At 61.6% G+C, this 55852-nt stretch carries 55 protein-coding genes and 5 pseudogenes (1 of these 60 cut by a window edge); 32 read left to right on the top strand and 28 right to left on the bottom strand.

Annotated features, from left to right (window positions below; all coding sequences use genetic code 11):
• The 3 genes in view from FYC77_RS14585 to FYC77_RS14575 are tightly spaced (at most 17 nt apart) and all read right to left on the bottom strand, a layout consistent with a single transcriptional unit that may run on beyond the window.
• On the bottom strand, positions 1 to 252 hold the 5' portion of the coding sequence (locus tag FYC77_RS14585; protein WP_149082225.1) for a YeeE/YedE family protein. Its footprint begins 210 nt before the window's first position; the window shows 252 of its 462 coding nt (coding positions 1-252); the start codon lies at positions 250 to 252; its stop codon lies beyond the left edge, outside the window.
• 1 nt (position 253) lies between these two features.
• Positions 254 to 811: a YeeE/YedE family protein gene (locus FYC77_RS14580; protein ID WP_149082224.1), complete on the bottom strand. Its 558-nt coding sequence runs from the start codon at positions 809 to 811 to the stop codon at positions 254 to 256.
• A 17-nt stretch (positions 812 to 828) separates the two neighbouring features.
• Complete coding sequence (locus tag FYC77_RS14575) at positions 829 to 2022, bottom strand: MBL fold metallo-hydrolase (RefSeq protein WP_149082223.1); 1194 nt, start codon at positions 2020 to 2022, stop codon at positions 829 to 831.
• A 244-nt stretch (positions 2023 to 2266) separates the two neighbouring features.
• On the opposite strand from FYC77_RS14575, the gene FYC77_RS14570 reads away from it, so the two are divergent.
• The 4 genes from FYC77_RS14570 (at position 2267) to FYC77_RS14555 (ending at position 4740) form a co-directional block, all read left to right on the top strand.
• Complete coding sequence (locus FYC77_RS14570; protein WP_149082222.1) at positions 2267 to 2512, top strand: sulfurtransferase TusA family protein; 246 nt, start codon at positions 2267 to 2269, stop codon at positions 2510 to 2512.
• A gap of 1 nt (position 2513) precedes the next feature.
• Entirely contained in the window at positions 2514 to 3122 is a 609-nt protein-coding gene (locus tag FYC77_RS14565; protein ID WP_149082221.1) for a DsrE/DsrF/DrsH-like family protein, read from the top strand.
• Positions 3123 to 3125: 3 nt separating this feature from the next.
• On the top strand, positions 3126 to 3371 hold the full coding sequence (locus tag FYC77_RS14560) for a HalOD1 output domain-containing protein (RefSeq protein WP_149082220.1): 246 nt from the start codon (positions 3126 to 3128) through the stop codon (positions 3369 to 3371).
• A 253-nt stretch (positions 3372 to 3624) separates the two neighbouring features.
• Positions 3625 to 4740, top strand: coding sequence for an MFS transporter (locus FYC77_RS14555; protein ID WP_238386967.1), 1116 nt, complete (start codon positions 3625 to 3627; stop codon positions 4738 to 4740).
• A gap of 299 nt (positions 4741 to 5039) precedes the next feature.
• On the opposite strand, the gene FYC77_RS14550 is transcribed toward FYC77_RS14555, so the two are convergent.
• Entirely contained in the window at positions 5040 to 5459 is a 420-nt protein-coding gene (locus FYC77_RS14550) for a helix-turn-helix domain-containing protein (RefSeq protein WP_149082219.1), read from the bottom strand.
• Between the two features lie 247 nt (positions 5460 to 5706).
• On the opposite strand from FYC77_RS14550, the gene FYC77_RS14545 reads away from it, so the two are divergent.
• From FYC77_RS14545 to FYC77_RS14520, 6 genes and pseudogenes are all read left to right on the top strand, one after another.
• Positions 5707 to 6408 (top strand): DUF2270 domain-containing protein, encoded by a 702-nt coding sequence (locus FYC77_RS14545; protein ID WP_149082218.1) that lies wholly within the window; start codon positions 5707 to 5709, stop codon positions 6406 to 6408.
• A gap of 66 nt (positions 6409 to 6474) precedes the next feature.
• On the top strand, positions 6475 to 7818 hold the full coding sequence (locus FYC77_RS14540; RefSeq protein ID WP_149082217.1) for an FAD-dependent oxidoreductase: 1344 nt from the start codon (positions 6475 to 6477) through the stop codon (positions 7816 to 7818).
• Between the two features lie 69 nt (positions 7819 to 7887).
• Positions 7888 to 8091, top strand: a pseudogene (locus FYC77_RS14535) (M20 family metallopeptidase); the annotation flags it as partial.
• A gap of 106 nt (positions 8092 to 8197) precedes the next feature.
• Positions 8198 to 9313 (top strand): aminotransferase class V-fold PLP-dependent enzyme, encoded by a 1116-nt coding sequence (locus FYC77_RS14530; protein WP_149082215.1) that lies wholly within the window; start codon positions 8198 to 8200, stop codon positions 9311 to 9313.
• A 114-nt stretch (positions 9314 to 9427) separates the two neighbouring features.
• Positions 9428 to 9775: a thioredoxin gene (gene trxA / locus FYC77_RS14525; protein WP_149082214.1), complete on the top strand. Its 348-nt coding sequence runs from the start codon at positions 9428 to 9430 to the stop codon at positions 9773 to 9775.
• Positions 9772 to 10800 (top strand): NAD(P)/FAD-dependent oxidoreductase, encoded by a 1029-nt coding sequence (locus tag FYC77_RS14520; RefSeq protein WP_149082213.1) that lies wholly within the window; start codon positions 9772 to 9774, stop codon positions 10798 to 10800. Before trxA ends, FYC77_RS14520 begins: the two co-directional genes overlap by 4 nt.
• 115 nt (positions 10801 to 10915) lie before the next feature.
• On the opposite strand, the gene FYC77_RS14515 is transcribed toward FYC77_RS14520, so the two are convergent.
• Positions 10916 to 12226 carry a polysaccharide deacetylase family protein gene (locus FYC77_RS14515; RefSeq protein WP_149082212.1) on the bottom strand — a complete coding sequence of 437 codons (1311 nt, stop codon included), beginning with the start codon at positions 12224 to 12226 and terminating at the stop codon, positions 10916 to 10918.
• Positions 12227 to 12710: 484 nt separating this feature from the next.
• Here FYC77_RS14515 and FYC77_RS14510 point away from each other — a divergent pair, with 484 nt between their 5' ends.
• Entirely contained in the window at positions 12711 to 13217 is a 507-nt protein-coding gene (locus FYC77_RS14510) for a cupredoxin domain-containing protein (RefSeq protein ID WP_149082211.1), read from the top strand.
• 115 nt (positions 13218 to 13332) lie between these two features.
• Here the strand turns inward: FYC77_RS14510 and FYC77_RS14505 are convergent, their stop codons facing one another.
• From FYC77_RS14505 to FYC77_RS20520, 11 genes are all read right to left on the bottom strand, one after another.
• Positions 13333 to 13533 carry a cytochrome-ba3 oxidase subunit gene (locus tag FYC77_RS14505; RefSeq protein ID WP_149082210.1) on the bottom strand — a complete coding sequence of 67 codons (201 nt, stop codon included), beginning with the start codon at positions 13531 to 13533 and terminating at the stop codon, positions 13333 to 13335.
• 164 nt (positions 13534 to 13697) lie between these two features.
• On the bottom strand, positions 13698 to 13889 hold the full coding sequence (locus FYC77_RS14500) for a CbaC protein (RefSeq protein ID WP_149082209.1): 192 nt from the start codon (positions 13887 to 13889) through the stop codon (positions 13698 to 13700).
• 8 nt (positions 13890 to 13897) lie between these two features.
• On the bottom strand, positions 13898 to 15670 hold the full coding sequence (locus tag FYC77_RS14495) for a b(o/a)3-type cytochrome-c oxidase subunit 1 (protein WP_149082208.1): 1773 nt from the start codon (positions 15668 to 15670) through the stop codon (positions 13898 to 13900).
• The gene (locus FYC77_RS14490; protein ID WP_149082207.1) at positions 15667 to 16455 is read right to left on the bottom strand and encodes a cytochrome c oxidase subunit II; all 789 of its coding nucleotides are present in this window, start codon (positions 16453 to 16455) and stop codon (positions 15667 to 15669) included. The genes FYC77_RS14495 and FYC77_RS14490 overlap by 4 nt, the downstream gene beginning before the upstream one ends.
• Before the next feature lie 10 nt (positions 16456 to 16465).
• Positions 16466 to 16630 carry a cytochrome oxidase gene (locus FYC77_RS14485; RefSeq protein ID WP_149082206.1) on the bottom strand — a complete coding sequence of 55 codons (165 nt, stop codon included), beginning with the start codon at positions 16628 to 16630 and terminating at the stop codon, positions 16466 to 16468.
• Positions 16631 to 16908: 278 nt separating this feature from the next.
• A complete protein-coding gene (locus FYC77_RS14480; protein ID WP_149082205.1) occupies positions 16909 to 17880 on the bottom strand; it encodes a deoxyhypusine synthase in 972 nt (323 codons plus the stop codon).
• 72 nt (positions 17881 to 17952) lie between these two features.
• Complete coding sequence (locus FYC77_RS20915) at positions 17953 to 18087, bottom strand: hypothetical protein (RefSeq protein WP_274381033.1); 135 nt, start codon at positions 18085 to 18087, stop codon at positions 17953 to 17955.
• Between the two features lie 544 nt (positions 18088 to 18631).
• Positions 18632 to 19432 (bottom strand): IclR family transcriptional regulator, encoded by an 801-nt coding sequence (locus FYC77_RS14475; protein ID WP_149082204.1) that lies wholly within the window; start codon positions 19430 to 19432, stop codon positions 18632 to 18634.
• A 245-nt stretch (positions 19433 to 19677) separates the two neighbouring features.
• Positions 19678 to 21531, bottom strand: a complete 1854-nt coding sequence (locus FYC77_RS14470; protein ID WP_149082203.1) for a cation:proton antiporter domain-containing protein — start codon at positions 21529 to 21531, stop codon at positions 19678 to 19680.
• Between the two features lie 73 nt (positions 21532 to 21604).
• Positions 21605 to 22633, bottom strand: coding sequence for a sulfite exporter TauE/SafE family protein (locus FYC77_RS14465; RefSeq protein WP_149082202.1), 1029 nt, complete (start codon positions 22631 to 22633; stop codon positions 21605 to 21607).
• Positions 22634 to 22783 carry a DUF7512 family protein gene (locus tag FYC77_RS20520; RefSeq protein ID WP_202911845.1) on the bottom strand — a complete coding sequence of 50 codons (150 nt, stop codon included), beginning with the start codon at positions 22781 to 22783 and terminating at the stop codon, positions 22634 to 22636.
• Positions 22784 to 23198: 415 nt separating this feature from the next.
• Between FYC77_RS20520 and FYC77_RS14460 the strand changes: the two genes are divergently transcribed.
• Positions 23199 to 24035, top strand: a complete 837-nt coding sequence (locus FYC77_RS14460; RefSeq protein WP_149082201.1) for a universal stress protein — start codon at positions 23199 to 23201, stop codon at positions 24033 to 24035.
• Between the two features lie 196 nt (positions 24036 to 24231).
• Positions 24232 to 24588: an SHOCT domain-containing protein gene (locus FYC77_RS14455; RefSeq protein WP_149082200.1), complete on the top strand. Its 357-nt coding sequence runs from the start codon at positions 24232 to 24234 to the stop codon at positions 24586 to 24588.
• Positions 24589 to 24637: 49 nt separating this feature from the next.
• Here FYC77_RS14455 and FYC77_RS14450 read toward each other — a convergent pair whose 3' ends face one another.
• Positions 24638 to 24991, bottom strand: a complete 354-nt coding sequence (locus FYC77_RS14450) for a DsrE family protein (RefSeq protein ID WP_202911844.1) — start codon at positions 24989 to 24991, stop codon at positions 24638 to 24640.
• A gap of 36 nt (positions 24992 to 25027) precedes the next feature.
• Between FYC77_RS14450 and FYC77_RS14445 the strand changes: the two genes are divergently transcribed.
• Together FYC77_RS14445 and FYC77_RS14440 are read left to right on the top strand one after the other, a co-directional pair.
• The gene (locus FYC77_RS14445; RefSeq protein WP_149082199.1) at positions 25028 to 25225 is read left to right on the top strand and encodes a hypothetical protein; all 198 of its coding nucleotides are present in this window, start codon (positions 25028 to 25030) and stop codon (positions 25223 to 25225) included.
• An 8-nt stretch (positions 25226 to 25233) separates the two neighbouring features.
• Positions 25234 to 25626, top strand: a complete 393-nt coding sequence (locus tag FYC77_RS14440; protein WP_149082198.1) for a thioredoxin family protein — start codon at positions 25234 to 25236, stop codon at positions 25624 to 25626.
• 109 nt (positions 25627 to 25735) lie between these two features.
• Here the strand turns inward: FYC77_RS14440 and FYC77_RS20750 are convergent.
• From FYC77_RS20750 to FYC77_RS14420, 3 genes and pseudogenes are all read right to left on the bottom strand, one after another.
• Positions 25736 to 25976 (bottom strand): annotated as a pseudogene (locus tag FYC77_RS20750) (carbamoyltransferase N-terminal domain-containing protein); the annotation flags it as partial.
• A gap of 593 nt (positions 25977 to 26569) precedes the next feature.
• A pseudogene (locus tag FYC77_RS14425) lies at positions 26570 to 26791 on the bottom strand (dihydrolipoamide dehydrogenase); the annotation flags it as partial.
• 233 nt (positions 26792 to 27024) lie between these two features.
• Entirely contained in the window at positions 27025 to 27516 is a 492-nt protein-coding gene (locus FYC77_RS14420; protein WP_149082197.1) for a hypothetical protein, read from the bottom strand.
• Positions 27517 to 28087: 571 nt separating this feature from the next.
• On the opposite strand from FYC77_RS14420, the gene FYC77_RS14415 reads away from it, so the two are divergent.
• Positions 28088 to 29389 carry an RNA-guided endonuclease InsQ/TnpB family protein gene (locus tag FYC77_RS14415; protein WP_149082196.1) on the top strand — a complete coding sequence of 434 codons (1302 nt, stop codon included), beginning with the start codon at positions 28088 to 28090 and terminating at the stop codon, positions 29387 to 29389.
• On the opposite strand, the gene FYC77_RS14410 is transcribed toward FYC77_RS14415, so the two are convergent.
• Positions 29372 to 29761: an ABC transporter permease gene (locus tag FYC77_RS14410; protein WP_149082195.1), complete on the bottom strand. Its 390-nt coding sequence runs from the start codon at positions 29759 to 29761 to the stop codon at positions 29372 to 29374. The two genes, FYC77_RS14415 and FYC77_RS14410, sit on opposite strands and share 18 nt — an antisense overlap.
• Before the next feature lie 349 nt (positions 29762 to 30110).
• Between FYC77_RS14410 and FYC77_RS14405 the strand changes: the two genes are divergently transcribed.
• From FYC77_RS14405 to FYC77_RS20745, 3 genes are all read left to right on the top strand, one after another.
• A complete protein-coding gene (locus tag FYC77_RS14405; RefSeq protein ID WP_149082194.1) occupies positions 30111 to 31616 on the top strand; it encodes a serine hydrolase domain-containing protein in 1506 nt (501 codons plus the stop codon).
• Positions 31609 to 32526, top strand: coding sequence for a CPBP family intramembrane glutamic endopeptidase (locus FYC77_RS14400; protein WP_149082193.1), 918 nt, complete (start codon positions 31609 to 31611; stop codon positions 32524 to 32526). The genes FYC77_RS14405 and FYC77_RS14400 overlap by 8 nt, the downstream gene beginning before the upstream one ends.
• Positions 32527 to 32908: 382 nt before the next feature.
• Entirely contained in the window at positions 32909 to 34234 is a 1326-nt protein-coding gene (locus FYC77_RS20745; protein WP_238386965.1) for a hypothetical protein, read from the top strand.
• 286 nt (positions 34235 to 34520) lie between these two features.
• On the opposite strand, the gene FYC77_RS14385 is transcribed toward FYC77_RS20745, so the two are convergent.
• From FYC77_RS14385 to FYC77_RS14375, 3 genes are all read right to left on the bottom strand, one after another.
• Complete coding sequence (locus FYC77_RS14385) at positions 34521 to 35390, bottom strand: CPBP family intramembrane glutamic endopeptidase (protein WP_149082192.1); 870 nt, start codon at positions 35388 to 35390, stop codon at positions 34521 to 34523.
• A gap of 353 nt (positions 35391 to 35743) precedes the next feature.
• Positions 35744 to 36298, bottom strand: a complete 555-nt coding sequence (locus FYC77_RS14380; RefSeq protein WP_149082191.1) for a class I SAM-dependent methyltransferase — start codon at positions 36296 to 36298, stop codon at positions 35744 to 35746.
• Positions 36299 to 36473: 175 nt separating this feature from the next.
• Positions 36474 to 38519, bottom strand: a complete 2046-nt coding sequence (locus FYC77_RS14375) for a heavy metal translocating P-type ATPase (protein ID WP_149082190.1) — start codon at positions 38517 to 38519, stop codon at positions 36474 to 36476.
• Between the two features lie 161 nt (positions 38520 to 38680).
• On the opposite strand from FYC77_RS14375, the gene FYC77_RS14370 reads away from it, so the two are divergent.
• On the top strand, positions 38681 to 39118 hold the full coding sequence (locus FYC77_RS14370) for a thioredoxin family protein (protein ID WP_149082189.1): 438 nt from the start codon (positions 38681 to 38683) through the stop codon (positions 39116 to 39118).
• A gap of 109 nt (positions 39119 to 39227) precedes the next feature.
• On the opposite strand, the gene FYC77_RS14365 is transcribed toward FYC77_RS14370, so the two are convergent.
• Entirely contained in the window at positions 39228 to 39869 is a 642-nt protein-coding gene (locus tag FYC77_RS14365; RefSeq protein WP_149082249.1) for a dienelactone hydrolase family protein, read from the bottom strand.
• Between the two features lie 126 nt (positions 39870 to 39995).
• Positions 39996 to 41474: an AMP phosphorylase gene (locus FYC77_RS14360; protein ID WP_149082188.1), complete on the bottom strand. Its 1479-nt coding sequence runs from the start codon at positions 41472 to 41474 to the stop codon at positions 39996 to 39998.
• Between the two features lie 146 nt (positions 41475 to 41620).
• Here FYC77_RS14360 and FYC77_RS14355 point away from each other — a divergent pair, with 146 nt between their 5' ends.
• Positions 41621 to 42259: a phosphoribosyltransferase gene (locus FYC77_RS14355; protein WP_149082248.1), complete on the top strand. Its 639-nt coding sequence runs from the start codon at positions 41621 to 41623 to the stop codon at positions 42257 to 42259.
• 157 nt (positions 42260 to 42416) lie between these two features.
• Positions 42417 to 43634, top strand: coding sequence for a CBS domain-containing protein (locus FYC77_RS14350; protein ID WP_149082187.1), 1218 nt, complete (start codon positions 42417 to 42419; stop codon positions 43632 to 43634).
• Between the two features lie 83 nt (positions 43635 to 43717).
• Here the strand turns inward: FYC77_RS14350 and FYC77_RS14345 are convergent.
• Together FYC77_RS14345 and FYC77_RS21190 are read right to left on the bottom strand one after the other, a co-directional pair.
• Positions 43718 to 44021 (bottom strand): annotated as a pseudogene (locus FYC77_RS14345) (universal stress protein); the annotation flags it as partial.
• A 37-nt stretch (positions 44022 to 44058) separates the two neighbouring features.
• Positions 44059 to 44194 (bottom strand): annotated as a pseudogene (locus FYC77_RS21190) (IS630 family transposase); the annotation flags it as partial.
• Positions 44195 to 45248: 1054 nt separating this feature from the next.
• Here FYC77_RS21190 and FYC77_RS14340 point away from each other — a divergent pair.
• The 10 genes from FYC77_RS14340 to FYC77_RS14300 all read left to right on the top strand — a co-directional run bounded on the left by FYC77_RS14340 (position 45249) and on the right by FYC77_RS14300 (position 55743).
• On the top strand, positions 45249 to 46349 hold the full coding sequence (locus tag FYC77_RS14340) for a rhodanese-like domain-containing protein (RefSeq protein WP_149082186.1): 1101 nt from the start codon (positions 45249 to 45251) through the stop codon (positions 46347 to 46349).
• Between the two features lie 194 nt (positions 46350 to 46543).
• Positions 46544 to 47716, top strand: a complete 1173-nt coding sequence (locus tag FYC77_RS14335; RefSeq protein ID WP_149082185.1) for an NAD(P)/FAD-dependent oxidoreductase — start codon at positions 46544 to 46546, stop codon at positions 47714 to 47716.
• A 1-nt stretch (position 47717) separates the two neighbouring features.
• Positions 47718 to 48563 carry a DUF1641 domain-containing protein gene (locus FYC77_RS14330; RefSeq protein ID WP_149082184.1) on the top strand — a complete coding sequence of 282 codons (846 nt, stop codon included), beginning with the start codon at positions 47718 to 47720 and terminating at the stop codon, positions 48561 to 48563.
• A 277-nt stretch (positions 48564 to 48840) separates the two neighbouring features.
• The gene (locus FYC77_RS14325) at positions 48841 to 49518 is read left to right on the top strand and encodes a peroxiredoxin (protein WP_149082183.1); all 678 of its coding nucleotides are present in this window, start codon (positions 48841 to 48843) and stop codon (positions 49516 to 49518) included.
• Between the two features lie 158 nt (positions 49519 to 49676).
• The gene (locus FYC77_RS14320) at positions 49677 to 49979 is read left to right on the top strand and encodes a hypothetical protein (RefSeq protein WP_149082182.1); all 303 of its coding nucleotides are present in this window, start codon (positions 49677 to 49679) and stop codon (positions 49977 to 49979) included.
• A gap of 186 nt (positions 49980 to 50165) precedes the next feature.
• Positions 50166 to 51212 carry an NAD(P)/FAD-dependent oxidoreductase gene (locus tag FYC77_RS14315; RefSeq protein ID WP_149082181.1) on the top strand — a complete coding sequence of 349 codons (1047 nt, stop codon included), beginning with the start codon at positions 50166 to 50168 and terminating at the stop codon, positions 51210 to 51212.
• Between the two features lie 120 nt (positions 51213 to 51332).
• Entirely contained in the window at positions 51333 to 52508 is a 1176-nt protein-coding gene (locus FYC77_RS14310; RefSeq protein ID WP_149082180.1) for an MBL fold metallo-hydrolase, read from the top strand.
• A gap of 27 nt (positions 52509 to 52535) precedes the next feature.
• Positions 52536 to 52673 carry a DUF7512 family protein gene (locus FYC77_RS20515; RefSeq protein WP_202911843.1) on the top strand — a complete coding sequence of 46 codons (138 nt, stop codon included), beginning with the start codon at positions 52536 to 52538 and terminating at the stop codon, positions 52671 to 52673.
• Between the two features lie 3 nt (positions 52674 to 52676).
• Positions 52677 to 53705, top strand: a complete 1029-nt coding sequence (locus tag FYC77_RS14305) for a sulfite exporter TauE/SafE family protein (RefSeq protein ID WP_149082179.1) — start codon at positions 52677 to 52679, stop codon at positions 53703 to 53705.
• A gap of 187 nt (positions 53706 to 53892) precedes the next feature.
• Positions 53893 to 55743 (top strand): cation:proton antiporter, encoded by a 1851-nt coding sequence (locus FYC77_RS14300; protein ID WP_149082178.1) that lies wholly within the window; start codon positions 53893 to 53895, stop codon positions 55741 to 55743.
• The last annotated feature ends 109 nt before the right edge of the window (positions 55744 to 55852 follow it).

The following is a 55852-nucleotide window of genomic DNA, read 5'->3' as shown; positions in this document are numbered from 1 at the left end:
CGACTTCAGCCGCCGACCGTAGGTGTCGCCCGTCAGCGGCGCGCGATCGCGGAGTCGCGGCATCACTGCGAAGGCGATCCCAGTGACGATCGCCGCACCGAACATGACGAACAGCAGTCCGAAATCCTGGAACTGCAGGAAGTTCAGGACGACCTCCGGGCGAGCCATATGACTGAACCCGAGACCGAAGCCGAAGATCAGGCCGCCGACGAAGATCAGCGGCATGAACAGGGGATGTCGTTGCTGACTCATACTACGGTGTCACCCCCAGTGCCATCACGACCTGGGCCGTTCCGATCGCCACGAGCAGGAACGTGATCACGCCGACGATCGACGTCTTCGACGCCGAGCCGACGCCACAGACCCCGTGGCCCGACGTACAGCCCTTGCCGATCCGGGTCCCGATGCCCACGAGGATCCCGCCGAGGAACAGCCGCCACGGCTGAACGTCGGTCAGCCAGAGCGTGATCCCACCGACGTCGTAGAGCTGGCCGGTCGTCCCGGGCTCGTAGAGCCCGCTCGAGACCAGCCCGGACTGGACGGTAAGCGCGTAAACGAACGCGCCGGCGATGATCCCGAGCGTGAAGACGACCCGCCAGTCGCGCGAACTGACGTACTGCTGGAACCGCGACTGGTCCGAGACGTACGACAGCGTCGACTCGAGGAAGGTGCTCGCGCCGGCCGGAATGCCGGTCCCGAGGTAGATGACGACGGCACCGAGGCCGACGAGCACCCCGCCAACGACGTACCGACTGATCCCGACGGGGAACAGCGTCTCGTACAGCGCGGGCGCGAAGAGTTCAGTTACCATTCGGTTGCTGAATGTGGTTAGTCACCGGCCAGGGACTCCTGGCTGGCGGCGCAGTTGTTCGGACCGAGCTCGAGTTCGAACGCCTCCTCGTCGTCGGCCTCCTGCTGGCCGAGGTTCGTCGGAATGATGTCCTCGTAGTTGGCAGGGCGAGGGGGCATATCCGAGAGGATCAACTCGACGAACGCGTCTTCGTCCATCGTCAGTGCATCCATCTCCGCCTCGAGCTGGCCGATCGGTGCGGTGTAGGTGCCGTCGTCGGCTGGCTCGGCGGCGTCGCTGAAGTGAGCACCGCCGATGAGCGTCTCGTCGGGCAGAGTCAGCACGCGTTCTTGCAGCGACTCGTAGAGCTGACTCGCCGCTTCGGGCGCACCGTCGTCACCCTCCTCTAAGTCGGGGCGGGCGACGCTCTCGACGAACAGCCCGTCGCCGGTCGCGAGCAGTGAGCCGTCGATCAGGTACGAGGTCATTCCGGAGGTGTGGCCGGGCGTGGAGACGGTCTCGATCGTCGCCGACCCGACCTGGAACTCGTCGCCGTCCGCGGCCAGCGTCATCTCGTCGGCGTAGGTGACGCCGCGGTCGACGGACGCCTCGGGGATGACACCCTCGACGTCCTCCTCGACGAGGTTTCGAACGCCCGAGATGTGGTCCGCGTGGATGTGCGTGTCGATCGCGTACTGCAGATCGACGTCGAGTTCGTCGGCGTCCTCGAGATAGCGGTCCGTGAACGCGCGCAGCGGGTCGATCACGGCCGCCTCGTCGCCGTCGGCGACGAGGTAGCCGAGACAGCCACTCGAGGGACGCTGATACTGGTAGAGCGTCCCGCTTCCGTCGTAGCGTTCGACCTCGACGCGCTCGTAGATGCGCGCCCAGCCGTTCATTCCCTCCTCGAGGTGGTTGACGTCGTAGCCACGCTCGGCGAGCGAACCGGCAACGAACTCACTGGCGCCGCCTTTGGCACAGAGAACCGTGACCTCGCGGTCGTCCGGCACCGCTGCCAGAACGTCGTCGTCGAGCTCTTCGTCGAGGAACTGGAAGTACGGAACGTTGATCGATTCGACGTTCTCGCCGTCGACCCGCCACTCCTCGTAGTCCGACTCCATCCGCGCGTCGAGCAGCGTGACGTTCTCTCCCGCGTCGATACGTGCTTTCAGCTCGTCCGGCGTCACCGATTCGATCTCGACGTCCGGCGTTGGAAAGTCCATCTCGTCCATGTTGTACACTGCCCAGTACTGGCTGCGAGCACTTAAGGTTTTGTATAGTATTTCCCACACACCACAATACCGATGACGAGGACGAAGAGATTGATATTGGTATACGCGTGTATGAACGGCTGTAGCTACTATGTCGTGATCCAGCCCAACACCGGGTGTTTGGGTACAGTGCAATAATCGATACGCTTTTATGGGTGGCACCGATATTGTATGATAGCTCCAATACAGAGCACAAAGATCGACCATGAGTTCAGAATACGATACCACGGAGACGCTCGACGTGAAAGGACAGTCCTGCCCGATGCCCATCGTCAAAACCAAACAGGCCATCGACGACCTCGAGGCCGGCGACGTACTCGAGGTTGTGGCAACCGACTCGGGCAGTATGAGTGACATCCAGGGTTGGGCCGATGGAACCAGCGGCGTCGAGCTCCTCGATCAGGTCGAGGGAGACGACCTCTACACCCACTACGTCAAGAAGTCGGACTAACATGAGTACGGACAACCAACCGACAGCAGCGGACGAGACCGAGGGCGAACTGGAGCCCGAAGCCGAAATCGACCCCGCGGAGTTACAGGCGCTGCGCGAACGCGTCGACGAACTCGAGGAGTCGGTCGCCGAGAGCGACGCAGCCGACGACGGGAAGAAGATGACCATCGTCGCAACCCAGGGGACCTTCGACATGGCGTACCCGCCGCTGATCCTCGGGAGCACGGCCGCCGCCTTCGGCTGGGACGTCGTCGTCTTCCATACGTTTTGGGGACTCGATATCCTCCACGAGGAGAACTCGAAGAACCTCAAGCTGAGCGCCGTTGGCAACCCGAACATGCCGGTCCCGAACGCCATCGCCGCGATTCCCGGGATGGATCGGATGGCCACCCGCATGATGGAAAAGCGCATCGACGAGAACGGGACCGCCACCATCGAGGAGTTGATCGAACTCTCACTCGAGAGCGGCGTCGATCTCCAGGCCTGCCAGATGACCATCGAGTTGATGGACTACGACGAGGAGAACTTCTACGACGGCGTCACCACGGGCGTCGGTGCGGCGACCGCATTACAGCACATGGCCGAATCCGACATTCAACTGCTGGTGTAGTCCATGGGAGACTCCGCGTTCGCTCGCTCGAAACCGAGTCTACGCGTCGTCGAACAGGTCGCCGATGCAGAGGACGTCACTCCCGGTTCCCTCGAGCCGCCACTCAACGACGTCGTCGATCCGACTGCGTTAGACCGGCTGTTCGAACCGACGACTGCCGCCGGCTCGACGCGACGTGGCCGTGTGACGTTCAGCTATTGTGGGTACGACGTGACGGTTACGTCCGATGGTTCCGTCGGCGTGACGTAGATATGACAGTTTATACGACCGTCCCGACGGCCGCTCAAAAGAGAGTCTGCTGACTATTTAGCACAAATACGGCGTTCGTTACTTATCAATACTGGTAAGTACGGCGATTAGAAACGGTCGGTACGTGGTGAGATGAGTTTTGAAGATCTCGTTGACTAGTCTGTTCGAATCAGGGCGAAAGGAAGTCGGAGCCCTCCGGCGAGACGGGCGCGGGAAGATATTAGTTGCCGTCGCCTTCCCGTGGGCGCTCTTGTTGGGGTCACGCATGGCGTTGCCCGTGTTACTCCCCCACATCCAGAGCGAGTTCGGACTGAGTCTGTCTATCGTCGGGTTCCTGGTGACGTTGCTCTGGCTCGGTGGTGCAATCGGGCAACTGCCCGGCGGGATCCTCGCTGATTATTACAGTGAAGGGGCGATCATGACCCTCTCCCTGGGTCTGGTAGTAATCGCCCTCACGGCTGTCGTCCTCGCACCGAACGCAGCCATCCTGTTCGTTGCGGTTGCGATATGGGGGCTCGCCACCTCGCTTTACCCGATTGCACGAATCACGATCCTCTCTGAAACCTACCCGGATCGGCTCGGAAGCGCTCTCGGGCTCACCATGGCAACCGGAGATATTGGACAAACTCTCATCCCACCAGTTGCGGGTGCGCTCGCAGCAGTGCTCGTCTGGCAAGCAGGACTCGGCTTCATGATCCCGCTTCTCATCCTCGGGGGTGTCGGCATCTGGCTCGTCGTTCCGAGGCAATCTCGAGCGGAGGGTTCGACGGTAACGTTGTCTATGGACACCGCTCGTGACGTTGGAAATGAGTTGCGCCGCCCAACGATGATGTTCGTGAGTTTCATTCTCATCCTGTTTTTCTTCTTCTGGCAAGCGTTCACGTCGTTCTTTCCGACGTATCTGGTGGTCGAAAAGGAGGTCTCGGCAACGATGGCGAGTGTCCTCTTTGGGGTCTTTTTCGCGGCAGGTGCGATCGTCAAACCGATTGCCGGGGTGGCCTACGATCGGATCGGCATGCGATGGGCGCTCATTAGCGTACTCCTCGGTCCGGTCGCAGGGCTCCTTTTGCTCCCGGTGGTCGAGAGTCTCGAAATGATCCTCATAGTGACGTTGGTGATCAGTACTATGCTCGGCAACGGAGCGATCACGCAATCGTTCGTCGCAGAGCAGTTTCCGGCGGATATACAGGGGACTGGACTTGGGTCTGTTCGAACCGTGTCGGCCGTGGTCGGCGCGACGGGACCAGTCCTGTTCGGTATCGTAGCGGACCGCGGATTTTTCAACGAGGGCTACGTTGCCCTTGCAGTAATCGTCGTGATCGTGATCGTGCTTACGTACCGAATGCCCAACCCAAAGAAAAGCGCCTAACACAGTTCTCAGAGCGTACTCAGTCCGGACAACAGCATTGTTTTCGGTGATTCGTGGTGGCGACAATGCTGTCGGCAGTCAGACTGAAAGCTGCAACGATGTGCCGGCTCGATCCCAAGACGGCTCGCGGTCGCGCCGGAAATAATTTACAGTACACCGCATCAACGCGTTTCTTTCACTTCCGACGAGAACTAATACGGTGTACTATAAATCGGGACCGCCGAAACCGCGACCAGTTTGGGGTTTCAGCGGGAAAACGGCACAGCAATCCGTATAACAGAGTGATCTCCGATCGAAAACTACTCCCGAGTGTCCGGGAGTTCAGGTGGTTCGGAACCATCGGCGAGAAGTTCGTACGTATCTTCGAACTCCTGGATGAGCTGTCCCATCTTCGCGTACCAGTCGTTCATCATCCGTTGCATGTCGTTTGCGATTTCGGCCGGGTCGGTGGGGTAGTAGACGTGGTAGTAGCCACCTTGTTCGTAGTTGATCTGCTCTTTCTGGATGAAACCGCTCTCGTACAGTCGCTGGATCGATCGGTACGCCGTTGAGCGCTCACGATCGACCCCATCGGCAACGTCGTCGATCGTCAACGGCTCGTCGCTCTCGACCATCACCCGGAAACACTCCTTGTCGAGACCTTTGAGACCGTGAATACACTCCAACAGCCCTTCACACTCCATATCCTGCTGGAGTTGTTCTGACATCGATCGAGCCATGTTCTACTAGTCCAGAGGTGCCACGGTGATAAAAGAGTTTTGTGGGTATTGTACACTCGTATTAGAGTTGGTGACTGTGTCTTCGATAGCCACCCGAGATGCGAGACGGCAGCCCCCACCCGAAGGCAGTGGTGACGGACCGTCTCGAACGGGTCTGTCTCGAGTGATCGGACGCTGGGCGCGTCAGCAACACTGACAACCCACCGCCGTTATATCGTGGTGCGCGTCGAACGGCGACCCGGAACCGATGACCGACGACACCGATACCGAGCAGACGGCCACCGATCCCGGCCGCGAGATGGGACGGGACACGTCGGAGTTGAGTACGGTCTTCGGCGACGCGTATCGCGGGGAGTTAGATCGGGAAACGACCTGGCGAACACGTCTCGACCAGACGACGACCTGGAGCGTCACGGTGGTCGCTGCGATTCTCACGTGGGCGTTCTCGAGTCCAGACAACCCACACTACGTCATCCTCGTCGGCGTGTTGGCCGTCGGAATGTTCTGCTGGATCGAGGCCCGCCGATACCGCGATTACGACGTCTATCGCGCCCGCGTCCGACTGTTTCAACAGGATCTATTCGCGAACGTGCTCGATCCGTCACTGACGGTCGAACACGACGAGTGGCGGACCGAACTGGGTGAGGACTACCGACAGCCAACGTACAAGATCACGATGTTCGAGGCCGTTTCGAACCGGCTTCGACGAATCTACCTGGCGCTGTTGATCGTCCTCGGCCTCGCATGGCTCTTTCGCGTGGCGGCGTTCGCCCCTGACGCTTCGCTCTCCGGGGCCGCATCGGTTGGATCGGTCTCCGGACCCGTCGTCTTCGTGATCGTCGGCGCGTTCTACGCGACGTTGGTCGCGATCGTGCTCTGGCCACGCAAACGCGAGGCCAAAGGGGAGTTTCGCGACGGCGAGGCCGGCGAGTGGAAAGACGAAGAGTGATTCGTGATTGTGTAGTATTGGGAACTACTAGAAATTTTTTAGGCATACCGCCCCAACTATCCGTGTATGACCGAACCGTTCGTCGTCATCGGCGGTGACGCGGCAGGAATGAGTGCGGCGAGCAAGGCAAAGCGAGAAGATCCGTCTGTGGACGTCGTCGTCTTCGAGAGAGGCGAGTGGGTATCGTATGCGGCCTGCGGGATGCCGTACTATGTGAAGGGGGACGTCGACGATCTCGACGACCTCGTCACCGTCACACCCGAGGAGTTTCGAACCGAACGGGATATCGACCTGCGGACGGGCGAAGAAGTCGTCGACATCGACCCCGACGCCGAAGTGGTGACGGTCGACGCCGACGGTGAAACCTACGAGCAACCGTACGGCGAACTCCTGATCGCAACCGGCGCGAGCGCGATCGAACCGCCGTTCGACGGGCTGGAACTCGAGGGCGTGTTCACCATCCACGACATGGATGAGGCCGACGCTATCGAAGAGTACGTCACCGAACGGGACCTCGAGACCGCCGCAATCGTCGGGGGTGGCTACGTCGGCATCGAGATGGCCGAAGCGATGGCAGCCCACGATATCGACGTCCACCTCTACGAGATGTTGCCCCACGTGCTCCAGCCATTCGGCGAGGACGTCGCCGACGTCGTCGAAGAGCACCTCCGCACACACGGAGTCAATTTGCACCTCGAGACCGCCGTTTCGGGATTCACTGGAGCGAAGCGAGTCGGTGGCGTCGAACTCGAGGACGAAACCGTGTCCGCCGACATCGTGATCGTCGGCGTCGGTGTCGCACCGAACGTCGACCTCGCCGAAGACGCCGGGATCGAACTCGGTCCGACTGGTGCCATCGCGACCGACGAGTACGGCCGAACGACCGCCGAGAACGTCTTCGCCGCTGGCGACTGTGCCGAGGCCCGCCACGTCGTGACCGGCGACCCGGATCACGTCCCGCTGGCGCTGACCGCCAACCGTGCGGGCCGGGCGATCGGTCAGACCGTCACCGGCGATCCGACCCCGATCGGCGAGATCGCGGGGACGGCCATCGTGAAGGCGTTCGACCTCGGGGCCGCCCGGACGGGTCTCCTCGAAGATCAGGGCCGCGAGGCAGGGTTCGATCCGGTTTCTGTCACGATCTCGGCGTCGACGCGCGCTCACTACTACCCCGGCGGCGCGGAACTCACGGTCACGCTCGTTGCTGACCGAGAGAGTGGCCGGCTACTCGGGGGCACCGTCGTCGGCCGTGAGGGTGCCAAACGAATCGATACGGTCACGATGGCGCTTCACGCGGGGATGACCGTCACCGAACTACAGAACGCCGATCTGGCGTACGCACCGCCGTTCAGTCCCGTCTGGGATCCGGTCCTCACCGCGGCGAAAGTCCTCGCCGGGAAACTCGAGTGACGACGTTCGGCGGTGACGAGATCGAGAATCCTTCTGACGACGTCGACGTCCCTGTGGCGTACGTCGCCGATCACGATCGCGGACGCCTCCTGGAGCATCGGAACGGCCGAACCGCTCGAGCAGCCGATCGTCGAAGCCACGTCTTCGACCGCCGAGTCGACAGACACCGTCCACGCCGTCGACGAGTACCTCACCGTCGACGCACTCGTCTCGAACGCCGTCGTCTACGCACAGCTCCCGGAGGCGTGGACGACCGCCCTCGACGACTCGTAGGCCGGATCGAGTTCGTCGGATTCGGGACGATGTTCGCCGTTCCCTATATTGTGCAAAAGTAGCAAGATTATTACCGGCACCGAGTGTAGTATCGGTTCCGAACACGATGACTCCACTCGAACTTCGAGCAGATATCCCCGCGCTACAGGACGACGTCTACCTCAACTTCGGCGCTCACGGTCCGAGTCCGAAGTACGTCGTCGACGCCGCAGACGAGTTCGTCCGCACACACGAGTACGACTCCCCCGTTACGGACGACCCGTACGAGACGGCGTTTCGAGCGTTCGATCGCACGCGAGAGACGGTCGCGTCGTTCGTCGGTGCCGACCCCGACGAGATCGCGCTCACAGAGAGCACGACGGCCGGAATCAACGCGGTCGCGAACGCGATCGACTGGCACCCCGGCGACGTCGTCGTCCGAACGGATCTCGAGCATCCTGCCGGCATCCTTCCCTGGCAACGCCTCGAGCGGGAGGGCGTCGAGGTTCGCGTCGTCGAGACCGACGGCGGCCGAATCGATCGCGATCGGTTCGCCGAAGCCGTTTCCGACGCCGACCTGGCCTGTTTCAGCGCGGTGACGTGGACCCACGGAACGCAGCTCCCAGTGGCCGAACTGGTCGACGTCGCTCACGACGCCGGCGCGCTCGCGCTCGTCGACGCGGTACAGGTTCCCGGACAGCTGTCGATGGACGTGTCGGCGTGGGGTGCCGACGCGGTCGCCGCTGCCGGCCACAAGTGGCTGCTGGGACTGTGGGGCGGTGGCTTCCTCTACGTCGATCGGTCCGTCGCCGACGGACTCGAGCCGCGGACGGTCGGCTATCGGAGCGTCGAGACGCCGACCGCCGACCCGTTCGAGTTCGCCGCCGGCGCGCGTCGGTTCGAAGTCGGATCGGCGAATCCGGCGGCCCACGTCGCACTCCGCGAAGCGATCGACGCGATCGACGAGGTCGGTATCGGCCGAATCGAAGACCGCGTTCGCCGACTCGCCGGCCGACTGGCCGACAGCCTCCCCGACGACCGGCTCCTGAGCCCATCGACGCCGGAATCGGGCCTGGTGACGATCGACGTCGACAATCCGGCCGAGACGGTCGACCGCCTGGCCGCCGCCGGCATTGTCGTTCGACCGTTACCCTGGCCAAACGCCGTGCGAGCCTCCGTCCACGCGGTCAACACCGCTGGTGACGTCGATCGACTGCTCGAGAGCCTGGAATCCGAGTGGTAGGCCGTCGTCGCGGCGTCCGCTCTCGGCGGTGTGAGTGTTGGAATCGCTCGCCCAGAGCAGTATTGTATAGTGTGTCCAAAACCTTTAAACACCAGTGGCACCTACGGTTAGGTGATGACAACCGAGACTCACACCGGATCGACCGACGACCCGCTTCCCGTCGAGGGCGCGGACCACCTCGACGCGATCGTCGACGAGCACGACGTCGTGCTCGTCGACTTCTTCGCGACGTGGTGTGGACCGTGTAAGATGCTCGAGCCCGTCCTCGAGAATCTAGCGGGCGAGACGGACGCCGTCGTCGCGAAAGTCGACGTCGACGACCACCAGCAACTCGCCGGTGCCTACGGCGTCAGGGGCGTTCCGACGCTCGTCCTCTTTGCGGACGGTGAGCAGGTCGAACAGCACACCGGCGCGTTGCCGGCGGACCAACTGCGTGACCTGATCGAAGGATACACCGAATGAGCGAGAGAACACCCGACTCCGTCTCGGACGTCGTGATCGTCGGCTCCGGCGTTGCGGGGCTTTCGGCGGCGGTTTACGCCGCACGAGCCGACCTCGAGCCGACCGTACTCGAGGGGCCGGAGCCGGGTGGCCAGCTGACGCTGACGACCGACGTCGAGAACTACCTGGGCTTTCCCGACGGCGTCGGCGGTATGGAACTGATCCAGCGCGGGAAAGAGCAGGCCGAACGCTTCGGCGCCGAATTCGAGCACGCCACCGTCGAGGAGGCGACGCTCGAAAATCGGCCGTTCGAACTCGAGCTGTCGAACGGCAACACCCTGCGAACGCGCGCGCTGATCGTCGCGACCGGCGCGAGCGCGCGCTGGGTCGGTGCCGACGGCGAGGACGAGATGATGGGTTACGGCGTCTCGACGTGTGCTACCTGCGACGGCGCGTTCCACCGGGGTGACGACGTCCTCGTAATCGGTGGCGGCGACTCCGCGATGGAAGAGGCGCTCTTCCTCGCGAAATTCGCCGACAGCGTCACAGTGGTCCACCGCCGCGACGAGTTACGCGCCTCCGAGGTGATGGCCAAACGAGCTCGCAACCACGACGTGATCTCGTTCCGCTGGAACACCGAACTCGTCGATATCCGCGGCTCGCAAGCGGAGGGAGTGACCGGCGCGACGCTCGTGTCTCACCCCGACGGCCATCCGACGGAACGCGACGAATCCGCAGTCGAACGCGAGACGGTCGACGCCGGCGGCATCTTCTACGCCGTCGGCCACGTCCCCAACACCGACTTCCTCGCGGACACGTCGATCGAACTGGCCGACAGCGGCCACCTCCGCACCCAGGAGGGGCTGACGACCGAAACGGCGGTCGAGGGCGTCTTCGGGGCCGGCGACGTGATGGATCCCCACTATCGGCAGGCGATCACGTCCGCAGGAACCGGAAGCATGGCCGCCCTCGACGCCGAGACGTGGCTCGAGCAACAGGCCGTTCCCGAAACCCCTGCAGCCGCCGAAGCACCGGCCGACGACTGACGGGAGACCGTCTGATACGGTCTGCAATGACTGATACCGGTCGATCGCCCATCGGTCCGCACTCGGCCGGGACGGACCCATAGCGGTCCGTATGAGAGAACGACAGCGGTTCGAGTCACCCCTCGAAGACGTAGTTGTCTGCCATCTCGGTGGGCGTGATCACCTCCACGTCGCCTGCCGCCGCGCGCTCGTCGAGGGCGGACGCCGCCTCTTCGAGGCTCGTCAGTGCATCACTCTCCTCGAGTTGATAGTAGGCAAGTGACGTGATACCGCCCCACTCGGCCGTCCAGTCGATCAGGCCGGCTGCCTCCTCGGGGTCGGGATTGGCGACGAGCGAACAGAGGTGTGGATTCCCTGCGTACCCTTGTGATTGTGTCTGTCCCGCGAACGCCAGATCGAAGTGTTCCTGGACGAGTTCGTAGGAGTCGGCGGTGTACTCCGAACCGGGGAACGCGAAAAACCGGGCACCGTCCTCGTAGCCGTGTTCGGTGAGCCAGTCGATCGAGTCGGTGAGATTCGATTCCAGTTCGTTCGGATTGACGCCTCCGAGGTGAACACCGCGGGCGGACTGACTGGCGATCGTCCAGCCGGCGTCGTCGAGTTCGTCGACCTGATCGTAGAGGAGTCGATCACCTGCAACCGCGGCGTCGGGACGGAGCCGATTCGTGGGCACGAACGCGGTTGCCGGAAGATCGTACTCCTCGAGAACCGGGAACGCGTCCGTGTAGTGCGTTTCGTAGCCCCCGTGGAACTGGAGCATCACCTTTCCGGTCTCGGGAGTGGGAACGAAGTGGAAGTCGTCGACCCAGACCTGACTCTCGGTGTCATCGCTGAACCAACAGATGACCTGGAGGACGATGATTTCGCTCGGATCGGGGTCTCCATGAACACGCGTGAGCCCGAAGTTCTTGCGAACGAGCGGCATATCGGGCAGCACCTGCTGGCTGTACTCGACGTAGTCTCCGTCTTCGTCCTGCAGTTGGATCCGCACGATTCCGCGGTTGTCGGCGGTCATCGCGAGTCCAGGCGTGACGTCGCGAACGTCGATCGGTTCGTCGAGCGAACGCCGGATTCGGACCTGGCCGTCGTCCTCACGCGGTGTGAGACGTGCCGACTGTGAGCCGTCGTACGCCCGGTCCGTATCCGCCTCCAGCGAGCCGATGTCCTGGAACGCCATCCACTCCTCGAGAGTTTCGAAGTCATCGAAGGTTCCGACCAGCCCTGGGGTCGGTTCGTCTTCCTCGTCAGTTTCGTCCTCCTCTGGGGCGTCATCCTCGTCGGTATCGGTCGTCTCACTGCTGTCGTCGTCACGATCACCGTTGCCATCACCGGGATCGTCGTCAGTCGCTTCGTCGCCCATACATCCCGCGATGGTGAGTCCACCTATCGTCGCAGTCGTCGTCGTAAGGTACGTTCGCCGTCTCATCTGTGTGGTAGGAAACGGTTCTGCTGACACGAATTGTTATGAGCACAATAGCTCCAGTGATCGTCTCTGTCATCGAAGATTATTATCGGTAACCGGAATGAACACCGTCGACTGTATTCCGCTACTAGGGAGCTTCGATCTGAGAAAGTCCACAGCCGTGATACGGACCGCTGTACCGCTGTCCTACACGACAGGTTTGTGGTCGAACCGGTACTGACGTCGAGCGGATAGTGCCAAGCGACGGTAACGAACGATACGTCGATCGACGGCTGTGCTGCAGTCAGGTGTACAGGGACGTTTCTACGAGAAGGGGGAGAAACCCAACGGCACTAGTCGTGAGATGAATTCCGCACTGTGCGTGTTAGATCACGTGAGATGACAGTTCGACTCTCGACTATCACGTAATCGTGTACTTCCGACGGCAGCGGGGTTGTGGGCGAATGCCGGCCACGGGTTTACCGGACCGGACCACCAACCCGTGAGTATGATATCGCCCGACCAACGCTCTCGACGGACGCTGCTCTGTGCGGTCGCGAGCGGAATCAGTAGCGCCGTTCTCGCGGGCTGTACCGACGGGACGGGCGAAGGTGACGCCGAATCGGACCGCGACGACGAAGGGGCCGACGAGGCTGCGGACGACGCCGATCCACCAGACGCCGAGTGGGAAGACGTCGACGCGATCGAACTCGAGGCCCACGCCGACGACGGGTGGGTCGGACGTCGCCCAGCACCGATCGACGGCGAAACGAACCCCGATCTGGCCCTCTACGAGGGCCGCGAGTACGAGTTTATCTGGACGAACGCCGACGGTGACGTACACAACTTCGCGATCTGGGAGGACGGAGACGAGCCGCTAGTTTCGACCGCGTTCGTCGATACCGAGGGTGAAGAAACGACGACCGTCGTCGAGGCAGGCAGCGAGATGGACGTCTACCTGTGTGAGACCCACGAACGGGAGATGGTCGGATCGCTCGAGGTCCGGGCCGAGTAGTTCGCCGTCTGTGCTGTATCCAGTCCTTACACTCATCAGATAGCGAGACGGACGCCCGTTCTGTACTGTCCGTCAGTACGGTCAGGGCCGTTCGACCGCCGTTCCCTCGGCGTCGTCAGGAGGGTGCACCGTCGTCGATGTCGTTCGGTTCGTCGATCGGCGACAGCGCGATGTACAGCGACCCGAAGATGATGACAACGTTGACCGCAGCGACGAATCCAGCGAGTCCGGGATGGCCGAGCCCGTACACGACGGTCGGGAAGAGCGCGAGCAAACCGACAGCAGCGGCGTGACGTGGTGACACGTCTTCGAGCATAGCCGATTGTACGGCTCGAAGCGTAATCAATCTAGTACCACGAGCGCAGCCAACACGAGCGCTGCGAGTCGCCGACCGCAGAGTCGCGTCTGCCGACAGCCAACGGAGACTGTCGCCTCGAGAAGTGAGTCGAGAGTCCTCGGCACCGAGCACGTCTCGACTCATCACTGGTCTGACTCGCTGAACAGGGGGGAAAACGCCCACACGAGCAACAGCGCGATTCCGACGATACCGACTGCAATCCCCTGGAGAACCGTCAGTTCGACGTCGAAAAACGCGAGCACCGTTCGGAGTTCGACGACGATCACGAGGAGTATCGCGATCAGGATCAGGAGTTTGGCGGGGGAGGTCCGCATCAGGTGATTCACGATTCGGTCTCGACTAGGGCCTCGAGATACATTCCAGTGTCGGTGGTAGATAGCACGGACGCGACGGTCTCGACGACGACCGGGAACGGACCGATATCGGGGCCGAACAGGCCGCCGCGACTCACGATATTGGCGAGTGGGAACGCGTAGGCGATAGCCACGAGAACGAGCGCGATCGCGATCCACACCCGGAGGTCGTCGAGGACTCGCGGTGAATCCTCGGGACCGGACAGCGCCGGCGGGATCGTCCCGTCGACGATGGGCTCGCTGTCGTCGTTGAAGGCAGTCAGGAGGATCAACACGAGAAAGAGCATCGCCGAGACGAACAGCAACACGCCGCCGATGGCGAGCTGGGCGCGGATCTCGGGAATCGAACCGACGGCGATCTCGTAGTCGAAGTCGTACTGCGGTTCCGCCGAGCGCCGGGGAATGCCGATCAGTCCGCCGCGGTACATCGAGTTCGTCATAAAGACGATGCCGACGAACCAGAGGACGACCTGGACCAGCGCGACGTCGCGTCCGACCAGTCGGTTACCGGTCAGCTGCGGAACGAGCCAGTACGACCCGGCCATGAACGTCAACGCGACGGCCGTCCCGACCTGCGTGTGGATGTGACCGGGCACCCACAGCGAGTTGTGGACGAGGTAGTTGATGTTCATGCCCGCGTTGACGATGCCCGTGAACCCGCCGAACGCGAAGACCACACCGGCGAGAGACATTCCGGTAAAGGCCGGGTCGCGCCAGGGGAGCGCCTGAAGCCAGTTGAAGTAGCCGTCGCCGCCGCGTTGGCGGGCCCCGTGTTCCATGCTCGCGACGACGGTGAACGCTGTTAAGAAACTCGGTAACAGCAGGAACATCGTGTTCGTCATCACGATAAACTTGAATCCATCCGAGATGCCCGGATCGAGATACTGGTGGTGAATCCCGACGGGCGTCGAGAGCAGTATAAAGAGGATGAAGACGACGCGTGCTAGTGGATCGCTGAACAGCCGCCCGCCGGAGAGTTTGGGCAGGACGGTGTACCACAGGAGGTACGCTGGCAACAGCCAAAAGTAGACGACTGGATGCCCGAAGTACCAGAACAGCGTCCGCGTCAGCGTGGGGTTGAGACTGCCTGTGAGGCCCAGCGACCACGGCAAGATGAACGCGAGAATGGATACCGCTACGCCGATCGAGGAGATATACCACATAATCATCGTCGTGAGGACCATGAACGTTGGTAACGGGATGCGTGCATCCGGATTCTCTTGCTTCCAGGACCACCAGGTTCGGAACCAATCGGCACCGGCAAGCCACGTCCCGACGACGAACAGGACGAGTCCAACATAAAAGATCGGATTCGCTTGCAACGGCGCGTAGAACGTAAAGAGGACGTCAGCACTCAGTTCGGAGCCGAGGACGGTCGGCGGATCGTCCAGAAACCCGGCGAGTATCGCGATCGCAGCCAGAAGCGTCCCGGAGGACATCAACCCGTACCACGCCCAGGTGAGTCGCATGTCGACGGGGCCACGACCCAGACTGTCCGTTACCGCCCACTGATAGAGTCCCACGAGGAAGAAGATCGTGAACGTGATGACCAGAAAGACGCCGTGGCCCGTCAGGATGGTATAGTACGTCGGCGACTCGACGAGTCGGAGGATGTCGGTCCGGTGTAACGCCTGTAACACGCCGAAGAGCGCCCCGATCCCCAGGGCGATGTAGGCGGTCAGAAACGCCGAACGGACGACTCGAGCCTGCTTGGGATAGCTGTCGACGAACAGGTCCGTCACGAGTCGTCACCTCCGTCCTCCTCGTCGCCGACCGTTACGGACCCGCTCTCGGTTTCGTCGTCCACCGAGATTGTCCAGTCGTGGTCACCCTCGCCGAGCTCCTCGCCGTCGACGGTGATCGTCACCGTCTCCGAACCGTCGCCGGCCACCGTGACGTCCTCCTCGAACGTCTCGTCGCCGATCTCCGCCTCGAGGGTGACGTCGAGGTCCTCGAGCAACCCGTTGTCGATCGTCGCCTCGAGTTCGACGTCGTCCCCAGGAGCGACCGATTCCGGCGCGTCCACTGCGAGTTCGGTCAGAGTGAACTCGTCTTCGGGGTGGACGATCAACTCGCCCTCCATGTCGTGGTGACCGGAGCCACAGTACTCGTTACAGACCACGCCGTACTCGCCGGGTTCGTCGAACTCGACGGTCATCACTGACACCTCGCCGGGAATGACCATCGTGTTCGTGTTCGTTCCGACGACGGTGAAACTGTGGATCACGTCCCGAGACGTGACGTAGAACGTCACCTCGCTGTTGGCCGGGACTTCGATCGGATCCGGCTGGTAAATGAACGTCATCGCGACGACGTAGGCCTCGTACTCGTCTTCACCCACCTGTTCGACGCGGGGATCCGCAAAGCGTTCGTCGTCGTCGATATCGTCCGGTGGGAGCGTTGCTTCCTGATCGTCGACCATGGTAATTCCGAGCCCGACCGCCCCGTACGTGATCGTGACGATGAAGCCGACGATGAGTACCATCGCCCCGATCAGCCACAGCCGTTCGTACTGGTGAATCCTCATCGTCGACACCTTACAGGACGATCATCGGCGTCGGTGCGTTCCCGAGGAATTCGACGAAGTACGTAAACACCCACATCAGCGTGAGGACGACGAAGTACAGGACGATCAACGCCAGCGTCCCGTATGGGTCGAACTCATCGTGGTCGATCTCTCGAGCAGCGGTGGTGTCATCCATGGCGAGCGCGATACCACGGTAACGGTAATAAAAGCAGGTGCGGTTACCTGATATAAATCACACTTTCACCCGTGAAACGATGTAAGTAAGAACAGGATACACGGGGCGATCTTGCTGTCGCTGTCGACCGTACGAAGCAATATCAGTGAACTGTCTAGACTAGTATGATTGTAGAGTCCACTGTCCGCCTGGTCGGGATCGACTCGACGTCGGGGCTGTCGACGACACTACCCGAAACGAATCGATCGGTGATTTCGAATCGATGCCGACGGCGAGCGTTACGTGAACGCACTCGCGACCAGCAGCGGGAACACGAGCGTGGCTTCGGCTTCGATTTGCGTGTAGTTCGTCCGCCGCTCTTTGATCTTCCCCCACGACACCGCCTCGTTGGGTGGCGCTCCCGAGAGCGATCCATCCCCTTCCATCCCCGTCGATATGTAGACGACGTAGTCGGCACCGCCCCGGAACAGGTTCGTCATGATCGCGTGGTGTTTCGGCACGCCGCCGCCGACGGCGATCAGTCCCGTCGTATCGGCGAGCAAGCCGTCCTCAATGAGCGAGTCGTAGTCGTCCAGAATCTCGATACCGACCTCCGAGTCGTACCCCTGCCGGTAATAATAGAGGAAGTTTCCGACCTCCGCGTCCGTCAGCGCCGGACAGTAGACGGGAACGTCGTTGTCCGCGGCCTGTTTCAGGACGGAATCTTCGTCGTCGAGCGTCTCCCCGAGTTCCCGGGCGAACGCCGTCGGCGTCCGAACTTTCTCCTCCGCGAAGAAATCCTCGAAGAAGTCGTAGAGATACTCCTCGAGCCACACGTATCGATCGGACGGGACGAAGATATTTCCGAGACGATTGATTCCACGGTCACGAAGCGTCGACTCGTCGGCGTCCCACTCGCCCATCTTGAACGGCTTCTCGGTCTTGATGACGTCTTCGGTCAACGATCCCGACGTCGTGATGAGCACGTCGACGTACCCTTCGCGTACCAGGTACGCGACTACTTCACGCAGCCCCGAGGAGATGATGTTCGAGGTGAACGTGAGGTAGACGGTCGCGTCGTCTTCTTGCATTCGTTCGGCGATATCGATGGCCTCTGCGAGTTGTGTCGCCTGAAACCCCGTCGTCTCGTAGGACGACATGAGGTCCTGAAAGTCGAACTCGCCGCGGAAATCGTATCCGCGGACGTCCGCCGTGGATAGTTCGTCGCCGCTCCCCGGAAGGACGTGTTCTCGGGATTCGTCGTCGGTCATACCCTCTCGTTGTGCGACGACTGATTTGAATCCCTCGTCTCGAGACGAGTGAGCGCGCCGAGACGACCGCGACTACCCGACCATCGCTCTCGTATACACGAGCATAACAATGCCAACTGCGATCACGACCGTTAACCATGCGACGAAGATCGCCGTCGCTTGACGGCCCGTAAGCTGGTCGCCGCTAAGCACGTCGTCGAACACCATGCCCGATAGTAGCCAGCACCCCGAGATAAAGCGTTTGGTCTCCGGTGGGTCACAGCTCGTCCGCCGTGATCGCCTCGAGGTTCTCGAGGTGTTCGCCGACCGAACGATAGTACCAACTGTTCGACGCTCGTACTCACACTGTCCATACTCACTTATTGGTTTGAGCTGAATTTTTCATTAATCCTACAACAAGGAGTCGGTCGCCGACGGGACGTGATACAGACATCGTAACAGTAGACCACATCAAGTATATAATAGTACAACATGTACGGACGTACCGATCTCGATCAAACTCACTCGACCGTTTATTACAGGAGTATGATTGTAATCGAAGAGCGACCATGTTCGGTCTATTTCGCAGGTTAGATTGGGAGACCAACCAGTAAAGGTATCGCTCGTAGAACACATATAATAAAAGTCCACGTATAGCGGACCGATACCGCGACGACACGAGCCCAGCCCAGCGCGCAATCGGTGGAACTCATCCACGTCCGTCCCTATCCGGAGAGCAAAGCAAGCGCACCGCCCAGACTATCACGGGACGTCACCGAAACTCTTCGAGATACGAGTCCTCGATCGTCGCCTCGAGGTCGTCGACGTACTCCGCCAGGATCGCGGGTAGTTCGGTGGTGTACCGATCGTCCGTGAACCGATACTTTGGACCGATGATGGCGACCGCACCGAGAACACGCCCGTCGGGGCCCCTGACGCACCGACCGACTTCTCTGAGGCCGTCGACGTACTCCTCGTCGGCGAACGCGACGCCTCGCTCGCGAACCTGCTCGAGTTCCTCGAGGAGGGCGTTCCGGTCCGTAATCGTCTGCGTTGTCTGTCTGGGGAGCCCCCAGTCGTCGAGGATCGCTTCGACGCGGTCGTCGGGGAGTGCAGCGAGAATCGCTTTCCCGGTCGCGACGCAGTGGAGATAGTAGTAGATCCCGGCGGAACTCGGAGCAGTGGAGATGTGGCGCTCCTTGGACGGAAAGTGGCTGTCCGGGTGGAAGGATTCGTAGACCAGAATACCGCGGTTGTCGTTTTCGACGACGAACTCGACCTCCTCGTCGATCTCGTTCGACAGTTCCGTCACGGTCTGTTTTGCCAACGTGTACGCCGTCTTCCGTGATCGCGCGTACTCTCCGTGGTTGAGAAAGCGCAACCCGATATGATAGACCGCACCCTCCTTCGTGAGATACCCCTCATCGAGGAGGGTTCGGAGATGGAGGTGAACCGTACTTCGCGACATCTCGAGTTCGTCGGTCAGCTCCTCGAGCGTTGCACCACCCTGCGTCTGGATCGTATCGATCACGCCCAGTGACCGTTTCGTGGTTTTCGCCGTCTGTCTGGTCATAGCGGTTCGTATCGGATTACACAATATAAACGTTCGCTACAGTGGGACTTTTATATATTAAACGACACTGATCGCTTCGCGTGCGGGGCCCAGCGGTCCGGTCGAACGACCGCCGTATCGGTATGTGTCGGGTTCAGACTGGTCGCTGTCCGACAGTTCGTCCGTTAGACCGATATCGTCCGTCAGCTCCGGTGCAACCGTAACTCGGACGGCGGTGTGCCGGGAGATCGATACAGTAATCCGTATCAGTCGTGGGGGTGGAACCGCTTGACGGCCCGGTCGACGGCCGCCGTCTGCCCGAGGAAGGTTACGCGGTCGCCGTCCCGAAGTCGGTGATCGCCGGTCGGGACCTCAGTCGTCCCGTTCTGGTGGGTGAGCAATCCGACGATACAGCCGTCGGGGATTTCGGCGTTGACCTCGGCGATCGTCTTCCCGACGAGATCCGACGCGGTAACCTCGATCTCCTGGACGTCGCCGGTCCGGCCGAGTTCGTTCATCCACGCCGACAGCGACGGTCGCTCTAAGACGTTCTCGAGGGACCACGCGGTCGCCATCGAGAGGTCGATCGCGTGGACGCCGAGCGATTCGAAGGCGTCGACGTTGTCGGGCTGGTTGACTCGCGAGGCGACCTTGCCGACGTCGAAGGTGGTCTTCGCGAGCTGGCAAACAAGCAGGTTGACGTCGTCGTCCGGCGTGGTCGCGATGACCGTCTTCGCGTCGTCCGCACCCGCGGCCTCGAGTACGTCGGCGTCCGTGCCGTCGCCCTCGAGTGCGGTGAGACCGCGTTTGCGGGCTTTCTCGACCGCGTCGGGGTCGTAGTCGACCAGCAGTACGTTCTCGCCGTCCTGTTCGAGCCGTTGTGCGAGCGAGAGACCGACGCGGCCCCCGCCGACGATTATCGTGCGCATTGGTGATACCTCGAGGTAGTCTGCGATCTGTCGTGCGAGGCCGGCCTGGAGGACGACCGTCGCGAAGATAATGAGAAAGACGGTGCCGGCGAGCAGCTGGGCCTCCTGTGGCCGACCGAGCGCCTGCAACTCGACGGCGAACAGCGTCGCGACGCTGGCGGGAATGATCCCACGCGGGCCGACGGCGCTCAAGAAGAGTCGCTCGTTTCCCGTAAACCGCGGATCGGTCGTCGAGAGGTAGATGACGGCCGGGCGAAGCACCAGCGTGATCGCGACGACGATGGCGAGGCCGGCCAGCCCGAGCGCGCGGATATCGGCGAAGTCGATCAACGCCGCCAGTGCAACGAAGATAAACGAGAGAACGACGACCGAAAGGTCGTCGAGGAAGTCGATTACCTCCTCGTGATGGGGAAGGTCGACGTTCCCGAGGACGAACCCGGCCATCGCGGCGGCGGCGATCCCCGTCTCGCTTGCGATCGTCTCAGCTCCGGCGTAGGCGACGACGACACCGGCGAGGACGATCAACCGAGCGTGCAGCGGTGCCGCACGGGGTCTCGAGCGTGCGCGCTTGAGGACCAGCCACACGATTCCGGCGACGAGGGCACCGAACGCGAGGCCGACGAACAGCCGGACCACGAAACCGCCGACGAGTGCTGCCGGCGTTCCGTTCCCGGCGACGAGAACCTCGAAGATGACGACCACCAGAATCGCCGCCGTCACGTCGTTGATCACCCCCTCGCCCTCGAGGACGGCTGCAACGTGATCCCGCACGGTGACGACCTGCAGGATCGGTCCGATCACGGTCGGGCCGGTCGCGATCAACAGCGCGCCGACCAACAAGCCAACCTCGAGGCTCGTCTCGAGGAAGACGACGACGGCGGCGGCCGTCCCGAGCCAGGTGATCGCCGCGCCGACGGTGACGAGGCGTGTCAGTGCGGCGGGACTCTCCCGGAGTTTCTCGAGGTTGAGATGGTAGCCACCCTCGAAGAGGATAATCGCGACGCTGACGCCAACCATCGCCGAGAGCCCGCCACCGAACGTCTCCCGTGAGACGAAGCCGAGCACTGCGGGTCCGATCACGATTCCGGCGACGATCAGAAAGAGGACGCTCGGAATCCGCAGTCGGTCCGCGAGGACGCGGGAGGCGACGCCGAGGGCGAGGACGAGCGCGACGGTGGCGACGAGCTTCATGGGCGGGGGTGTGACGCTCGGTTACACAGACGTGCGTACAGTTGAAAACGGTACTGGCGAGACGCGGTGAGCATCAGTCACCACCATCTGCGGCAGGTTGCGCCCCGGCGTCGTCTCCACCGGCCGTTTTGACGACCTGGTAGAGGATCATCAGGGCGACGGCAAACGACGATCCGACGAGCAGGAAAACGCTCACCAGATCGAGCGCGCTCGTTCCCAGCCAGTTCGCGAGTTCACTGAGGCCGATTCCGAGGCTGGCGAGGACCATCATCAGTCCGAAGTAGACGATCACGTCGTCCTCCTCGACGATCGTGGTCGCTGCCGAGCCGATGCGCGCGCCGAGTGCGCTCCCAACCAGTAGCAACGAGACCACCGTCAGATCGACGCTGCCGGACATGCCGTAGGTGAACGTTCCGAATGCACCCGAGAACAGCCCGGCGAACAGGCTCGTCCCGACTGCCGCGGTCAGGGGCGTCCCGATCAGGTAGTAGATGGCGGGCATGCGGATGAAGCCGCCGCCGACGCCGATCAATCCCGAGACGAGGCCGACGCTCCCGCCAGCGCCCGAAATCGTCCACAGCGACGCTCGACCGCCCGACGTCAGCGAGATCATCGGCGGAACGGTGTACGACTGGATCTTCTGACCGATCGCCGGAATGTCGTCGTCGTCGACGTCCTCGTCCCCTGTATCGTCTTCGTCCTCGAGATTCGCGGCGCGACGGAGGAACAACGCGCCGATTCCCCCGAGTAGGACGACGTACGCGACGCCCGTGACCAGGTTCGCAACGCCGAGTGCCTCGAGGCCGAAGACGAGCCGACTGCCGAGTTCGATCCCGATCGAGAGGACGACGAAGAGGATCGCGCCGAGTTTGTAGTCGACCTGGCCGACGTCGTAGTGTTTCAACACGGCGATGACGGAGGTGCCGAAGTAAAACGCCAGCCCGCTCCCGATCGCGACGGAAGCGGGGTAGTCGAGGAGCAACAGCGTCGGCGTGATCAGGAACGATCCGCCCATCCCGAAGAAGCCGAACAACACCCCGACCATGAAGCCGAAGCTCACGAACAACACGAGCAGGGTCAGGCTGAGTCCCAGTATCTCCATCTATCGTGCGTCTGTGATCGTTTCGATCAGTGGTGTTGCAACTCGCTCGAGGACGCCGTAGCCGGCGTAGAGGGCGACCGCTTGAACGAGGATGACGCCCACGAGGAGCGTCGCCTGTATCGGTGCGGGGAGCGCCACGGATTCGATCATTCGTTCCACCCTCCGTCGACGTTCGGTTGTGTGCGGATCATGGATTTCTACTCACTCTCTTCTACCCGGAGGGGATGTATAACGCTTTTGGGACCGCCATACAATATTACTGCAAGATATGGCACGGCTATCCAACGAGAATATCTGTATACGTTATGGAGATATCGGCGGTCCAGCGACGGTCCAGCTTTGGCCTCCGTATCCCATCATGCGCGAGACATATGCGGGCAACGTAGCTGTCGTCGGACTGAGTTCCACGTGGTGTGGTTACGAACCGTCGTGCGAACTCGTCACACTCGTCTTCGAATACGGTTAGACGGTTGTGCGCACACTGAGCGGTTCGACGGACACAGCTCTTTGAGCCAGTATATTGGGATACCCAAACAATATTATACCGTCGGCCCCTACAGCCAGTATGAAAGCGGTACTCGCTACCGACCTCTCGGCCGCCAGCGAGGCGACCATCGAGAACGAAACCTGTCTCGAGTGTCTGGGCCGTATCGGCGTCGACGAGATGCACCTCGTGACCGTGATTCCATCGAACGTTCACGCGGGCATGCCCGGAATCGACTTCGAGAAGCGACGACGGAAAGCGATCAGCAGCTACGAGCGGGTTATCGAGAACGCCGGCTTCGACGTCGAAGTACACGTCGTCCGCGGAACACCCCATCGGCGGATCCGGGGCATCGCGGAAACGATCGGCGCGAGCCTCACGATCGTCGGCTCACGCGGGAAGAGCCCACTCGAGAATCGGGTCATCGGCTCGACGGCGCGTAACCTCGCGCGGACGACCGAGACGCCGCTGCTCGTCAACCGAGTCGAGCGGGAAGCCGACGATCCGTCCGTCGTCAGACAGCACCTGTTCCAGCGTATGCTGTACGCAACGGACTTCTCCGAGAACGCCGAGCGCGCGTTCGACACGTTCTCGTATCTCCGTCACGCGACCCAGGAGGCGACGCTCGTCCACGTCGAGACGCCGAAGGATCCGGGACTCGCGGAAGACACGGATCCCGAAGGACGGCTGGCGGAGCTGGCCGACCAGCTCGAGGAGTGGGGGATCGACACGCGACTCGAGATTCGGCAGGGCGATCCAGCAGACGAAATCCTCGCCGTCGAAGACGCCGTCGACCCGACGACGATTCTCGTCGGCTCGCGCGGTCACAGCCGGCTTCGCAGACTGTTACTCGGCAGCGTCTCCGAGGACCTCGTCGCTCGAGCGAACGGAAACGTGATGCTCGTCCCGCCGTCGTGATACGGATCGTCGTAACGTTTTACCGGTGATCGCTATCGTTCGAGCGATCACCGATAACAAATTACAACCGTATGAGTACCGGCCCGCACACCACACAAAAACGGAATGATGCGGTACTGAAGCAATGACGCGCCAAACTGTTCCGAGTTGGTGACCGGGGCCGTCTTTTATTACAGATTCCGGTGAACAATCGAGTATGTCCGCTGACACTGACCTTCTCCGGACGCTCCTCCTCGTCGTTGCGCTCGTCATTCTTGTCCCGTTCTTACTGATGTTCCTCGTCTGGCCGATGATGGGAATGTGGGGTGGTGGACACATGTGGGACAACGGTGGTGCGAGCGGAGTTGGATCGACACTGTCGTGGCTGGTGATCTGGCTCCCGATGTTCCTGCTCGTCCTCGGCGGCGCGTACCTCCTCCACAGGGCGATAGATCGCACCGAAAGTGGCGACCGAGATGCCGCGCTCGAAGAACTGCGACTTGCGTACGCCCGCGGTGATCTCTCCGACGAGGAGTTCGAACAACGGCGCGAGCGACTTCAACGAGACGAGTGAGTGGCAAACGTGGCCCGAATTCGGTACTGACCCCCCACGCTGTACACGACTAGCCGATCGTCAGCACCCGGTCGGACGACGTCACGACCTCGAGGAGGTCGGACATCGTCGACATCGGACAGTACTCGCTCCCCTCGCTGTTGCGGAGTTCGAGACACGTTCCACACGCCTCGAGATCGCCACCGGCGTCGACGAACGCCTCCATTCGGTCGCGAACGTCGAACTCGTCGTCGGTGATCTCCTCGGCCTCGACGCCCTCTCCGAGTAGAAACACCGACACCCCGTGGCCGTCCTCGAGGGCCGTGATCCCGAGGCGGAACGCGTTCCAGGTGCGTTCGGGATCCGCCGTCTCGAGGACGATACCGATACTGTCGGCTTGTGACTGTGGATTCTGTGCCCCCATATATTGTACTTTTGCCACAATACTGTAAACGTTCGTATGATCGACGTAGAGGACGGATCGACGGGAACATCCACTGGCGGAGAAATCGGTCAGACTGTCTTGGTCTCGAAGTCCCTGCTCTGGGACCCCTTCGTTGGACGGGCAGATATAGACAGCCATCTCCTCGGCCCCGACGACCCCCTCGACATCCGGATTGCCCATCACGCACAATACTCAAATGCGTTCGGCACGTAGCCGTACCGATGACCGACACCGCATCCGGACCGACGGAGGACGACGCGAACGCGCCGCAAACACCAATCCAGCTCGAGGACGCCGCCGACGCGGAGGAGTTCCTCGAGGCTCACGACCTCGTATTGCTCGAGTTCGTCACCGCCGGGTGTGGCATCTGTGCGTCGATGGAACCGGTGCTCGGGTCGGTCGCACGGAGCGCGCCAGGCGCAGTTGGAATCGTGAACGCGGGCCAGGCGCTCGATCTCGCGGACGAGTTCGGCGTTCAGCGGGTCCCTACCCTCGTCGTCCTGCGGGGAGGGGAAGAAGTCGACCGACTGGACGACGGCTTCCAATCCGCCGAAACGCTCGTGGAACTGCTCGAAGCGCACGCCGAAGCGTCGGTCGGTGGCGGTCCCCGGTGAGCACGATCAGTTCTCGGATTTCTCGACGACGACGTCCTCGAACTCGAGAACGGCGAGCCCCATACCGTAGAAGTCCTTGAGCACCTGAGTCGGTGTTCTGACGATCGGGTCGGAGGGCCGGATCGTCGGGAAGCAAAATGCGATCGCGTTCCGAGAGTTCCAGATCGCAGACGTCGAGACAGCCCCGGATCGCGCGCTCGGGAAAAGTCTACCGTCGCGTGTTTTGTCCGTGTGTAGCGCTCCTCCTCGACCCCGAAAACGGGAGTCCCGTCTTCGAAGAGCACGGCGCTCGGATCGTGTTGCCCGTAGAGTCCGATCGCAGGTTTCAACGCAAATCGATAGTCCATCATATTTCGTGAACGCCCCTGATTCGGACAGTGTGTGAACACGAATAAATCACGGGCTCATCGAACAGCGACAGACGATCGGTCCCGACGGCCCCCACGGAAGTTCGGTCGAGACCGCACTTGAGGAACCTTCACGTCGCTGTGAGACGACATCCAGGGCGACCGATGTCGAGACGCCGCTGGCCGTCGCGAAGCTCATCACCTTCGCACTGAGCCTCGCGGTCGCGTATCCGACCTATCACGGCTACGAATGGAACGTTTCTGGTCTTCGTTTCGCTGACAAAGTGACAGCGTGAGAACGCGGCGTGAGGAAGCACCGATCGGCGACGGGGAACCCGTTATCGCTCGCAGGTCGAACAGGTCGTCCGCCAGCGGATGACGAATCCGATGACGGCCAGCGTCAGCACGGTCGCGACGATCTGTCCGAGCCCAGCGCCCAGTCCGGCTGCAGCGCCGCCGCCCGCCAGACCGACTGTTCCGGGGGCAAACGCCAGACAACAGAGACTCGTCGCACCAGCGAGGCCGAGCAGCGACCGTCGTGACGCTGTCTTCGAATCCATCAGTTTCTCCGTATGGGGGTGACACCAATATGCATTGTGGAATCCGAACTCGGCAGCGCGCTCGACGGTTTCCATCACCTCGGCGTGGTAGAGCGACTTTTTCGAGGGGATACAGCCCCGGTTGAGGCAGGTGCCACCGAGCGGTCCCTTTTCGACGACTGCGACCGACTGACCCCGGCGGGCCGCTGCGCCCGCGACGTCGAGCCCCGATTCCGAGCCGATTCCGAGGAGGTCGAACTCCGCAGGTTCGGTGTCCATACGGCTATCGACGGTCGCGATTCCCATTACCGTTACAGGGTGTACAGGGTTGAGCGCCGAGTCGGAAACGCCTGTTTCCGGCGGGCCGAGCGGGTACAGCTCTGCTCGTTCCGATATCGAATCGACTGGAGACAGTCAGTTCCTGCCTCCGTCTGGCAGCCGATAGCGACGGACAATCCCCTTGTTCGCCCTCGACTCGAGGGCAGACCTCACACGCGAATTTTCCTCGAGATTCATCCGTCGTGTTTCCACGATTTACCGCATTCTCTCGCCTTTCCACCCACGACACTCAGGGTCGCGAGCGGACCGCTGAGGAGCAGTCCTCCCAGGACAGCTACCAGCACGGACGTCACTGGTGCCGTCAGCGGTGGCGCGACCGTGGCACCGATCGGAACGAGAAGCACACTCACTATCGGAGCGATCGCGCCATACGCCAGCCGCGTTCGTTGCCCCCGAGAGAACCGGATTCCGCCGGTACCGTGTTGTGGGATCAACAGTCCAACCGACAGGACGACGAACCCCGCTACCACGTACAGTCCACCCACCCCGATCGCCAGTCCCTCCGCAAAGCCGCTGTCGCTCTTGGGCATCGTGACGAAAATCGCGGCAAACCAGACGAGACTCCCGAGTATCACGATCGCTCCGAGTGCGGCAATTCCGAACTGAAGCGACGCTCGTACTGATCGAGGGGCGAGCGTCTCGAGAGCGTCGGAGACGGTCTTCATACGACACATTGGATCGGAATACGGATAATACAGTTATCTGATTCCTCGCTCTCGAGAATGTGAGTTATCGTAGCGACTGCAAGTCACTAGACATCCGCCGGACAGGAGCGCGGTTCGGAACGGGCGCGGTTCGGAACGGGCGCGGTTCGGAACGACCGACGGGAGTGAGAACCGCGACGGGAACGGGGAGGAACGACCCGTGAGCAGGATCGGCGATCAGTGTGTCACCCGTTGCAGTTGTTTCTATAGTTGTTCCGTGGCCGCTGGCACGACCTCCGACGGGATACGTACTCTCGAGTGGCATCAATCATGGGTCAGCTTCCGCCGGCGGTAGCCATCAGTCTGTCCGCGTTGAGAAACAGCGGTGTACAACGGTGACGAAGACTCCTCGAGCAGGGCGAGAATCGCAAACGCGTACTCCACTGTTCACAGAAATGCAAGGAGGAAGCCCACGACTTCAGTCGTGGGAGGAATCCGACAAGGCTCGAATCAATCCACGAGCGATAGCAGTCGGATTCCCCAACGTGGGTCATAGAATTTATAAAGAATTGATTCAATATGTGAAATACGGATGGAAGACGTGATTCGCACCGTCAAAGTCAAACTCGATGTCCCTACAGAGCGGTGCGACGACCTCCATCAGACCAAAGACCAGTTCCTCCACTGTGCCAATACGACGGCAGACTGGGCGTGGAGATACCCACACGACTACTGTATAACCTCGAAACAGAGTGCTGAGAAAGCCCTCTACGACAGACTTCGTAGCGAAACGGAGTTGACCGCGAATCTCGTGCAGAAAGGGATTCGACGCGCTATAGAGGCCACAAAAAGCGGTGTCGCTCGCCTCAAGGACGGCGACAAGACGAGTCAACCGCACTTCGACACGTGGAGCGTTGTCTACGACAAACGAAGCGCAACGTTCCACCGCGATCACGTCTCTCTGTCCACGGTGAACGGCCGTGTCGAGTGCGACTACGTGATCCCAACCAAACCAGTGGGAACACCAATTGGTGAGTATCTGCTGAATGAGGACTACGAGTTCCGTATGTCCACATTGCAGTACGACCGTTCCACAGAGTCGTTCTATCTCCATGCACGGATGCGCCGACTCGAACGTGATGACCGAGAGCAGTCCACAACTTCTTTTGATACCAAGCACAGAACAGTCCTTGGCGTTGACCTAAACGTGGACGGTTCGCTCGCCGTGACTTCGACAGGCGTGTTCATCGGAAACGCTGACGAGATGAATCATCGACGCCGAGAGTTCGAGAAGACTCGTGGGTCAATGCAACAGACTGGGACGCGGTCGGCACACCTGTCGATTCAATCAATGAAAGATCGCGAACACCGCTGGATGCAAGACGAACTCCATCGCGCTTCGAACCAGATTCTCGAAGAAGCTCATGACCACGGGTGTACGCACATTGCGTTCGAGAACCTGACCGGGATTCGTGACCGGATGGCGGGTGCAAAACGCTTCCATGCATGGGCGTTCCGGCGCTTGTACCACTACGTCGAATACAAAGCCGAGATGTTCGGCATCGGGGTCGAACAGGTGAGTCCGGCGTACACGAGTCAGCGGTGTTCCAAGTGCGGGTTTACCCACGAGTCTAATCGGCAGTCAAAACACCAGTTCGTGTGTCAGAAGTGCGAGTACGAACTGAACGCAGATTATAATGCGAGCAAAAACATCGCTCGCAAACTTCTCAAAAAACTCCACTCGGGGCAGAAGTCTTCGAGTGGAGGCGCACCCTGTCAGTGTGCGCTAACGTCAGGGACGCTGAACCTGAACGGCGATTACACCGCCTCCGTCAATTCGACGGCAGAAGGGGAGTCCACTGACAAGCCCACGACTTCAGTCGTGGGTTACTGACAACCGCGGCAGCACGAGAAGACCAGCCAGGATGGCCAGATTCGCCAGAACGCCTGCGGAGGCGACGGTCCAATCGAGCGCCGTAAGGAGCAACGACAACACAGTCACTGCGAGCAGCGTGTCTCGCCAATAGCGCCAGCCAGCGACCAACGCGGCAGCCGACGCGACGAACCCGACGCCGGCCACAGCGGTCAGCACCGCAAAGACCCGGATCCCAACGTCCCCCACGTCGACGGCGCCGCCGAGTAGCGTGGTTTTGTACGGGAGATCTGCCAGCTCGAGTAATTCGAAGTAGACGCCGATCCCGAAAAAGTGAATGAGTCCGTGGATCGCCACTGCAATCGCGACGACGTATGTGAGGGGACCGGCCATCGGATTCACCACTTGTAGACTGTTATACCCGCTGTCACGACTCCGACAACAGCTACGTAGCCGGACCACGTCCGCACCAGTAAACCTTCGGGTGAGACGTTGCACTCGATGCTGTACAGGCGCGGATCGCCGGTAATCGGGACGGTCAACTAAGGAATCACTTTTGGCGAGAATTTCACGTCAGGAACATGGTCGTTTCACTCGATACGCCATCAGTTGTACCGATTATTCAGACTCAGAAAATGGCTCATGACTGTCAGTAACGCATTATCGATCCACCTATCTCCGAAGCGTAATTTCTCTCGAGCGAAGCGACGATGTTTATCAGTCAGTCCACACAAGAAGAACTATGCCGTCGGATCGCTCGGGGCCAGTCACGACCCGCCGCCGATTGCTTGCGGCCTCCCTCGTTGGAGCAAATGGAGGACTCTCGAGCCGATTTGGCACTGTCAGCGAGCCCACCTCCGCCGACGAATCGCTCCCGGCGTATCTCGACGAGCGCGTTCCGGCTGTGCTCGATCGCTACGACGTTCCGGGGGCGTCGATCGCCCTGGTCGAGGACGGCGAGGTGACGTGGAACGGTGCCTACGGTAGTGCTGACCCCGCAGACGGACGCCCGATGGCCGAAGACACCCCGTTCCGGGTGCAATCACTTACGAAGTCGATCACTGCGTGGGCGGTACTGAAGCTCGTCGAGCAAGGCGAGCTCGAACTCGACGATCCGGTTGGCCGACACCTGACGAGCTGGGAGCGTCCTGACGCCGCGTATTCGTGGGACGACGTGACCGTTCGTCGATTGCTCGCCCACAGTGCCGGGCTGCCAGCAGGTGGGTACGAGAGCGTCCCGCTGGACGAAGAGCCGCCACCGCTTCGAGAGGCGCTGTCCGGACACGCGGACGGACCAGCGGCACGACCGACGAGCGAACCCGGTGAGTTCCGGTACTCGAATATCGGGTACGCGCTACTGGAACTCCTCCTCGAGGACGTTACGGGGCGTGACTTCACAGCGTACGTGGCCGACGAAATCCTCGAGCCGCTCGAGATGGAGAGTGCCACCTTCGTCGCCACCGAGGGGCTCCGATCGGAACTGGCCACGGAGCACTTCGTGGATGGCTCCCAGGCCCCCGCGAAACATAGTCCCGCCAGCGCCCACAGCGGGCTGTACGCAACTGCGACAGACATCGCTCGCTTCGTCGCCGCTGGCACGGAGACGAGCGGGGAACCGGTGGGGCGGGGCGTCCTCGAACCGGCGCACGTCGCGGAACTATACGCTCCGACTGTCGAAACGACGGGCTTCTACGGCCTCGCCAGCGACGGCGCGGGGCTCGGACACTTCGTCGAAACGCTCTCCGATGGGGAGCGGGCAGTGATGAACGGCGGGCAAGGATCCGGTTCGTGGCACTGGTTTCACGCTGTCCCCGGGACCGGCGACGGAATCGTCATCCTCACGAACAGCGAACGGAGTGTCCAGCTTATCGCCGACGTCGTGGCGGCGTGGACGGATCGACGCGGCCTCCCCAGTCAGTCGCTGACGCGCGCGAGGAGCTGGATTCGCCTGCCAGTCTGGATTCTCGTCGGTGTTGCGGCCGGGCTCGCCCTCCGACTCGGATATGGTGCTATCGCGGGAACGCGAACGTTCGCCCCGCTATCCGACCGCGACCGCGTCACTCGAGCGGTCCTGGGCATCCTCGCAGTCGTAACGTTCGGGCTCTGGTGGACCATCGGTCGAGAAACTGTGGCGTTCTTCCTGCCGGTGATCGCCGAGTGGATCGGACTGGCACTGTCGGCAGTCGTCGCTCTCCTGTTGGTGACGGTCCTGTTTCCCAAAACAGGCACGGGTGAACCGAATGACTAACGACAGCGCCGACGACGAACCAGCGAGCGAGACGTCGACCATCTCGCTTGTCGCGTCTCCGGACGTGGACCCGGAGTTCTTCGAGTACTCGAACCCGTGGCAGTTCTTCGCCATCGCGTTCGGTGTCTCGTACCTCTTCTGGATCCCACTGGTCGTCCTCGAGTACGACCCGTTCGCACTGCCCGGGGTAATTCTGTTCGCCGCCGGTGGACTCGGCGTCCCAGGGGCGGCGATTTTTCTGCTCTTTTGGGACGCAGAGGGGAAACACCGGCGTGACTACTGGCGGCGGCTCGTCGACGTCCGGCGGATCGGGCTACGCTGGTACGCCGTGATCCTCCTGCTCGTTCCGGTCCTGAACGGGTTGGCACTACTCTTAGGCGTCCTCGCCGGCGACGCGGTTCCAGCGTTCGAGCGAGCTGCCGAGTTCGCCGCTGATCCGGTATCGCTCCTCCCGTACGCGGTTTTCATGGTGATCTTTGGCCCACTACCCGAAGAACTGGGCTGGCGCGGATACGCACTCGACGGGCTGCAGGCGCGTTGGAACGCGTTGTGGGCGAGTCTGATACTCGGATTTTTCTGGGCCGTCTGGCACGTCCCCATGTTCGTGATGGTCGGGACCTATCAGGCCGAACTGGGTGTGTTGACACTCCCGTTTTGGGAGTTCATGTTCGGGGCGACGGTCGTCTCAGTTCTGTACACCTGGATCTACAACAACACGGGCCGCAGTATTCTCGGAGCCGTGCTGTTTCACTTCTCGGGAAACTTCAGCGGCGAACTCGTGCCACACGGTCCCGTTGGACGCTTCTTCCCAGCAGTGTTGGCGCTGCTGGTCGTCGTCGTGGTGGTCTCGGTCTACGGGCCGAAGACACTAAGCCGACGCGCTCGTGTACAGTCATCCGGTACAGAGTAGTCCCTCGCCACCGGCTCTTCGGAGACTGATACGGATTGCTGTAACTATGTACCGCCGATCACCAGTGACGTGGTCGGTGATCGGCGGTAATTGACTACAGTAAACCGTATGACAGGCTTCGACATCACCGACAGCGGGCGACGCAGCCACTCGACGTCCGCGTGATCGTCTCCCCTCGACGGAGTAACCGACATTCTCTGACCGATGCGAATCGCGCGTCTGGCGGGCCAGTATCTGGTTCGGGTCCTCGTCGATCCCTGCCGAAACGGAGCTATCATAGCCACTAAAAGTCAGTTTATCCACCGATCGCACGATAGCTGTGCAATCGGGTATAAACAGTTGCAGTTGGTACTATATTGTTCTCCCTGCTGAAGACGCTGGCATGGGGCTGCAGCTACGAAACCCGTTCCGGTGGCCATTGACCGTCCTCGGCGGGATTCTCGTCCTGCTCGGAGAGGCATTCTTCACCGGCCAGGCCTACCGCCGCTGGCCGGACGAGTTCTCGCCGCTCACCCACTACCACAGCGACCTGGGCATGACGGTCGGTGGTCCGCCGGGTGCGAACACGGCACTGGGGGCGCAGTACTACAATGCGGGCCAGGTGTTCATCGGCCTCGCGGTGATCCTGTTCATCGGCGGCCTGTACGTCTACTACACGGGGGATCGCCGACGGGACGCGTTGCTCACCATCGGCCAGCTCGCCGGGATCTTCATCGGGGTCGCACTGATCATGAACGGCGTCTACTCGCTCGATTTCGAAACTGGCCACGCGATGTGGGTCATTCCGATGTTTCTGGGAATTACCATCGGACTCGTTCCGATCAACGCGGCCCTCTATCGCTACCCGGGATTTCCCCGGTGGATCGCCGGCTACGGCGTCCTCGTCGCGATACTCCCGCTGGGTCGGTACCTTCTGATGTACGTCACTGCGGATCCGCTCTTTATTGCCGAATGGATCCTCATCTACGCCGCGTTCGTCTGGATCTTTCTCGTCACCATCGACGCGTTCAGAAGGGGAGTGCTGTCGAACGGGTTCAAACGAAGTTCAAAAGCACACCAGCGGGACTCGCCAGGAAATCCATTTCGATGGTCTCTCACCGCCCTCGGCGGACTATTCCTGCTCCTCGGTGAAGCGTTCTTCACCGGGATGGCGTACTCCCACTGGTCAGGCGCGTTCTCCCCGTTATCGAACTTTCACAGCGATCTCGGGGGCACAGTGGCCAGCGGTCGTGGCGCGAACACCGCTCTCGGCGCACAGTTTTACGATGCCGGCCAGATCTTTCAGGGACTTGCCCTGATACTATTTGTCGGTGGATTGAATATTTACTACACCCGGAGTCGTCGACGGAATGCGGTACTCGTGGCCGGGCAACTAGTCGGACTCTTCGTCGGGGTCGCGCTGATCATGAACGGGATCTACTCCGTCGATTTCGACGGACACGCGGCGTTGGTCATCCCACTGTTTCTGGCCTTGAGCGCGACGCTCATTCTACTCAATATCGCGCTGTACGGCCACCCACAATTCCCTCGAGTCCCAGCCGTCTACGGCGGACTCGTCGGACTGATTCCACCCGTAATGTTGTACGTTACCACCCCAATGCTCGAGTCTCCGTTCGTCGTGGAGTGGATCCTCATCTACGGCGCGATGCTCTGGGTGCTCCTCGTGGTCGTCGACGTGCTTTTGGGCGAGATACAGCAGTCCAATTAGGGGACCAGCGAGACGGCGGAGGAATAACGTCGGAACCGACGTGGCGAGTCACACGTCGACGGACACGTTGGGATTCGACGCACTCGGTCCACCACTAGCGACGCGTCTGCGGATGTGCAACGTTCATACTGTCGGACAGCAGTCACTGACGCGAATTCACAAGACAGGCGCGGCGAATGCTCACACTATAGTAACAACTGCAACTATTTACACACTGATCGCACAGAAGTCGTGCGATTAGGTGTGCATTGACGTGCAGTGGCTACTATAGTTCTGTTCGACGGTATCAGTCCGTGGCAGCCGTTTCGGTCCGATTTTCCGGAACGCCCCCCGTGTGCTCCGTGCCGGGAATCGTCTCACGGTTCGTCAGGTTTGCGCCACCGTAGACGACCACGAGCAGTGTCGCGACGGCGAGATAGACGATCGTCATCGATACGTCTACCGCGAGGGACGTTTCGATCACCTCGATATCGATTTCCCACGGGTACAGCAACATACTCACGTTGTTGGCCGCGTGGAACGCCATCGCCAGCAAGACGCTGCCGCCGGTGCTGTTGTACACCCACGTGATCATCACCGACGTTCCGATCGTCTGCAAGAGATACAACACCGGAGGGATTTGCGAGTAGTAGGTACCCGGAACGAAAAACAGCGGCCCGTGCCAGAGCGCCCACACGACACCGATCACGATGCTTGCAACGAGCGCGGTGTATCGTTCCTGGAGTCGCGGCAGCGCGAACCCGCGCCAGCCGAACTCCTCGAGGCCGCCCTGGAGGAACAGTTGAAAGAAAAAGTAGCCGACGATCAAGCCCGTCCGCTCGGGCAGCAGTTCCGGCCGTGGCGGGTCACCGGTGAGGACCACGATCAGCACCGTCGAGCTGACGACGAGAACGACTGGCAACCCGACGATTGCGATCAGGTACCAGCGAAGTCCGGTCCGCCAGATGAGAACTTGTCCCGCCCACTGTCGGAGGCTTCCGCCGGTTACCCACGTGAGGAGTGCCGCAGCGAGTATCGGCCCTAACACACCGATCGGAATCAACGGGCGGCCGGTGACGATTTCGATACCGTGAGCTGTCCACGTGAACGCGATGGCGAGGACGAAAAAGAGTGTGACTTGGTGGGATCGGGCAACCGCTTGCAGATCAGTATTCATGGACGGTTCCCCAAGCGGCTATTCCGTCTCCCGTGGCCAGCGGCGAGCTCCCTTGCGTCACTCGAGCGGATATCGTCGCACAACGTTCCTCGAAGCCGAGGGCAGTCACAGTGACTGGGCTGACCACGCTCGTGTAGCTCGTGGAAGGTGATACACGCACTCGCCCGAAGTGACCGATATCGACGTGTGTCCTCGCCATCACCGGTGGTGGGATAGTACCCACACTGACACGATCAGTGGTCGAAGTAATAAACCCCCAGTCACGGGGAGTGGTAATGGACTCAGACGGCCTCGACACCGCTGTCTCCCGAAGGGGCCGAGACAGATCCACGAAGCGGGGTGGCCGCTCGAAATTACCGACGAGCAACGACTGCCAGCGTCTCCGGCCGGTCGTGAACGCGCTCGAGGGTAAAGCCCGCCTCCTCGAGTTGACTGGCGACGTCGTCGGGACCGAATCGTTCGTCCATCGGCGGTCCCTCGTCGCCAGCCCCCGAAGCGGACCAGTCGACGGTGACGAGACGACCCCCTGGTCGAACGACGCGGACGAGTTCCGCCATCGTCTCGTCGGTGGCGTACTCGTGATGTGTCATCGTCGAGAACGCGCCATCGAGTTCGTCGTCGTCGAACGGCATCGAGTCGACACCGGCCGTGACCAGTTCGACGTTTTCGAGGAGCCCCACCTCACGGTGGTACTCGTGCATTTCCTCCTGGACATCGACCGCGTACAGCGTCTCGGCGAACGGTGCGACCTCCCGCGAGTAAAATCCCGTCCCCGAACCCAGGTCCGCGACGACGAAATCGGACTCGAGATCGAGCATCTCGAGCAGTTCCTCGCGCGAACAGAATCGGTAGCGAGATGGATCCTCGAGTTTGTCGGCGCGGTCGGTCGGGAACGTGTGAAATCCCATGTGTATACGATTGGGCGTCAGTCACAAGAGTGTACGCTTTTGCGTTCGGCCGGTCCGGTCCGCGTCCTGACCCTCGAAACCCCAGTGGCACGTCGTACGGACTGCTGTCAGTCAGTAACGGTGTGACCGCGAGCAGTCCTGGGATTCCACCGGAATATCGTCACAGCAGACCGTGTCAGCCGTCGAAACGGAGCAGACGTAACCCGATCAGGCTAACGAGGACGGTCGATCCCTCGTGACCGATCACCGCGACCGGGAGTGGGATCCCGGCAGTGAGAATCGCGATCACCATGATCGCGATCGCCCCGAACGCGATGGCGAAGTTGATATACAGGGTTCGTCGGGTCTCCTTGCTGAGTGCGAACGCGTAGGGGAGCCGATCGAGTTTGTCCGACATGAGGACGATATCGGCCGTCTCGAGTGCCACGTCGGTTCCGGCGCCACCCATGCCGATGCTGATATCGGCCGTCGCGAGTGCGGGGGCGTCGTTGACCCCATCGCCGACCATCGCGACAGCCTCGTGGCGCTCCTGAAGCGTCTCGACGTGATCGACTTTCTCCTCGGGGAGTAGTTCCGCGTACACCTCGTCGATTCCGAGTTCGTCGGCGATGTACTGGGCAACTCGTTCGTTGTCGCCCGTCAGCATGACGATCTGTTCGACACCGCGCTCGCGGAGTTTCGCGATCATCTCGGCCGCGTCGGGCCGGATCGTGTCGGTGAACGCGAGCCAGCCGAGAACGGTCGGACGATCGTCGACCGAAGCGCCATCAGCGGGTTCGCTGACGACGAGGACGGTCGTCTTCCCGTGGGCCTCGAGCTCACGAACGGCCTCGAGTCCAGCCGTTTTGCCGTCGATCGGTCGCCCGTCCAGGACGGTTTCGACGTACCGTGGGTTACCGATGTGGATCGTCTGCTCACCGACGGTCGCGTGGACGCCTTTGCCGACGACTGCCTCGAACTCGGTCGCGTCGGGCACGTCGAGCGAGCGGTCCTCGGCGGCCTCGACGGTCGCCTCGGCCAGGTGGTGTTCCGACCGGGACTGGACGGCCGCCGCGAGCGTCAGCAGTTGGTCGTCCGTCAGCGTTCCGTCTTCGACCGAACCGTCGAGTACGTCGCTCTCGACGATGCCGCCGTCGGTGGCGGCACACGCGTTCTCGCGCGCGTTTACGTCCGTGAGTCGAGTGTTCCCTTCGGTCAGCGTCCCCGTCTTGTCGAACGCGATCGCGTCGACGTTCCCTGCCGTCTCGATGTGTTCACCACCTTTGAACAGGACGCCCTGTCGACCGCCGGCGGAGATCGCCGAGAGAACGGCCGCCGGCGTCGAGATGATGACCGCACACGGCGACGCGGCGACCATGAGCGTCATCGCGCGGTAGAACGTCGGCTCGAACGCGTGGTTCAGGACCGCAAGCGGGAACCCGATCGCGACGACGGTCATCGCGAAGACGCCGAGAACGTAGGGTTGCTCGAACCGGTCGATGAGTTGCTGGGTCGGCGCTCGCTTCTCCTGGGCTCGCTCGACCATGGCGATGAGTCGGGAGATCGCCGACTCCGTGGCCGCTCGAGTGACCCGGACCTCGAGACTCCCCGTCTCGTTGATCGTCCCGCTGTACACCTCGTCTCCCGGCTCCTTCGCTACGGGGACCGACTCGCCGGTGAGCGAGGACTGATCGACCGTGCTCTCGCCAGCCTCCACGATCCCGTCGAGGGGCAGTCGCTCACCGGGGCGAACGACGAACACGTCGCCGATCTCGACTTCGTCGACTTCGGTCGTCACTTCCGTCCCGTTCCGGAGAACCTGGGCCGACTCCGGTCGCATCTCGACCAGCGACTTGATCGCGGTCCGCGACCGGCCGATGGCGTACTCCTCTAAGACCCCCGACAGCGAGAACAAGAACAGCAACATCGCTCCTTCGAACGGCGCGCCGATGTAGAGCGCACCGAGTGCGGCGACGATCATCAGGAGGTCGATCTCCACTTCGGGTACTCGCAACGCTTCGATGCTCGCTTTGAGCCCGTACCAGCCGCCGAAGGCGTACGCGGTGCCGTAACAGCCCCAGACGAACCACGGCGGGGCCCCGAGCCAACTGCCGAGAAGTCCACCAACCATTCCGAAAAACGTGAGAGCGACGAAGATCCCCTGACGCCTGATTTCCAGACGCTCCGTCAGCGCCGTTGGCTCGTCGACGGCCGCTGGCGCGGGGCCCGATTGCGTCTCCATACGACTCGTTTGAACCCGTCGTGGATAAGCGTTCACGTGATTCGTCTCGGATGGGAATCCGGATCGTACCGGAGTGAAACAGCAGCGGCCGGTGCACGTCTGCCCGAACAGTATTGTGTAAACCCCACAATTTATTGGTGACGAGTACGTACAGTAGCCTAATGAGTGACTCACTCGAGGAAGAACGAGAACAGATTCGCGAACAGAAGAAACGAGAGCTCCAGCACCGGCTCGAAAACGGCGGCGAGCTGGGTGAAGACGCGGCAGTGACCCCATCCGAACCGATCGCGATCGAGGGACAGGACCATCTCGAGGCGGTCGTCGACGAACACGACGTCGTGCTCGTCGACTGTTACGCCGACTGGTGTGGCCCGTGTCAGATGCTCGAGCCGACGATCGAGGCGCTGGCCGAGGAGAGCGACGCGGCGGTCGCGAAAGTCGACATCGATCGTCACCAGCGACTGGCCCAGCAGCTGGGTGCACAGGGCGTGCCGACGCTGATCCTCTATGCCGGTGGCGAGCCAGTCGAGCGGACGGTCGGTGCACAGAGCAAGGGCCAGCTCGAGAAGCTGATCGACCGACATAGCACCTCTGCCTGACGGATTCTTCTCACGGGTTCGCTCGCTGGCGCTCAGGGCGAATCGAGAGCCAGTTCGTTTCAATGTGGAAAACAGCGGCGTCAAGCGACCGTCTCCGCGAACAGCGGTGTCAGGGAAGCGTCTCCGCGAACCAGTCGGCGGCGACGTCGGCGACCTCCTCGAGTTCGCCCTCGCCCCCGAAGAGGTGGCCCGCGCCCTCGACGACGTACAGATCGTTCTCGCAGCTCAGCTGCTCGCGGGCCTTGCGGTTGCGTTCGAGAATCTGTGTGTCGGCCCCACCGACGATAAACAGCGTCGGTGCCCGAACGTCGGCGAGCACCGCCGAAGCCATGTCCACGCGCCCGCCGCGGGAGACCACGGCGTCGATGTCGTCCTCGAGACGCGCGGCCCCGCACAGGGCGGCCGCAGCGCCCGTACTCGAGCCGAAGTAGCCGACGTTCGCGCTCCGCGTCTCCTCACGGTTCCACAGCCACTCGGTGACCGCGACGAGCCGATCGGTCAGCAGCGAGATGTCGAACCGATTCTCGCGATACTGGTCTTCGGCCTCGGTCAGCAGGTCGAACAGCACGGTGGCGAGTCCACGATCGCGGATGACGTCCGCAACGAAGTTGTTGCGCGGGCTCTTCCGACTCGAGCCGCTGCCGTGGGCGAAGACGACGATACCCGACGCGTCCGGCGGCATCTCGAGTACGCCCTCGAGTTCGACGTCGTCGACCGGAATCGAGACGAGGCTGTCAGGATCCTGGACCATACCGGATCCGACGACGCGAAACGCCTTGATGCCAGGGGGACAGCTGGCGGAACTCACGACGCGACTCACCGCCCTACAGTTGGCCCAATTCCAGGAGGGGACGCTGTCGAAGGATAGTTCCGATCGCTACCGGCGTTCGACCAGTGCGTCGGCCTTGCTGCGGACCCGTATCGGCTCGAGCTGGTCGGCGAACGACATCGCTTCCTCGAGTTTGGCGCGGGTTTCGGCGTGGATCGTGTACAGCCGATCGCCGGCTTCGACCTCGTCGCCGACCGTCCGGTGGACGACGAGCCCGGCTCCGCTGTCACGCGGTGCACCGGCGCGCCGGGCGAGGTCGGAGAGCTGCCTGTTGTCGACGCGACTCGCGATCCCGGCCCGATCTGCCCGTATCGTCGTCGACTCCTCGCCGGGATCGAGATCCGCCGACTCGACGTCGGGATCGCCACCCTGTGCGGCGACGATCGACCGGAACCGCTCGAGTGCCCGGCCCGACTCGAGGATCTCAGTCGCGGAGGCATCGACGCCACAGTGCTCGAGAAGCATCTCGGCGAGTCGGAGCGACTTCAGCCGGAGTGACTCGGGGCCGTCGCCTTCGAGTACGGCGAGGACGTCACGAGCCTCGAGGACGGGACCGACACCGCGACCGATCGGATCGGTTCCGTGGGTGATCGCACAGTGGATATCCATCTCGAGGTAGTCGCCGACGCGTTTGAAGTCGTCCGCGAGTTCCCGGGCGGCGACCAGACTCTCGACTTTCGCCCCTTCGCCGTAGGGGATATCGATCACGACGTGACTCGAGCCGGCGCTCCGTTTCTTCGAGAGCACCGACGCCATCAGCAACCCCTCGGGATCGATCGACAGCGGGTTCTCCGCGCGGATAATCTCGTCGTCGACGGGTGAGAGGTCGACGCCGCCACCCCAGACGAGACAGCCGTTGGTCTCGTCGACGATCCGTTCGATCTCCTCGATCGAGAACTCGACGTCGCTGACGACCTCCATCACGTCCGCGGTGCCGGCCGGCGAGGTCACCGCCCGCGAGGAGGACTTTGGCATCGTCACGCCAGCCTCGGCGACGATCGCGACCATGATCGGTGTCACGCAGTTGCCCGCGACGCCGCCGATCGAGTGTTTGTCCGCGACGATGGAGGCGTCCCACTGCAGTCGCTGGCCGACGCCGCTCATCGCCTCCGTCAAGTTCTTCGTCTCCGCCAGCGAGAGCCCGTTCGCGTAGACCGCGGAGACGAACGCACTCAGCTCCACATCCGAGAGGCGGTTCTCGTGGATGTCCCGGACGATCCGCTCGAGTTCCTTCCGCTCGAGTTCGACGTCGTCTAGTTTCTTCCGCACACACCGGACCGAGGGTGGCGTCCCCGCGAGCGTGACCTCGACGTCGCCGTGAACGTGATCGAGCGGTTCGGTTACGCCGACGGTACCCGCCTCGACCAGTTCGTCGGTCCGCTTGACGATCCCGGTCGTCGTCGCCCCGTCCCAGGCGATCCGGACGCGGTCGAGCGGGTGTGCGCCCAGTTCGTCGGCATCGACCGTATTCAATAGGACCAGCGGACGAGACGTGCCGATATCGATCGTAGTGGCCTCGAGTCGCATTCGTTCGTCGAGATTCACCGCGAGGACAAAAGTGGAGCGACCGGTTGCCCTCGAGGTGGCGGCCACGGCCAACCCGTCGGAGATTCCGGGTAGTGGTCCGGCCCATCTGTTATATGATCTCTCGTCACGTTGACTCCCTCGAACCGATGGACGGCACTGCTAGATTCGACGACCGAACGGACGCGGGCGAACAGCTCGGCGAGGAACTCCGCGAGAGGGGCGTCGACGCGGATCTCGTCCTCGCGATTCCGCGGGGCGGACTGCCCCTCGGACGCGCAGTTGCGGACGCACTCGACGCGCCGCTCGACATCGTCGTCGCGAAGAAAATCGGCGCTCCCGGAAATCCCGAGTACGCGATCGGGGCCGTCGCAAGCGACGGGAGCGTCTGGCGAAACGAGCAAGCGTTTCGCGTCACCGACGCCGACGAAGCGTACTTCCAGGAGCAACGCGAGGTCGAGGCTGACGCCGCCAGAAAGAAGGCCGAGCGCTACCGAAGCGGGCGGTCTCCGCCGGTCTTCGACGACAAGACGGTCGTCGTCGTCGACGACGGCGTCGCGACAGGGTCGACCGCCAGGGCCTGTCTCTCGCGTCTCGAGGCGTCCGACGCCGGTCGGACCGTCCTCGCAGTTCCGGTCGGCCCACCGGACACGATCGCGGATTTCCAGGCGCAGGTCGACGAAGTCGTCTGTCTCGAGACGCCGGCTGGCTTTCGTGGCGTCGGCCAATTCTACAGGGATTTCACGCAGGTATCGGACGAAGATGCGATGGAGTACCTCGAGCGATGACGATCGCCACCACGTCGGCCCGACACGGAGACGTCGGCCGGGACGTTCCGCGAGTGGAAAACCCCACTGACTACGTGATGGCCGGTCTCGAACGATCGAGTATCGACGCGGGGCCGCGGCCGTACAGTCTGGACGACCAAACCGACCGATCAAACCCATGAACATCGAAGATATCGTTTCGACCGAGTTCGTCGAATTCACACCAGACACAACCGTATCGAAGCTCGTTGGCACGTTCGCCGACGCCGACGTCGAAGGCGTCGTCGTTCGCGGAGATACCGTCGAGGGCGTCGTCACCCGGCGACAACTCGCGAGCTCGCACCGCCAGCCAACGGAGAAACTCGGCTCGTTGGTGTGGCACGTCCCCCGACTGGCACCCGACGAGGACATCCGAGAGGTGGCACGGTTGATGATCGACAGCGACTCGCAGTTGCTCCCCGTCTTCGAGGGGCGTGACCTGATCGGCGTCGTCACCGCCGACGTCATCCTCGAGAAGGTGACGCCGTACCTCGACGCGGCGACGGTTGCCGAGGCCCAGTCGGCGGATCTGGTCACGCTCGATCCGGACTCGACGATCGGGTCGGCGCTGAATCGGTTCCGCGAGCATCGCATCACGCACCTGCCCGTCGTCGAGAACGATTCGGCGGTTGGGATACTCAGTCTGTACGACGTGACCACGATGACGGTTCGGGCGGAAGTCCAGAGCCAGGGCGGTGACGCTGGCGGAACCGACCCCTTCGGCGGCGAGATTTCCTCGAGTATGGCCCGGTCCCGTCGCGGCGGGTACGGCTCCCGCGAGGGCGAGTCCGCCCGGATGCTCGACCTCCCAGTCCGGGACGTGATGTCGACGCCCGTGAGGACGATCGAGCCCGAGGAGACGCTCGACGTCGCCGTCGGGGAGATGCAGGAAGTCGGCGGTTCGTCGCTGGTCGTGACGCAAAACGGCTCTCCACACGGGATCGTCACTAAGACGGACGTCCTCGACTCGCTGACGTGGGAAGCCGGCGGCAACCGCGGCGTGCAGGTGTACGGAACCAGCCTGATCGAGGACGTTACCTACGAGGAGATCGTCTCGATGGTCGAGACGTTCGACGACCGGGACGGCAAGATGAACGTCCTCGACGCGAAAGTTCACCTCCACGAACACGACGAGAAGCGCCGCGGCACGCCACTGTTGCTCGCCCGCATTCGTCTCCACACCGACCGGGGGCTGTTCGTCGCTTCCGGCGAGGGCTACGGCGCGAGCCACGCGATAAACGAAGCCCGCGACGTCCTCGAGCGACAGATCCGCGACCAGAAGACCGACGGCCGAACGAAGAAACCGCCCAGCGAGGAGTTCTGGGAGAAGCGCTTCGGCTGGCTGCTCGAGGAGTGACGCTCGGGAAACGACGAGCGTTCGCTGCTCTCGTCGGCGAACGATCGGCCCCGTCTTCACAAGGGCTCTGTCCGACAGTCGGATCACCTGACGACCGTCACCGGAAGCGGTCGCCCGTTCGACCAGTGACTTCGCGACGCTGCCAATCATCGCGTCGGTCCACTCCGAGCGGCCGCGGTGGCCGACGAAGATCGCGTCGAACCCCTTCTCGTCGGCGTAGTCGGCGATTTCGGTCACCGGATCACCATAGAGGAGTTCGGTCTCGACGTCACGGCCGTGTTCGGCGGCGACGTCGGCTGTGTCCTCAAGCAAGTCGAGACCTCGCCGTTCGACGTCGTCGATGCTCTCGAGGGTCAGCCGCTGGTCTGCATCCCACAGCGAGACGCTTGCAGACTTCGCTCGCGTATCGCCATCTCGAGTTCGGTCGTCTCGAGCACTCTTCGACCGGATCAAGTTCTGGTGAACGCGCTGGCAACCTCACGACGGCGAGTTTGTCACGGACCGCGAGACTCGTGACGACCGACACCCAAAAATACGGTCCTGCTTAGTACAACAACCAGTATATGTTTTCTCGATTAGCATAGTATGAGAACTATATATTTGCGTATTCCGCGGTTAGGTACTGTTCGGACCGCACCTGACAGACACGTCCAGTCGCGTCGTCTAGACAATCCAACGAACAGGTCCATCTGCCGCCGCATATTTGACCCCCCGAAGAACGTTTCTGGACACAGGGCTCGATTCAGCGGCTGTCGGTCGTTGTTTTTGATGTCACAACCTCACCTCTTTGAGCAACCGCCGACAGCTCGGGATTGATACGGTCTGAGATGAGTGATTGCCGGTCGATCGCTCGCCGGTCCGTGATCGACAGGTACCAGCAGCCCGTATGAGTAGTCAGTATCGTACGTCTTATCGAGAGACTGCTGGACGGGCATCGACGTTCACGCCGACACGTCTAACCCAGCTTCTTCGGGAGGTTCGTGGACCCCCTGTTCGAAGTGTTATAAATAATTTAATATATTGGTTGTTCCCCCAGATTAGTGAACATCACTAACGGCCTGCTCAACTGACTCGATATCGAGTCACTCGAGCCAACTGTAGCTTGTTCATTGGGCAAGATTGTGCTGCTCGGCAATGTAGTCCGCTCTGCTATTTACGCTCCCCAAAGGGTATAAATTATGTAAGATAATAGCAGCTGTTCGGAACGAACAGAGTACGGGTGTGAACGGGGCCGCGATTTCACACGACAGATACGGATTGCTGTAACTGTGTACCGCCGCACCCAGAGAGTGGGTCCCCGGGGCGGCGGTACTGACTGACAGCAGGCTGCATCATACTGTCAGACAGCAGCCAGTGCAAAGTCGGTCGCAAATGTGCGGCCATCTCAGGTGACCAGCCATCGAATCGTTCCGTCCGGTAGTATCAAACGCCGGCGATCGAATTAGGCAATTATTGATCGAACTATCCCTAATTTACATACATACACGTGTAAAGGAGCCTGCAATATTCGTAGGTTCTAGCAACCGAGTGGCAGATTCGATCGGCTGGCTGTGGCGGTCGCTACCGGGCGAAAAAACTGTATAGCTACAACCCCTACGCTGATCTAGCTCAACCATGGCAGACAACCAAACCGACGAGGCCCTCAACGATCTCCCTCCGAGTTCGAAATTTATCTACAAAACGCTCGCGGATAACGGACCGATGACTCTCAAAGGGCTGACCGAGGAGACGCTGCTCTCGTCGCGAACGGCTCGGTATGGAATCGATCAACTCGAGGAAGCCGGGCTCCTCGATTCGTCACCGGCGCTTCACGACGGCCGCCAGACGTGTTACAAACTGACCGACGTATCCGCCGGTGGCGATGACGAAGGCGACTTGACGGTGCTCGTCTCGCCCGAGTGGGTCGAGCAGCGACTCCAAGAGTTCGAACGGGACGACCCCTCCCTTCGACTCGTCGAAGCGGACGGCGAGTACGACGACGGACACGTTCCGGGAGCCGTGCAAATCGATGTCCTCGCCGACCTCGTCGATGTCAACGGTTGTGGGATCGCCGACAGGCGGTGTTTCGAAGAGCACCTCGCCAGCCGCGGCATCACGGAAGACAGCACAATTGTCATCTACAGTACACACCAGAACCAGTACGCTGCCTATCTGTTTTGGCTGTTTAAGTACTACCGTCATACCGACGTTCGGCTCCTTGACGGCGGAAAGCGCCGATGGGAGGAGACTGGACGTCCGACGACCACCGACGAGCCGAGCGTCTCCCAGCAGACGTACGAAGCGCCCACTCCAAACGAACAGATCCGCGCCTACCGAACCGACATAGAAGCGGCTCTCGCACGAAATATGACTATCGTCGACGTCCGATCGGAGCCCGAGTACGAGGGCGACCGAACGAAGCCACCGAACAAAGTCCTCCCTGAGGCCCGTGTTGCGGGTCACATCCCCGGCACTGTCCACATTACGTGGTCGGAAGTAATCGACGAGAACGGGCGATTCAAGGATCGATCGGAACTCGAACGACTGTTCCACCGCCACGGCGTCGAACTGGACGTGGAGACGATCGTGTACTGCCACGTCGGCGAACGATCCTCGATCGTCTGGTTCGTCCTCTCCGAACTGCTCGGCCACGACGCCGTTTCCAACTACGACGGCTCCTGGATCGAATGGGGGAACCTCATCGACGTCCCCATCGAAACGGAGATCGGCGAGTAACCGACGATCCGGTTTCCCGCCACTGATCACCCCTCGGCGTCTCGTCGCTCGAGTTGCCACACTGCGACGTGATCGCAGCGAGCCACACCAGGTGTCCGCAATATTTTCACCAACGAGTCGGACGGCGTCCATCAGCCGGTATTATCTCGCCTACGTACAGACTTAGGTGTTATAATACCCTTATTTGATGGTGTATGGCTACAATAGTTGTCGTCGGCTCCGGTTCTGGCGGTGCGATGACCGCGAACCTCCTCCGTCGCAAACTGGACGCTGGCGAGGTCGACATCACCGTCGTCGACAAGAGCACCGATCACTACTACCAACCGTCGTTTTACCTCATCCCGTTTGGATACCTCGAACCCGATCAGTCGCGGAATGTCGGTGAACTGCTCAAGCCGGGCGTCGAGTTCGTTCACGACGCCGTCACCGGTATCGACCCCGACGAGGAAACCGTCTCGCTCGCGGACGGGAACGATCTCGAGTACGATTACCTCGTCGTCGCGACAGGACATCGACTCGATCCGAGCGCGATGCCGGGACTGACCGAAGCCTGGGAAGAACACGACGACGTCTACCCGTTCTACCACTACGAGGCCGCCCTCGAGATGCGCGAGGCGCTCGAGAACTTCGACGGTGGGACGTTCCTCGTCACCCAGCCCGATACGCCGATCAAGTGTCCGGGTGCGCCGCTGAAGCTGACGATGCTCGCGGAGGACTACTTCCGTCGGCAGGGTATCCGCGACGACGTCGAGGTCGTCATGAGCCGTAACGCCGAACACCACTTCGGGGTTCAGCCCTACCGCGACAAACTGTACGAGATCTGGAACGACCGTGATATCGAGTTCGTCGAGAACTTCTCGGTCGACCGGGTCGATCCCGATGCGGGCGTCGTCTACGGGGCTGACGGCGAAGAGATCGAGTACGACCTCTACGCCCCGGTCACCCCACAGTTCGGTCAGAAAGCAATCACTGAGGAATCGCCGCTGACCGAGGGCTCCGAGGACGGCGAGTACGTCACCATCGACCAACACACCTGCCAGCACGACGACTACGACAACGTCTTCGCGCTGGGCGACTGCGAGAACGCACCGCACTCCAAGACCGCGGCGGCCGCCCGCAAGCAGGCCCACGTCGTCGCGAAGAACCTGACGTCGCTGGTAAACGATCGGCCGATGCTCGAGGAGTACGACGGCTACGCTGCCTGTCCGTTGCTCACGAAGAAGGGCAAAGCGCTGATCGCAGAGTTCGATTACGAGGGGCCGATCTCCGCACCCGTCGAGAGCAAGATGAACTGGATCATGGACGTCAACGTCCTCCCGTCGGTCTACTGGGACGCCTGGATGAAAGGCTACGATCCACTTCCGTAATATGGCTCAAAACGACCAATCGGTAGACGGCGACTTCGACGAGACACCCCTCGAGGCCGCCGACGTAACCGAACTCGCACTGACGCTCGAGGAAAACGACGAGGAACTCGCCGAACTGCTCGAGACGCTCGTCGTCGTCCAGAGGCTTTCGGCAGACCTCGCGCCCGAACTCCGCGAGGCCGCCCACGACTCCCGCGAACCCATCGCCGAGTTACGAACGGCCCTGGAGCAAGAGGAGACGCTCGTGCTCGTCCAGCGGGTCGGCGAGAACGCCGATACGCTCGTCGAACTGCTCGAGATGCTCGAGGTCGTCGACGATCTGGTCGGCGATCTGCTCCCGGAGCTCAAGACGGTCGTCCGTGAGAACCGAGAGACTATCGCGCGGATCCGGGTCGCACTCGAGCGCGAGGAAACGCTGACGCTGCTCGAACGGCTCGGTGAGAACGAAGAGACGCTGATCGAACTGCTCGAGTTGCTCGACGTGACCTACGAGCTCGCGGAGGACCTGGTGCCCGAGGCTGTAGCGGTCGTCCAGGAGAACCGCCAGCCGATCACGGAGCTTCGGATGATGGTCGCTGGATTCAGCCACGCCTACACCGACGCCGATCTCGAGCCCTATCAGCTCGGACAGAACCTCGGGAACATGCTCGCGCTGGGATGTCGTCTTGGCGACGAGGAACTCATCAACTCCGTCGAGTCGGGTCTCGGTGCGTTCACCGAGGACGAACCGCCGAAAAAGATCGGCCTGCTGGGGATGCTCGGTGCGCTTCGCGACGACGACATCCGGCAGGGACTCGGCGTTCTCGTCGAGTTCCTTCGGCGGATGGGTTCGGCACGGTCGAACTAGTGGCGGTCCAACCCTGAACTAATGGGTGAAACCGATGGCAGTCAGCCGGTTTCACCCATCAGTCGACGGTTGGAACGGTACTAGGTGCAGTGCAAATCGTTTCGTTTGTTTCGTTTTGTTTTGGCCCTATCTCCCACCAGCGTGCGTTATTGCCAGCCACGGCACCGTTTTCGAATAGCGAAAAAACCACCCGTATTCTCAGACCTGAATGAGGAAAGGGAGAAAAATTTCTTTTTGAATAGGAGTTATAGTTGGTGGGTCCGTAAGCCAAAACGCAATGACTGACGAAAGCGACGAGAGTGGATTCCCACTCATCGGCGACCAGTTTCCCGAACTCGAGGTAGAGACGACCCACGGTCCAAAGTCGATTCCGGACGACTACGAGGGTAAGTGGTTCATCCTCTTCAGCCACCCCGGTGACTTCACGCCGGTCTGTACGACGGAGTTCGTCGGCTTCGAACAGCGCCGCGAGGCGTTCGAAGAGCTGAACACCGAACTGATCGGCCTCTCGATCGACCGCGTCCACTCACACATCAAGTGGACCGAGTGGATCGACGAGGAGATCGACGAGAAGATCGACTTCCCGATTATTGCCGACGAAAGCGGCGATGTCGCCAACGCGCTCGGGATGGTCCATCCCGGCCAGGGGTCATCGACTGTCCGTGCGGTCTTCATCGTCGACCCTGATGGGATCACGCGCCAGGTTCTCTACTACCCCAAGGAGATCGGCCGCAACGTCGACGAGGTGTTGCGCTCGCTCGAGGCACTCCAGACGTCCGACCAGGAAGGTGTCGCACTGCCGGCCAACTGGCCCGAGAACGAGAACTTCGGCGATAAGGTCCTGCTCTCACCGCCAGGAACCGTCGACGAGGCTGAAGCACGAACTGCCGAAGCTGACGAGGAGGGCTACGAGTCCTACGATTGGTGGTTCACGCTGAAAGAACGCGAGTCGTAAGCGAACCTCTGTGACGCGACGGTGAGTTGCCCGGCTGAGTCTGTTCCACGATATACCGGGCTCACTTCCTGCCAGTTTCATTTTTGTCGGCGACAACACGAGTCTGAGCCGCCAGTTCGTCGAAAGCGTATAAGTAGCTTCACGACCGATAGAGATGTATGGGTGAAGCTACCGTGAGCAGCGACCCTGATGAGCTGGTCGACCGGATTAACGAGCTAGCAGCCAGCGGCCCGTCGACTGACGGCAAACAGTCGCCAGTCAAACAGTTCGCACTCGAGCTGGTCCTGCAGTACCACGACCGGATCAACGAACGCTACTACGAACGTGGCCGCTCGGACGTCGAAGCAGAGGCTCGCACGCTCGACGAAGCTGGCCTCTCGACAGCCGGCATCGTTCTGGCCATGAGCGCGACGGGCCGGCCAGACGTTTCGGAACGGATGGTAACTGCGTGTCTCGAGTAGCACGTTGCCAGTTGATGGTTGCGCTATAGTAACAACTGAAACTGTTTACACACCAATCGCGTAGCCTCCGTGCGATTGGGTGTACACTGGCTTTCAGTGACTACTGTAGTGTTGCAGGACGCGTGAGGAGGGACTAAACACCCGCTAGGATACATTTTTACCTGTCCGACGACAGCTTTCGAGCACATGCATACGGGATTCGATTACGACGTTGCAGTCGTCGGTGGCGGACCCGCTGGGTTGACGAGTGCGCTGTACACGACACGGCTGGCACTTGATACAGTGGTCATCGACCGGGGTGGTGGACGTGCCGCAATGATGCAAGAGACGCACAACGTGATCGGTATCACGGAGGAAACATCGGGCAACGAACTGCTACAGACCGCCCGCGAACAAGTCCAGGGATATGGCGCTGACTTCGAACGGGGGTTCGTCGAGTCGGTGACGCCGCTCGGTGATGCGGCCGATGACGGCTTCCGCGTCGAGACGGATGCTGAATCCTATCGGGTCTCTCGGGTCGTTCTCGCAACGGGCTTTGCCGACAAACGGCCCGATCCACCGCTTCCGCCAACCGGCCGGGGACTGCACTACTGCCTCCTCTGTGACGCCTTCATGTTCGTCGACGAACCGGTCTACGTGATGGGGGCAAGCGAGGCTGGCGCACACGTCGCGATGATCCTGTTGAACTTCACCGACGACGTCGACTTGCTCACCCGTGGCGAGGACCCGTCCTGGAGCGACGAGACGGCGACGATGCTCGAGTACCACCCTGTCGACGTCGTCACTGCTGAAATTACGGGGATGAACAAGAGCGACGACGGCTGGCTCGAGTCCTTCGAGTTCGAAGACGGGCAGGTTCGTGCCTACAGGGGCGGCTTCCCAATGTACGGCTCTGCCTACCACGACGAACTCGTCGCGGGACTCGACATAGAGCACACCGAGGCCGGTGCCGTCGCCGTCGACGACTACGGCCAAACGTCGGTCGACGGCGTCTACGCGGTCGGCGACCTCACGCCGGGATACAGCCAGATCCCGGTCGCGATGGGCGAGGGAGCGATCGCCGGCATTACCATCCACAAAGAACTGCGAACGTTCCCGCGTTCGCTCGAGGAGTTCGAGGCGGAGGGTTCGGTTACCGACCCGGACGTACCGGCACTCTCCGCTGGACTCGCCACAACGGCAGTCGAACACGACGGTCACGCACGCTCCTCGGACAATCGCGCCAACGAGTAACAATCCGGTGTCGGCAACTTCTGTACCTTCTTGCCCCTAGTCCGTCACAGACTGCCCAAAAGGACCAATTATTCTGGCTGCTCGAAGTCTTAATATTGGGCAGTTCAAGGTTCATACTGTATGCCAGAGGCCATTTCGGCAGCAGAGCTACGGGATCGAATCGAAGCTGACAATCTCGACGTGCTCTTTGACACACGAGCACCGGAAGACTACGAGGACTGGCGCATCGCCGAGGCTAAAAACGTCGAGTACTCCGGCAGTGAGGACGAACTCGTTGGTGACTTCGACCCCGAAGAGTACGACACGAACGACGAAGTCGTCGTCACGTGTGCAACGGGGCGCTCGGCCGGCAAGTTCGCCGCGTACCTCGATGAGGTCGAGGGCTTCGACAACGTCGCCCACGTCGAGGGTGGCATGGAAAACTGGAGTCTGGTCTACGACGTCGTCCCGATCGCGACCGGGCGAGATGACCTCGAACTCCTCCAGTTGCAGCGTCGTGCAAAGGGTTGTCTGGGCTACCTGATCGGTTCGAAACGCACCGGCAAGGCAGCCCTCGTCGACGTCACCCGGGCAACAGACGCCTTCGAGGGTGCTGCCGCCGAGCGTGGCTACGAAATCGAGCGGGTCTTCGACACGCACATCCACGCCGACCACATCTCCGCGGGCCGGAACCTCGCCGAGAAGTACGGCGTTCCCTACCATCTCGGTGAGCCCGCCAACACGCGTGATCCGCAGTTCGAGTTCGACGGCCTCGAACCAAACGAGACCGTCGAGGTCGGCGACGTCTCCATCAAGGCGGTCCATACGCCGGGTCACACGACCGGTATGACTTCCTATCTCGTCGAGGACGAGGCATTGCTGACCGGTGACACGCTGTTCGTCGAATCGATCGGTCGTACCGAACTCCAGTTCGCCGGCGAAGATGCCAAATCGGGTGCCCGCGTCCAGTACGAGACGCTCCAGCACAAGATCGGGACGTTGCCCGACCACGTCAAGATCCTGCCCGGCCACTTCTCGCTGACCAACTGCGGCGAGTATATCGACGTCGAACCCGGCATGCCGATGTTCTCGACCGTCGGCGAGATCTGGGCGAAAAACGAGATTATCCAGCTCGAGGAAGACGCGTTCGTCGAACACATGTTCGACAATCTGCCCTCCAAACCCCCGAACTACGAGAAGGTCATCGAGACGAACCTCGGCGTCTACGAACCCGACGACGAGGACGAACGCAACGAACTCGAGCTCGGTCCCAACCGCTGTGCCGCGACCGAGGACAGCGCCGTCGCTGACGATTAATTCGAGGACACGCCCATCTACACGACTATGCTCGGAATCGAAGGTGGAGTTACCGGCGCGTTCGGCGTCGTCGGTTTCATCCTCGTCCAGGCGATCGTCCTCTACGTCGCCTACGGCTGGCTCGAGTCGATCGCCAAGACGATCCGCTCCGACAAGGTGAACTGATCGATGGAGATACTGGGACTCAGCCTGACCCTGCTCGTGTTGTTCGTCAGCTTCGGCTTCATGGTCGGGGTGTTGTTCGGCTTCTTCGGGATGGGCGGATCGTTCCTGATCACGCCGACGCTGTTGATCCTCGACTACCCCGCCTCCGTCGCGATCGGGAGCGGGCTGGCGTTTTACTTCGGGACCTCCGTCATCGCCGTCCTGAAACACTACGACGTCGGCCAGGTCGACTACAAACTCGGCGCGATCCTCTTCGTCGTCCTCTCGATCGGGATCGAACTCGGCAGTCGGCTCGTCTTCGCCCTCGAGGCGCTGGGCGTCGCCGAACTCGTTACGGGCATCGCGTACATCCTCCTGCTCGGCGGGATCGGGGCGCTGTTCCTGCGACGCGCCTACAACCTCGAGGACGAAGACGAAAGCGAGGCGGACGACGCGGACGGTGACGAGATCCCAGCGATCGGACAGAAGATCCAGTCGTACACCGTTCCGCCGATGATCTCGCTGACGTCGGGCGGTCGAGCCTCGGTGTGGACGATCTCCGGCGCTGGCGGGAGCGTCGGCCTCGTCTCGGGACTGATCGGCGTCGGCGGCGGCTTCATCCGCATGCCTGCCATCCACTACCTGATCGGGACGCCCCTGACGGCTGCGGTCGGGACGAGCCTGTTCGCCGGGCTGTTCTCGGGTGCGTTCGGAACGTTCACCTACGGCATGTCCGGCAGCGTCGATCTGACGGTGGTCTCGCTTTTGCTGGTTGGGAGCGCCCTTGGCGCCAAGATCGGCTCGGCGGCGACGACGATCGTCGAGGAGAACGACGTGATCGTCTACTTCGGCATGATGATGGTGTTTGCCAGCGTCGGCATCGCGCTTTCGGAACTCTCCGACTGGTTCGCCACCGATTCACTCGAGTTCGTGAGCGTCTTCCTGTTAGTCGGGTCGTCGTTTTTCGTCGCCGCGATGATCCTCTACCAGGTCGTTCAGCAAACCGGATCGGACGAATCACACGGACAAACGACCCTTGACGGAGGCGACTGATGTCTCCGCGGGGACGACAGCACAGCGCTGCTACTACCGGACAACAGCCAGCATACATCCGGTCGCGTCTGGGCACCTGTTGTGTCCCGCGATGGCGTCTCGAGTACGATCGGTGTGTGTATCGTTTTGTCCAGCAGTATGAACTACTCGGGACCACCAATACCGGACTGCTGCGTGGTTCGCCGTGATGCTCGTCGCAATCGTTGCGCTGATCCTGACACTGGGTGTCGCCTCCCGGGTCCTCGCGGATCGGCTCCGGATTCCGAGCGTCCTCTTTCTGATCGTCGCCGGAATCGTGATCGGACCCGCAGTGCTCGGCTTCGTCTCGCGGGAGACGTTCGGAAACGGACTCTCGGCGATGGTCGGTGTCAGCGTCGCGATCATCCTCTTCGAGGGTGGCTACCACCTTCGCCTCGAGAAACTGCGTGAGAGCCCACGGGCACTGACGCGGATGGTGACGGGAGGGGCAGCGATCACCTGGCTCGGGGCGGCCGCCGCCGTCGTTGTCTTCCTCGAGACGAGTATTGAAGTCGGGTTGCTGGTCGGCGCGTTGCTGATCGCGACGGGACCGACGGTGGTTGGCCCGATCCTACAGGTTGTCACCGTCCGTGACCACGTCGCCGCTGTCCTCGAGGGGGAGGGCGTGATCAACGACGTGACCGCAGCGATCCTGGTGGTCGTCGTCTTCGAAGTGTTAATCGCCGGAGATGGCGGTCTCACACACTTCGTTGCTGATTTCGCGTGGCGGCTAGGTGTCGGACTGGCGGTCGGTGCCCTCGTCGCCGGGACCGTGTGGCTGGTGCTCAGTCACGGAGATCTTACACCGAAAACCGGACCGTTACATGCGCGGTTGATCGTGCTTGCAGGGATCGTCGTCGCCTACGGTGGTGCCGAACTGATCGCCCACGAAACGGGGATCGCCGCTGCCGCGATGGCCGGGTTCGCGCTCGGCAACATCGACCTGCCCCACCACGAGGTGGTGATCGACTTCCTCGACGACCTGTCGGTGGTCGTGCTGTCTTTCGTCTTCGTCGCACTGGCGGCGCTGATCGATTTCGCGGACATCCGTACGCTCGGGCTGGCCGGGCTCGCCATCGTCGTCGCGATCACGATGGTGCTTCGGCCAGCGGTGATCTATCTGTCGACGACTAGCGAGCGCTTTACCCGCAGCGAGCGGCTCTTTCTCTCGGCGGTCGGTCCACGAGGGATTATTCCCGCAAGCGTTGCGACGCTGTTCGCCGTCGAACTCCAGGCTCTTGGACGACCCCAGGAGGCCCAGCTGCTCGCCGGCACCGTCTTTCTCATTATCTTCGCGACGGTCGTCCTCCAGGCCGGCCTCGCACGACAGATCGCAGACTACCTCGAGGTGTCACCAATGCGCACGATAATCGTTGGCGGAGGCCGAGTCGGCCTCTCGCTCGCGGAACGGCTCGAAAAAGACGGAGAAAACGTACTGCTCGTCGACTACGACCCCGACGCGGTCGAAAAATCCCGTAAACGGGCACTTCGCACGCTCGAGGGCGACGGGACGGACGCCGATGTCCTCAAGTCTGCTGGGGCGTCGGACGCGAAGACGGTCATCGCCGCGACGCCGGACGACGACGTCAACCTGCTGGTCTGCCAGCTCGCGAAGACGACCTTCGGCGTCGAGAAGGTCGCCTCGCGAGTCAACCAGCCCGACAACGTCGACGCCTTCGAGTCACTCGGCGTCCGGGCGATCGACCTCTCGATGGCGACTGCCTGGTCGCTCGAGAACGTCCTCGAGCGCCCGTCGCTGTCGGCCTGGATGAACGAACTCGGTCGGACCGGCGACGTCCAGGAGATTGAGGTGACAGCCCCCGACCTCGTTGGGAAGACGATTGCCAAAGTCAACGCCGAGATTCCCGACGGCTGTATCGTCGGCCTGCTCACCCACCAGGACGGCACGACTGAGGTGCCGACCGGCGATCATCGATTGCAGGACGGTGACCGGGTGACGTTTCTCGGGCAGACTGACGCGGTCGACAGGGCTATCAAGCGATTTCACCCACACGATTGAGCGAGCCCTCCACGGACACGACGCTGTAACCATACCCTGTTTCACGTTCAATCTTAGTTCGCCAGAGGGGAGCAGATCCCCGTCAGACTCCACCCTTCTCGGCTGAACT

Origin of the sequence: Natrialba swarupiae (assembly GCF_008245225.1) — an archaeon.
Classification (GTDB): Archaea; Halobacteriota; Halobacteria; order Halobacteriales; family Natrialbaceae; genus Natrarchaeobius; species Natrarchaeobius swarupiae.
Note: the sequence above shows the minus strand (reverse complement) of the source record. Positions and strands in the feature narration are given on the sequence as shown.

Excerpts from the sequence above, each read along its gene's own strand:
- FYC77_RS14580 (WP_149082224.1), bottom strand. The coding sequence starts at position 811 with ATGGTAACTGAACTCTTCGCGCCCGCGCTGTACGAGACGCTGTTCCCC.
- FYC77_RS14575 (WP_149082223.1), bottom strand. The coding sequence starts at position 2,022 with ATGGACGAGATGGACTTTCCAACGCCGGACGTCGAGATCGAATCGGTG.
- FYC77_RS14570 (WP_149082222.1), top strand. The coding sequence starts at position 2,267 with ATGAGTTCAGAATACGATACCACGGAGACGCTCGACGTGAAAGGACAG.
- FYC77_RS14565 (WP_149082221.1), top strand. The coding sequence starts at position 2,514 with ATGAGTACGGACAACCAACCGACAGCAGCGGACGAGACCGAGGGCGAA.
- FYC77_RS14560 (WP_149082220.1), top strand. The coding sequence starts at position 3,126 with ATGGGAGACTCCGCGTTCGCTCGCTCGAAACCGAGTCTACGCGTCGTC.
- FYC77_RS14550 (WP_149082219.1), bottom strand. The coding sequence starts at position 5,459 with ATGGCTCGATCGATGTCAGAACAACTCCAGCAGGATATGGAGTGTGAA.
- FYC77_RS14545 (WP_149082218.1), top strand. The coding sequence starts at position 5,707 with ATGACCGACGACACCGATACCGAGCAGACGGCCACCGATCCCGGCCGC.
- FYC77_RS14540 (WP_149082217.1), top strand. The coding sequence starts at position 6,475 with ATGACCGAACCGTTCGTCGTCATCGGCGGTGACGCGGCAGGAATGAGT.
- FYC77_RS14530 (WP_149082215.1), top strand. The coding sequence starts at position 8,198 with ATGACTCCACTCGAACTTCGAGCAGATATCCCCGCGCTACAGGACGAC.
- trxA (WP_149082214.1), top strand. The coding sequence starts at position 9,428 with ATGACAACCGAGACTCACACCGGATCGACCGACGACCCGCTTCCCGTC.
- FYC77_RS14520 (WP_149082213.1), top strand. The coding sequence starts at position 9,772 with ATGAGCGAGAGAACACCCGACTCCGTCTCGGACGTCGTGATCGTCGGC.
- FYC77_RS14515 (WP_149082212.1), bottom strand. The coding sequence starts at position 12,226 with ATGAGACGGCGAACGTACCTTACGACGACGACTGCGACGATAGGTGGA.
- FYC77_RS14510 (WP_149082211.1), top strand. The coding sequence starts at position 12,711 with ATGATATCGCCCGACCAACGCTCTCGACGGACGCTGCTCTGTGCGGTC.
- FYC77_RS14505 (WP_149082210.1), bottom strand. The coding sequence starts at position 13,533 with ATGCTCGAAGACGTGTCACCACGTCACGCCGCTGCTGTCGGTTTGCTC.
- FYC77_RS14500 (WP_149082209.1), bottom strand. The coding sequence starts at position 13,889 with ATGCGGACCTCCCCCGCCAAACTCCTGATCCTGATCGCGATACTCCTC.
- FYC77_RS14490 (WP_149082207.1), bottom strand. The coding sequence starts at position 16,455 with ATGAGGATTCACCAGTACGAACGGCTGTGGCTGATCGGGGCGATGGTA.
- FYC77_RS14485 (WP_149082206.1), bottom strand. The coding sequence starts at position 16,630 with ATGGATGACACCACCGCTGCTCGAGAGATCGACCACGATGAGTTCGAC.
- FYC77_RS14480 (WP_149082205.1), bottom strand. The coding sequence starts at position 17,880 with ATGACCGACGACGAATCCCGAGAACACGTCCTTCCGGGGAGCGGCGAC.
- FYC77_RS20915 (WP_274381033.1), bottom strand. The coding sequence starts at position 18,087 with ATGGTGTTCGACGACGTGCTTAGCGGCGACCAGCTTACGGGCCGTCAA.
- FYC77_RS14475 (WP_149082204.1), bottom strand. The coding sequence starts at position 19,432 with ATGACCAGACAGACGGCGAAAACCACGAAACGGTCACTGGGCGTGATC.
- FYC77_RS14470 (WP_149082203.1), bottom strand. The coding sequence starts at position 21,531 with ATGAAGCTCGTCGCCACCGTCGCGCTCGTCCTCGCCCTCGGCGTCGCC.
- FYC77_RS14465 (WP_149082202.1), bottom strand. The coding sequence starts at position 22,633 with ATGGAGATACTGGGACTCAGCCTGACCCTGCTCGTGTTGTTCGTGAGC.
- FYC77_RS20520 (WP_202911845.1), bottom strand. The coding sequence starts at position 22,783 with ATGATCGAATCCGTGGCGCTCCCCGCACCGATACAGGCGACGCTCCTC.
- FYC77_RS14460 (WP_149082201.1), top strand. The coding sequence starts at position 23,199 with ATGAAAGCGGTACTCGCTACCGACCTCTCGGCCGCCAGCGAGGCGACC.
- FYC77_RS14455 (WP_149082200.1), top strand. The coding sequence starts at position 24,232 with ATGTCCGCTGACACTGACCTTCTCCGGACGCTCCTCCTCGTCGTTGCG.
- FYC77_RS14450 (WP_202911844.1), bottom strand. The coding sequence starts at position 24,991 with ATGGGGGCACAGAATCCACAGTCACAAGCCGACAGTATCGGTATCGTC.
- FYC77_RS14445 (WP_149082199.1), top strand. The coding sequence starts at position 25,028 with ATGATCGACGTAGAGGACGGATCGACGGGAACATCCACTGGCGGAGAA.
- FYC77_RS14440 (WP_149082198.1), top strand. The coding sequence starts at position 25,234 with ATGACCGACACCGCATCCGGACCGACGGAGGACGACGCGAACGCGCCG.
- FYC77_RS14420 (WP_149082197.1), bottom strand. The coding sequence starts at position 27,516 with ATGAAGACCGTCTCCGACGCTCTCGAGACGCTCGCCCCTCGATCAGTA.
- FYC77_RS14415 (WP_149082196.1), top strand. The coding sequence starts at position 28,088 with ATGGAAGACGTGATTCGCACCGTCAAAGTCAAACTCGATGTCCCTACA.
- FYC77_RS14410 (WP_149082195.1), bottom strand. The coding sequence starts at position 29,761 with ATGGCCGGTCCCCTCACATACGTCGTCGCGATTGCAGTGGCGATCCAC.
- FYC77_RS14405 (WP_149082194.1), top strand. The coding sequence starts at position 30,111 with ATGCCGTCGGATCGCTCGGGGCCAGTCACGACCCGCCGCCGATTGCTT.
- FYC77_RS14400 (WP_149082193.1), top strand. The coding sequence starts at position 31,609 with ATGACTAACGACAGCGCCGACGACGAACCAGCGAGCGAGACGTCGACC.
- FYC77_RS20745 (WP_238386965.1), top strand. The coding sequence starts at position 32,909 with ATGGGGCTGCAGCTACGAAACCCGTTCCGGTGGCCATTGACCGTCCTC.
- FYC77_RS14385 (WP_149082192.1), bottom strand. The coding sequence starts at position 35,390 with ATGAATACTGATCTGCAAGCGGTTGCCCGATCCCACCAAGTCACACTC.
- FYC77_RS14380 (WP_149082191.1), bottom strand. The coding sequence starts at position 36,298 with ATGGGATTTCACACGTTCCCGACCGACCGCGCCGACAAACTCGAGGAT.
- FYC77_RS14375 (WP_149082190.1), bottom strand. The coding sequence starts at position 38,519 with ATGGAGACGCAATCGGGCCCCGCGCCAGCGGCCGTCGACGAGCCAACG.
- FYC77_RS14370 (WP_149082189.1), top strand. The coding sequence starts at position 38,681 with ATGAGTGACTCACTCGAGGAAGAACGAGAACAGATTCGCGAACAGAAG.
- FYC77_RS14365 (WP_149082249.1), bottom strand. The coding sequence starts at position 39,869 with ATGGTCCAGGATCCTGACAGCCTCGTCTCGATTCCGGTCGACGACGTC.
- FYC77_RS14360 (WP_149082188.1), bottom strand. The coding sequence starts at position 41,474 with ATGCGACTCGAGGCCACTACGATCGATATCGGCACGTCTCGTCCGCTG.
- FYC77_RS14355 (WP_149082248.1), top strand. The coding sequence starts at position 41,621 with ATGGACGGCACTGCTAGATTCGACGACCGAACGGACGCGGGCGAACAG.
- FYC77_RS14350 (WP_149082187.1), top strand. The coding sequence starts at position 42,417 with ATGAACATCGAAGATATCGTTTCGACCGAGTTCGTCGAATTCACACCA.
- FYC77_RS14340 (WP_149082186.1), top strand. The coding sequence starts at position 45,249 with ATGGCAGACAACCAAACCGACGAGGCCCTCAACGATCTCCCTCCGAGT.
- FYC77_RS14335 (WP_149082185.1), top strand. The coding sequence starts at position 46,544 with ATGGCTACAATAGTTGTCGTCGGCTCCGGTTCTGGCGGTGCGATGACC.
- FYC77_RS14330 (WP_149082184.1), top strand. The coding sequence starts at position 47,718 with ATGGCTCAAAACGACCAATCGGTAGACGGCGACTTCGACGAGACACCC.
- FYC77_RS14325 (WP_149082183.1), top strand. The coding sequence starts at position 48,841 with ATGACTGACGAAAGCGACGAGAGTGGATTCCCACTCATCGGCGACCAG.
- FYC77_RS14320 (WP_149082182.1), top strand. The coding sequence starts at position 49,677 with ATGGGTGAAGCTACCGTGAGCAGCGACCCTGATGAGCTGGTCGACCGG.
- FYC77_RS14315 (WP_149082181.1), top strand. The coding sequence starts at position 50,166 with ATGCATACGGGATTCGATTACGACGTTGCAGTCGTCGGTGGCGGACCC.
- FYC77_RS14310 (WP_149082180.1), top strand. The coding sequence starts at position 51,333 with ATGCCAGAGGCCATTTCGGCAGCAGAGCTACGGGATCGAATCGAAGCT.
- FYC77_RS20515 (WP_202911843.1), top strand. The coding sequence starts at position 52,536 with ATGCTCGGAATCGAAGGTGGAGTTACCGGCGCGTTCGGCGTCGTCGGT.
- FYC77_RS14305 (WP_149082179.1), top strand. The coding sequence starts at position 52,677 with ATGGAGATACTGGGACTCAGCCTGACCCTGCTCGTGTTGTTCGTCAGC.
- FYC77_RS14300 (WP_149082178.1), top strand. The coding sequence starts at position 53,893 with ATGCTCGTCGCAATCGTTGCGCTGATCCTGACACTGGGTGTCGCCTCC.